Here is a 56945-nt window from a genome sequence, read left to right as displayed (position 1 = left end):
CCCATGTGGCAGACAAGCTGCTGCGGGATGGTCGGGTCCGGCTGAAGGACTGCAAGAGCGCCAAGGGCAAGACCTACAATGCCACCGTGCTGCTGTCCTGTGAAGCTGATGGCCGCAGCAAGTTTTCTCTGGAATTTGAAGGTGGGTGCTGATGGAGCAGATAAAAGAAGCAGTCTATCTTATCAACGATGAACGCTATCTGCACCTCCGGGAAAATGGTGCAGGGGTCGGCTTTGCCACCTATAACAAGGTAACTGGCGAGCCGCTGGAAAGCGGGCAGATTTCGGAAAAGAATCTGCCGCCAGATGGACGGAACGCCATCCCTGCCGCCCGGAACTGGTATCTGTTTGAACTTTCGGACGATGACCGTAAGGCCATCCAACAGGAAAGCGTAAAGATCCTCGAAAACATCCAGCAGGCGGGTATCGGCAGACGGCGCATCTGGGAGCCGGAAACGCTGCCGAAGGATATTCGCCTCATCAACAGCCACTATGATGACCTCTATCGCATTCCAGATGGCGGCGTGATTCAGGTGGATTACCCGGATGGGCGCAGTTTTACGGCACGGGTGGAACATCTGGATGATTATCACTTTGACATGGGCGGTCTGGGCAATGTGTTCCACATCTGCCAGTTTGCCGAGATCATGGAACGGAACCATGCCGACTTCTACCCAGAAATTCAGACACAAGACGAGCAGGCTGCATGGGAACTGGGCGGCAAAGGCTACCTTGTCATCCAGTCCTGTGAGGATGGATGGGACTACACCCTCTACCACAGCGATTATTCTGTGATGGACGGCGGGCAGCTAGGTGCCCCGGAACTGACCATTCAGGAAGCCCGTGAGCAGATTCTGGAAGCACACCACATGGAAAAGGGCCGGCGGCTACTGCAGGACTACGATGCAGTCATGGATAAAGTTGCGGAAGCCGAGGAACTGAGTGCAGACCATCGCCCTTCCACACTGGAAAAGCTGGCAGAACTGGCAAGTGATGCGTCTGCGCCAAAATCCTCTGCACGTTCTGCGCCAGAACTGTGAGGTGGACGATGCAGCAAAAATGGAACCAGAATTTTGACGGTGAACCCATGACGGACATCCCGCAGAAGTTTCTGAACGCAGGGTGCGATGTTTATATGGTGATGCAGCTGCGGCATGACAAAAAAATCTTCGATGAAAGATTTGCTTCTATGCGGGAGTTGAATCGTCGAGGCAAAACGCCAAACCCGGAGCATTACGAGGTCACCTACTATGCTGATCTGCCCGCCATGTGGCAGGATGTGCCGAACAACGAGGTTTTGGAAGAACTGTTTCAGATGTTCAACCTCTCCCGTCCGCAGGATTTTGAGGGACACAGCCTGTCCGTCAGCGATGTGATTGCACTTAAACGCAATGGCGAGGTGTCTGTGCATTATGTGGACAGCATCGGCTTCAAAGATTTACAGGGGTTTCTGGATAAAAAGCCGGAACGTGCTTCGGTTCTGATGAATCTCAGGGAAAAGTGCGATGCCCCGGAGTGCAATCCAACTGGATGCCGGAAAGCGAGGGATGGCCATGAACTTTGACCATGAAGAACTGATGCTGATGATGCTCTACAACACCGGCACCCGGCTGGGGCTTATCCACGAACTGCGGCTCATGCAGTGCTACCTGATGCCCGATGAGACTGCCCTGCGGGAGTTGTCAGAGGGTGTTATCGAAAAGTTGAAACTGCTGACCGATGCAGAGTTTGCCGAATTGGAATTTCCCCCGGACTGATTATTGCCGCCTACGGGCGGCGTACATAAAGTATTTTGTTCTTCCAAAAGATATGCTATAATCAAATTAGACAAAATTCCTCTCTTCAAACGATTTCTCCGCAATTTTCCTGTGGCTCTGCTCGTATCAAAAATAAGGGGCTGAATTTTAATTGTCAGAACGGAGGAACCATTATGGCAATCTTTGAAAAGACCATCCGAAACAAAAACTTTGACAAGCTGCTTCGGAAGCTGGAACAGGAGATCCCGGACAGCAGCTGGTCGGCCGATCTGGAAGCAGGCAGTGACTTCAAAGAAGGCGACGCCCGGTGCAGTGTCCGTGTGTTTGAGAGGTACAGCATGATAGGCGGCAACCGCCTGAGCCTGACGCTGACCCTGTTCCAGAATGGAGACAGTCCGATCCGCCTGTCTGCCATCACCGCAGGCGGCAGTCAGGCGGTGTTCTTCAAGGTGAACACCCTCGGAGAAGAATCCTTTCTGGACGATGTAAAAGACCTGCTGGAAGAGCTCTTGGAGGAATAAAATGTTTTACGCTGGATTTGATATGCTGTTCAGCATTCTGTTTCCCATCCTGTTCCTTGTGGTTTTGGGTATGATCCTATACACCATCATCGGAAATATCAGCACATGGAATAAAAACAACCATTCGCCGCGGCTGACTGTTCCGGCAATGGTTGTGGCAAAGCGAACGGAAGTTTCTCGCCACCATACAGACGATGCGATGGCGCATACGTTCACGACCTATTATGTGACCTTTCAGGTAGAGAGCGGCGACCGCATGGAGCTTACCGTAAGTGGTTCGGACTACGGAATGCTTGTGGAGGGCGACATTGGAAAGCTGAGTTTTCAGGGCACCCGCTATCTTGGGTTTGAGCGGAGCTAAGCGTTCTCCTACATTATATAGTATCGTATCACATTCACCCATTCTCCTTGGAATGCCTGATGCTGAAATTTTCAGCTTCGACAATGGCACGATTCATCCTTGTCAGTATGAAGATGCGGACAGCTACGTTATCACCAAAACATTTGTAAATAATCGGCAGCATTTTTTGAACCAGCTTCTGAACGAAGAAACGTAATGCCGGGAAAGGACATTCCATATGAGTGATTCTACGTTGAAAGAGCTTTGGCAGCAGGTCGCTGAAAAGAAAAGCTGCGAAGCAAAACAGAAAGAACTGACCGCCCAGAGAGATACGCTTGCTGACCGCCTGAAAAAGCTGGAAAAATCCAAGCTGGCAGAGCAGGCTGATGTGGACCGTCTGGAGGGACACAGCCTTGCCGCATTTTTCTATCAGGTCATCGGAAAAATGGATGAGAAGCTGGACAAGGAACGGAAGGAAGCCTATGCAGCCCGTGTCAAGTACGATGCGGCTCTCCATGATCTTTCTTCCGTTGATGCCGACTTGGAGCAGATTCAAAATAGACTGGCACGGCTGTCCGATTGCGAAAGGCAGTATCAAGCTGCTCTTTCCGAAAAAATCAAAAGCATCAAAGTCTCTGCCCACCCTGCCGCACAGCAGATTGCGGAAAGCGAAAGCCGCATTGCCGCACTGAAAGTCCAAAAGCGGGAGCTGCTGGAAGCAATCAACGCCGGAAAGACTGCCTTGCACACGGTCAATGAAGTTCTGGAAACCCTCGACAATGCCGAGGGCTGGAGTACATGGGACGTAATGGGCGGTGGTCTAGGGGTGGATCTCGCCAAGTATGCGGAACTGGACGATGCGCAGGAACAAATCGAACAGCTTCAAGTGGAACTGCGGCGGTTCAAAACTGAACTTTCTGATGTTGAGATCACCGCAGACCTTCAGGTTACGGTGGACAGCTTTTTGAAATTTGCGGATTTCTTCTTTGACGGCCTCTTTGCAGACTGGGCAGTTCTGGATCACATCAATCAGGCACAGAGCAGAGTGGAGAATACCAAAGGTCAAATCAAGCGAGTCCTCGCACTTCTGAAAAAGATGCGCGAAGATATTGACGTCCAAATCGCTGACGAAAAAGAGAAGCAGGAGCAGCTTGCAGTGGAAACTGAGCTGTAAGTTTGAAGAGTCCGCTTATGTGATATGACTCGATAAAACCGAATTTACAGGAGGTGTTTCGATGAAAACAAGAAGGTTTGCCTTATGTCTGGCAGCGGTTTTTCTGGTGGCGATTTATATCAATATTCAGAGAAGCCATACTTTCACCCTTTCAAACGATGAAAGCACTATAAAGACAGAACAAATACAGCCACTTTGGGGAACTGTAAAAGTAAGCGGCGATTGTGATACTGATGTGGTCTTTACCGATGTAGAGACTGGAGAAAAATACAGAATCGGATATATTACACAGGGCGTAACGGAAAGAATCAAACTCGAAAGAGGCAAATGGTATAAGGTGGCGGGCGGAGGCAACCTTACACTGAATCCGGTAAACATTCGAGTCGAATAAATGTAAGTTCCTTGCGGGCAGCTATGAAAGCTGAAGCTGAGAAGAGAGTTTTGAATATTCACATAGGAAGGAGTACAGTTCTATGAATTACGGATGGGCAACTGTTTTCACTTTAGCGGCATGGTTTGCAGGACTTGTGATTGATGCAAATGTGCGGGTCGGCGACCTCGGTTTACGAACAGTGCTTCCTGTCATCGTGATGGGGTGCTGCGTTATGAAGTACATAAAGGACAATAGCAAATAATCTTATCTCGATACACTTTCCAGCGGGCGACCACAAAACGGTTGCCCGCTCTTTTTATGCTCAAAAAACGAAGGGAGGAACGCTATGCCAAGCAAAACCGAAGAATATCTCGCCCTTGCCCAGCGCACGGCGAACGGCTTGACCCGGTACTGGGAAAGCTGGACGGACTACCTGACCACCGCATCTCGACTGTACAAGTACCCCTTTGCGGACCAGTTGATGATCTACGCCCAGCGCCCGGATGCCACCGCCTGCGCCGACTTTGACATCTGGAACAATCGAATGAACCGCTATGTGCGCCGTGGTGCCAAAGGCATCGCCCTGCTGGACGAATCCAGCGGATTCCCCCGGCTGCATTACGTCTTTGACGTAAGCGACACCGGGGTGCGCCGCAATTCCCGTGACCCGGAGGTGTGGCAGCTCGGCCCTGATTTGGTGCAGCCGGTTTCGGAGATGTTGAGCAAGACCTACGGCATCAGCGGAGAGCGTGTCAGCCAGCAGCTTGCGGATGTTGCCGGGAAACTGGTGGCAGATTACTGGGACAACAACGGTGGCGATATCCGTGCCATCGTTGACGGGTCGCTCTTGATGGATTATGATGAAGCCGGGGTGGAGATGCAATTCAAGTCCGCTGCCGCCATCAGCGTCACCTACACGCTGCTGGAACGCTGCGGCTTTGAGCCTGCCGGGTGGTTCGACAAGGACGATTTTCAGGCGATCTACAACTTCTCCACCCCGGATGCCGTCTTTGCCCTCGGCGCAGCCGTCAGCGACATGAGCCGGGAGGTGCTGCGGAACATCGAGCGCACCGTAAAAACAACCATTCGCCGCCGCAATGCAGAAAGGAGCCAATATGAATACGAACAGCAGGAACGTGACCTACTCGACCATCGGGGACTACCAGCTCCCGAACCTGATTCTGAACCAGCCCCGGAAGCCGCTGGGCAAGTACGGCAGGCTGCGCCGGACGTACCTGATGAACCATCGCCCGGTGCTGTACAACACGATGCTCCTGAACGGGAGCCTGTACCCGCACCTGATGGAGGTGGAGCAGACGGCAGAAAGCCGGATGCAGCAGACCATGGAGCAGTTGCTGAAACAGACCCCGGCCCCGGACAAGGAGCAGCATCAGATGGGGTGGGTGCAGCACATGAACAGTCTGAAAGCACAGGCCGAGGAACTGGTGCTGAACGAACTGATTTACAGTTAAGTTTCTTCGATGCCCACATTCCCACCGAAGCCAAACAAATTGAATCCATCGACCAAGCGGAGAGCGAAAAATCGCCCCCCGCTTTTGTTTTGTCGCAGGCAGAGATTGAAAATGCGCTGCGGAGAGGTTCCAATGTTGAAGGCAGCAAACTTCGGATATGGAAAATTTATCAGTTGCAGCCTGACCGAAAACTCCGGGCAAAAGCTCTTGCCAACGAATATGCACCGTATGGCCCCGGCGGTTCTTCACACACTTATCTGGACGGAAGCAGTGGTTGGCTTGACCATGACAGCAAGGGTCTGACGTTTGAGCATTATCCCGACCATCAGAAAGTGCTTCTCCGCTGGGATCGGGTCGAAAAATATATTGACCTGATGATTCAGTCTGACCGCTACCTGTCGGACAAAGAAAGAAGAGCCATCGACTTTCCCCTTGAACTGAACGCCGCCAGTGCAGCCGAATACACTGCATTAAAGGCGCAGCACCCGGATACGCTGGTTGGATTTGAAGCTGGCGGCAATTTTATGTTCTATGGAGAAGATGCTGCCAAGGTTGCAAAAGTTCTCAACAGTGCTTTGTTTACGAGAGAAACAGCACTGGGCGAAGTTCAGGTCACAGGCTTTCCACCTAGCTTATGGGCAAGAAAGTCAAAAGAATTGTGGTCTGCGGGCAATGATGTTTACCTTGCCGGATTGAACGAAGATGGGACTCATCACCAGACTAAACATCTGCACAAAGAGGACTATCTGCCCATCGGCTCCATCATCAATATGGATGGCCGGAAATTTCGGATTGACGGAGTGGATTTTGATAAGGGCAAGGTTTCCTTGCAGGATATGGCACTGGCCGACCTGCGGATGCCAATTTTTCGGGAAGAACCGCTATCTGTTGTCCGGGAATTGTACGAACAGCAGGACGAGGCCCTTGACGCTGCTCCCGAAAAGGCCGTTGATTATAAGGTCGGGGACGATGTTGTGGTAGACCTTCTCACACGAACCATCGAGGGCAAAATCGGCTATGTGGGCGAAACCGATGTGCGCATCGACACCAGTGCGCACGGGCAGTCGTGGGATAACGAAGTTATCAATAAACAACAATTTGAGGGCGGTCTGCGGCAGGTTGAGCCGGAACTATCGGATGAGGAACTGGACGCACTGCCCATCTCTACCGTGATGGACGGAAAGGTGCAGACCTTCCCGGATGCCGCTGCCTTGGACGAAGCCCTGAATGCTGTACCTGCCGGGAACTTCCACATCACGGATGATGATTTGGGTATCGGAGGTTCTAAGCAGAAGTACGCGCGGAACGTTGAAGCCATCCGCACCCTGTTCAAGCTGGAAGAGGAGCACCGGGGTACCACCGCCGAGGAGCAGCAGGTGCTTTCGCAGTATGTGGGCTGGGGCGGTCTGGCAGACGCTTTTGACCCCGGCAAAGATAATTGGGCAAAGGAATACGCCGAACTGAAAGGGCTGCTTTCCGAGGACGAGTATGCCGCCGCCCGTTCCAGCACTCTGAATGCTCACTACACCTCTCCGGTGGTAATTCGCTCTATTTATGATGCAGTCGAGAAAATGGGGTTTCAGTCTGGCAACATTCTGGAGCCGTCCATGGGTGTGGGCAACTTCTTCGGAATGTTGCCGGACACCATGGCAGACAGTCGTCTGTACGGCGTAGAACTGGACAGCATCACCGGGCGCATTGCGAAAAAGCTGTATCCGCAGGCAGACATTACGGTGGCGGGCTTTGAAAACACCGACCGCCGTGATTTCTACGATCTGGCGGTGGGCAATGTTCCCTTTGGTCAGTACAAGGTCAACGACAAGGCATACAACAAACTGGGATTCAGCATTCACAACTACTTTTTCGCCAAAGCCATCGACCAAGTGCGGCCGGGCGGCGTGGTGGCGTTCGTCACCAGCCGCTACACCATGGACAGCAAGGACAGCACTGCCCGCAAACACATGGCAGAGCGTGCCGATCTGCTGGGGGCGATCCGTCTGCCGAATAATGCGTTCCGTGCCAACGCTGGCACAGATGTTGTCAGTGATATTATCTTTTTGCAGAAGCGTAACCGCCCCATCGACCATGAGCCGGACTGGGTACAGCTTGGCAAGACTGAGGACGGCTTTGCCATCAACCAGTATTTCGCAGACCACCCGGAGATGGTTCTGGGGCAGCTCACCACCGAAAGCACCCAGTACGGACGAGAGGAATTGACCGTTGTGCCCATCGAGGGCGCAAACCTTGGCGACCAGCTTGCCGAGGCGGTACAGCATATTGAAGGGCAGTATACTGCCGCCGAGGTGGACGCTCCCGACATTGCCGAGGAAGAAGCCACCCGGCGCACCCTGCCTGCCGACCCGGAGGTGAAGAATTTCTCCTACACCGTGGTGGACGGCGAGGTTTTCTACCGGGAAAATTCCGTGATGACGCAGGTTGAACTGTCCGACACCGCCAAGGGGCGTGTCACCGGCATGGTGGAGCTGCGGCAGATCGTCAACGAGCTGATTCAGCAACAGTTGGAGGATTACCCCGATGCCGACATCAAGGCAGTGCAGGAGCGTTTGAACGCCGCCTACGATGCCTTTACCGCAAAGCACGGTCTGCTGAACGACCGCAAAAACGGGCGGCTGTTTGAGCAGGATTCCTCCTATTATCTGCTGTGTTCGCTGGAAAATCTGGACGAGCAAGGGCAGCTTAAATCCAAAGCGGCGATGTTCACCAAGCGCACCATCCGCCCGGAGCGTACCGTCACCAGTGTGGATACCCCCAGCGAAGCGCTGGCGGTGTCCATCGGGGAACATGGCAAAGTGGACCTGCCCTATATGGCGGAGCTGTTGGGCACGCCCGGTGACTATGGGCGCATTACCACCGAACTTTCCGGCGTGATCTTCAAAGACCCTGCCGCCGACCCCACCGACCTAGAAGCGGGCTGGCAGATGGCAGACGAATATCTGTCCGGCAATGTCCGGGCAAAGCTGCGGATGGCACAGTTTGCGGCAGAGACCAACCCGGAATTTGCCGTCAATGTGGAGGCACTGACCAAGGCGCAGCCCAGAGAACTGGAAGCCTCCGAAATTGATGTGCGCTTGGGTGCAACGTGGCTCGACCCGGATATTATCCAAAAGTTTATGACCGAGACCTTCCAGATCCCCTACTATCTGCGCCACGCGGTCAAGGTGAGATATTCTCCGTATACCGCCGAATGGCGTGTGGAGGGCAAAACGGCTACGGGGCGGGGCGACATTATCTCCTCCGAGACCTACGGCACATCCCGTGCCAACGCCTACAAGATTCTGGAGGAGACCCTGAACCTGAAGGATGTCCGCATCTACGACACCATTGAGGATGCCGAGGGCAAGCCCAAGCGTGTGCTGAACAAGCGGGAGACTATGCTGGCACAGCAGAAACAGCAGGTCATCAAGGACGCTTTTGCCAACTGGGTCTGGCAGGACCCCCAGCGGCGCATTGCGCTGGTGAAGCAGTACAACGAGCTGTTCAACTCTACCCGCCCCCGTGAGTATGACGGAAGCCACATTAAATTCGTGGGCATGAACCCGGAGATCACCCTCCGGGAGCACCAGCGCAACGCCATCGCTCATGTGCTTTATGGCGGTAATACGCTGCTTGCACACGAAGTTGGCGCGGGCAAAACCTACGAAATGGCGGCATCCGCTATGGAAGCAAAACGGCTGGGGCTGTGCCAGAAATCCTTGTTCGTAGTGCCCAACCATTTGACGGAGCAGTGGGCTTCGGAGTTCCTGAACCTCTACCCCAATGCCAAACTTTTGGTGGCACGGCGCAAGGACTTTGAGACCGCCAACCGCAAAAAATTCTGCGCCCGCATCGCCACCGGCGACTACGATGCTGTTATCATCGGGCATTCGCAGTTTGAGCGCATCCCGCTGTCTTTTGAGCGGCAGGAGCGCATTATTCAGGAGCAAATTTATGAAACGCTTGCCGCCATCAATGAGCTGAAAGTCCACGCAGGCGAGAATTTCTCCATCAAGCAGATGGAAAAGACCCGGAAAACGCTGGAAACCAAGCTGGAAAAACTGCGCTCCGATGAGCGAAAGGATGATGTAGTTACCTTCGAGCAGTTGGGCGTTGACCGCCTGTTTGTGGACGAGTCACATGCGTTCAAAAATTTGTTCCTCACGACAAAAATGCGTAATGTCGCAGGATTATCCACCAGCGAAGCCCAGAAATCCAGCGATATGTTCGGCAAGTGCCGCTATCTGGATGAGATCACCGGCGGGCGTGGCGTGGTATTTGCCACCGGCACCCCGGTGAGCAACTCCATGACAGAGCTGTACACGGTCATGCGCTACCTCCAGTACAGCACCCTGCAACAGAAAAAACTGACCCACTTTGACTGCTGGGCATCCACCTTTGGCGAGACCACCACTGCCATCGAACTTGCCCCCGAAGGTACTGGGTATCGGGCGAGGACGAGATTTGCCAAGTTCTTCAACCTCCCGGAACTGATGTCCATGTTCAAGGAGGTTGCGGATATTAAAACATCCGACCAGCTCCATCTGCCTGTGCCCGAAGCGAAGTTTGAAACCGTGGTGGCAAAGCCCTCGGAAATTCAGAAGGAAATGGTGCAGGAACTGAGCAAGCGTGCGGCAGAAATCCACTCCGGTGCAGTAGATGCCTCCGTGGACAATATGCTCTGCGTCACAAACGACGGCAGAAAGATCGGCTTGGATGTGCGCCTGATGAACCCCATGCTGCCGGACGACCCCAACAGCAAGCTGAACGTATGCGTTCAGAACGTGCTGAAAATCTGGAAAGATGGCAAAGACCAGAAGCTGACGCAGCTTTTGTTCTGCGACCTCTCGACCCCGAAAAACGATGGCAATTTCAACGTCTACGATGATATTCGCAAAAAGCTGGTTGCCGCTGGGGTTCCAGAAAACGAAATCGAGTTCATCCACAATGCCGACACCGAGGCGAAAAAGGCGGCATTGTTCTCCAAAGTGCGCTCCGGCGATGTGCGGATTCTACTCGGAAGTACGGCGAAAATGGGGGCAGGCACCAACGTCCAGTCCCGGCTTGTGGCAGTGCATCACTTGGATGTTGGTTGGAGGCCCAGCGACATGACCCAACGTAACGGGCGAATCATCCGACAGGGCAACATGAATAAGGAAGTCAAGGTATTCAATTACGTCACGGAAGGGACATTTGATGCCTATTTATGGCAGACCCTTGAGAATAAGCAGCGATTTATCTCGCAGATTATGACCAGCAAATCCCCGGTGCGCTCCTGCGAGGATGTAGACGAACAGGCACTTTCCTATGCGGAGATCAAGGCACTGTGCGCCGGAAATCCGCTCATCAAGGAAAAGATGGACTTGGACGTTCAGGTCGCCAAGCTGAAGGTGCTGAAAGCCGACCACCAGAGTCAGAAATTCCGCCTGCAAGACAAGCTACTGACCAAATTCCCGGCTGACATTCAGGAAACGAACGCCTATATTGCTGGGGTGAAAGCGGACGCACAGCTTGCTGCCACCCACCCGCAGGTGCAAGAGGGTTTCTGCAGCATGACCATCAAGGGCGTGACCTACGATGAGAAAAAGACCGCCGGTGAGCGTCTGGTGCTTGCCTGCTCCGAACTGCCCAACGCCGAAGAAAAAGTGATCGGCAGCTACCGGGGCTTTGAGTTGTCTCTGCGGTTCGATACCTTCCGCAGCGAATATCAGGCGATTCTGAAGGGTCAGCGGAGGTACCCGGTAGCACTGGGCACCGACCCGCTGGGCAACATTATCCGTCTGGATAATTCGCTGAACAACTTCCCGGAGCGCATCACCGCCGCAGAAAACGAACTGGACACCCTGCATCAGCAGCAGGCGGCGGCGCAGATTGAGGTGGAAAAGCCCTTCCCGCAGGAGGAAGAACTGACAGAAAAGTCCGCACGGCTTGCGGAACTGAACACCCAGTTGGATGTGGACGAAAAGAGCCACGACCCGGAACAGGATGAGGAAGAACAGGAGGACGCACCTCGCCGCCCCTCGGTGCTGGCGGCACTGGAAGAAAAATCCGATAAGCTGGAGCCTGTGAAGCCTTTCCGCAGTTATTACGACAAGGATGGTGATGCACGATGAAAGAAAAGCGGGATGAAACCATCATCCTGCGCTTAAGCAAAACAGAAAAGAACCGCATTTATGAGAAGATGTTGGGCATGGGCATCCGCAGTCTGAGTGCCTATATCCGAAAAATGGCTCTGGATGGCTACTGCTTGACCCTTGACCTGCCGCAACTGCGGCGGATGGCATATCTCTTGCAGATGTGCAGCAACAATCTGAACCAGTACGCCAAAGCCGCCAATGAAAATGGTCGGGTCTATGCCGCCGACATGGAGGACCTGCGGCAACGGCTGGATGAGCTGATTGAGATTGGCAAGCAAATTCTTTCCAAACTGGCAGAGCTATAAAAATTCCCGCAGTTGGAGGACTGCGGGTGTACATATAATGCTTGACATCCTTGCAACGTAGTAGTCGATACCTTTATAATAAGGGCGAACAGAAAGGAAGTGCTTGATATGATGTCTATGCTGAAGAAAATTGTTCTTTTCCCGATTTCTCTCTTTGTGGCCTTTCTAGCTCTGATGGCAAGGTGGCTGCTAACCCTGTCCAGCTATGTAGTTGCTCCGCTGATGCTCTACATCTTTGGTTGCGGCATCTACACTGCCTATCGCCAGACTTGGGATCAATTTCTTATCCTGCTGGTGGCCGAGTTCATCTGCTTCATCCTCTTTTTCGGTGCAACTGCCATCACCGAGGGCATCGGGCGGTTCAGTGAGTGGTTGGCCGAACTGTAAGGAGTATTTTCAACCTTTTGCCGCCTTCGGGCGGCTTTTTCTTTTATGGGGGTGATTTAGGATGGCCGCGACACGGCTGATCGCGCTGCACAAAAACAAAGGCAAGTCGGTTGCGGCCTGTCTGAAAAGCCGTACAGACTATGTACAGAATCCCGACAAGACTGAGCATGGCGAACTGATTAGCAGCTACGAATGCAGTCCTTTGACGGTGGATGAAGAATTTATGCTGTCCAAACGGCAGTATGAACTTGTCACTGGGCGCAGACAAAAAAGTGACGTGATTGCCTATCAGATCCGGCAGTCGTTCAAACCCGGCGAGATCACCGCCGAAGAAGCCAACAAGGTGGGCTACGAACTGGCAATGCGTTTCACCAAAGGCAAGTATGCGTTTATCGTTGCCACCCACACGGACCGGGAGCACATCCACAACCACATTATTTATAACTCCACTGCGCTGGACAGCACCCGGAAATTCCGGGATTTTTTATTGTCCGGGCTGGCCGTACAGCGGTTGAGCGATTTGATTTGTCTGGAACATCAGCTTTCCGTCATTGAGATAAAACCCTATCGGGAGCGGCAGAAGCGCACACTCTACCCGCCCAAAGAAAGCAATCGTGACTGTCTATGCGGCGTGATCGACAACATTCTGGCGAAAAAAACCAAAGACTACGAAGATTTTCTGCAAAAGCTGGAGCAGCAGGGTTATGAGGTCAAGCGTGGGAAATACACCTCCGTCAAAGGCGCACGGCAGAAGCGATTCATCCGGTTCCGCACTTTGGGCGCAGGATATAGTGAAGAAGAACTGAAAGCTGTTATCTCTGGGGAAACCGAACACCATCCCCGGCAGAAGCAGAAGCGCATCGTACCGGAACAAAAGTTTCAGATGCTGGTGGACATTCAGGCAAAGCTGGCCGAGGGAAAGAGCATGGGGTATGCTCGCTGGGCAAAGCGATATAATCTGAAAGAAATGTCCAAGACGCTGATTTTCTTACAGGAGCATAAAATCGGCAGCATTAAAGAAATGCAGGAACGTGTGGATGCAGCAACTGCTCGCTATCACGAGTTGGGCGATTCCATTAAAGCTGCAGAAGCGCGCATGGCCGAGATTGCCGTGCTGCGGACGCACATCGTCAATTACGCCCGGACACGTCCGGTTTATGATGCCTACCGCAAAGCCGGGTACAGTAAGAGATTTCTGGAAGCCCACCGGGAAGAAATCACGCTGCATAAGGCTGCAAAAGCTGCTTTTGATGAAGCTGGATTGAAAAAGCTGCCAAAGGCTAAGGACTTGAGCATCGAATACGCTGAACTTCTGAAAAAGAAGAAAGAAGCATACCCAGACTACCGCAAGGCACGAGATGAGATGCAGGAGTTGATGAAAGCTCAGAAAAATGTAGAGATGTTTTTTGCAGAGGAAAAAGACACAGCCAAAAAAGAGCCAACACGATAAAAGAAATCCGCCGAGGATTCTTCCCGTTTTTTCGGGAGGAGTCCTCGGCGGATTTTTTAGTTTATGTAGCCATAGTATAAGTGAGGCCGTTTAAGAGAATCTACTCTTTATAGATGAACTTCACTTAATACCCTATAATATTTATTAAATCCATGAAAAACAGCCACCATGATAAAGTTAGACCACTCATGCTAACAACAAGGATAATTTTACATTCTGATAATTTATTAACATCTGTAATATGTATCACATCGACTATTTTACATATTAAGATAGCACCCCAAATTATAGATGCCACCACACAAACAATTAAAAAAGTCATTTATAATGTACCTCCAATTTTTTGCTCCCAATAGGAGCTTTTGCTTAGTCAACGTAATTCGCCTTGTGTTTGTGACAGCTTTTTTGAAAAATTTTCTAGTTTTTTGTTGTATTTGTATACTTATACAAAAAAACTCCATGCTATTTGTGAATTCCAACAAATAACATGGAGTTTCATATTAAAATACGTTTTCAGCGATTTTCACGATCTCATCTCGTGAGATGTTTCCCATAATCGTATTTGAAACGCCTCCTTGCTCCCAGCTTAAAATATAAACAGTGTCTCCGTTTTCTCCTACGCTCGTTCCCAAAGTTGCGTCTGCATCTCCAACTTTTATATTCTCATAAGTTGTATGCTCATTGTCAAACGAGGACTGTTGCCCCGGCTGTATAATGGAGCAGCGAACAGTATATCCTTTACCGCTTTCTTTTGACGAGTAAACGTGCAAAAAGTTTTCTGCTCTTTCAAATTCCTGCTCACGATCTCGTTCAAATCCATCCGGCACATAATGGTCGCTATACCCATTCGGGAGCTGCTCCAACGGCTCGCCGTCCACCTGATATGTCAGCTGCATCTCAATCGGCAGGAATTTCTGAATCATCGTATAGACTGCCTTTCGGAAGTCCGCACTTACTGCAAGCGCGCCGAGAGTTAAAATTACCAGCGTCAGGGCCGCAACAAGCACTCGCTTCAGCACCGGGCGGCGTTTATGCAATGCCGCTTTCAGGCGAGCATCCCATCGGGACGTGTCCGGGTAGAGTTCTTTTAGCTGTGCCGGAGTTGGCAGCTCGTCCAGTTCTTTTTGTGCATCTGCACGGAGTGCCATCATCAACGCTGCATCAAAAGAAACTTCTGTCCGCTCACTCACGGCTGTTCAACTCCTTCCACAATAGTTTTCTTCCACGGAAAAGCCGCATCCGAGCCACTTCATCCGTCAGTCCAAGCGATTCGGCAATCTCCCTGTTGGTGTAGCCCATTGCCAAAAGGCGCAGCGGATCACGATACATCGGTTTCATCTGTCCGATCAGTTCTGTCAGGTATTGGATGTTATCGGTGCTGACTGCTGCATCATCCGGCACCGGGGCATCATCTGGTGCGTCCGGGACTTCTTCCAGCGGTTCTTCTCGCTGCTTGCGAAGCATATCGTATGCACGGCTTCTACTACAACTAACGAGATAAGCAGCGAGTTCGTGACAGTTTTCTCGATGAATTTTAGAAAAATTTTTGGCAACGTACAAAAACACCTCTTGCAGTACATCTTCTGCCAGATACGAATCGCCCATAATTTTGTAAGCGGTATGGTAGACCAGCCGTTTGTAGGTATTATATACATCTATAAATTGTTCTTCTTTGCTTTGATCGTCAAGAACAGCTAAGTACAGGGAAAGCAACACCATCACCTCCAACGGATTCGCATGGATTGGATGTAGTGTACCATGAACCAGCGGAAATGTCGAATGTTTTCCGTTCTGAACGAAGAACAGCCAGCATCATGACCTCACTTACCGTTGAGGCCGTTGCCGGCTGTTCGTTTGGCTTGAGATGTCTCCATCAAAATTGCAGAGCGCAACTGTCTTGAAACTCTACCATATACAAATAGAAGCGTTTTGAAAAAACGCGCAGCCTGCATCGGAACGGTGCAGAATGAAGGGGATTGGGCACAGCCCAACAAGCATTTTGCAACGCAAAAATGGCGTTTGTATATACGAACGCCCTGCTTGCCACAACAATGCGTCCTTTTTGTCCGCAGTTTGAAATTTTTAGATTGGAGAAAAACGCCATGCTAACCTTGGAATGGATCGGTAAAAATAAAGTCGTGAACCATCATCAGAAAGTTCCCTTCCGGGTGCTGGAGCGGCAATACAGTTTTGATGAGCAGGGGCAGCACACCGAGAACAACGACAGTGAGAACATGATCATCCACGGCGATAATCTTGAAGCACTGAAAGCCCTGTTGCCGCAGTATGAGGGCAAGGTGAAGTACATCTATATCGTTATCTTAACCCCCATTCTAATGAGTATCCTAAGTTCAGAGAATGCAGTAAGATTAAACTTTATAATTCATATTATGTTTCTTGCATTATTCGAGATGAGGAACTATAATGTACTCTGTGGAGGTGCGAAATGGACTATATGACATTGAAAGAGGCCGCCGAGAAGTGGGGCGTGACACCTCGTAGAGTAAATTACTATTGCACCGCCGACCGTATTCCCGGCGCTGTGAAAATGGCCGGTGTCTGGTTGGTACCAAAGGATGCAGACAAACCGATTGACGGAAGAACAAAGCAAGGGAAGGCACTAAAACATGAAACCATATAAAATACTGATTATTGAGGACGATCCTGTCATACAAGGTGAAATGGAAACCCTTTTGCGAGGCAATGGATATACTGCTGTTTCAGTAAAGGATTTTTCAAATGTCACCGACACTTTCAAAGCAGAAGAACCTCACCTCATATTACTGGATATTAAATTGCCCAATGAGAGCGGCTTTTCTATCTGCTCTAAAATCCGCAGCATTTCTAATGTTCCGATTATTTTTGTGACAAGCTGCAATACCGATATGGACGAGCTGAACAGCATCATGCTTGGCGGTGATGCCTTTATCACAAAACCATACAATACAGCAATTTTACTTGCCAAAATTGCCGCCCTCTTGCGGCGTGTGTACGCTTCTGAACAATCCGAGATATTGACATGGAATGATGCAACGCTACACCTGGAAAGCAGCATGATTGAATATAAAGGTCAGAAAGCAGAATTGACAAAAAACGAATTGAAAATTCTTTACTATCTCTTTAAGAGTGCCGGTAAAATTTGTTCCAGAAATGATATGGTGGATTTTCTTTGGGATAATCAACTCTACATTGATGACAATGCCCTCAGTGTCAATATCACTCGCATTCGGAATAAATTGGATTACATTGGCCTGCACGACTTCATTAAAACAAAACACAGGCAGGGATATACACTATGAGCGGCAAACAATATCTGAAAAATCAACTGCCCGTGCTCCTGCTGAACCTTTTGGGGGTATTGGCACTTGCACTATTTTTGATCGCCACCGGGACCTCCCGCCAAGCCATTTCCTTTATCGCTTTGGTCTGGATTGTGGTTGTAGTTTGCTATCTGACGGTCTCTTTTTTCATACAAAAAAGACATTGTGAAACGCTGTTGGTAATGGCCGAGCAGTTGGGGGAAAAATATCTGATGCCCGAAGTGATGGCCATGCCGGAAAGAGGCGATGAACAGGTCTTTTATCAGATTTTGAAAATGGCCGAAAAGTCTATGCTGGAAAAGATCGGCGAAATCCAGAGCGAACGGCAAGAATACAAGGAATATATAGAGCAATGGATCCATGAGGTCAAAACTCCGATTACCGCCATGAAGCTGATCTGTGAAAATAATCGTTCAGATTTTACCAGAGAGCTACTGGTAGAGGTTGAAAATATAAACCACTTTACAGAACAAGCCCTTTACTATGCCCGAAGTGAGCACACGGAAAAAGATTATACCGTCCGTGAGATACGGATTAGAGATGTGGTCCATGATGCAATCGCAGACAGTAAATACCTACTACGCAAAAACCATGTGACGGTTGAGGTGGAGGATGATGGAAAAATCGCCTATATGGATGATAAGTGGGTACGATTCATTCTGAATCAAATTATCAGCAATGCAGTAAAGTATCGGACGGAGCAACCATCGTTGCGCTTTTCTACGGCGCAGAAACATAATCAGGTGATTTTATCTGTAGAAGATAATGGAATTGGAATCCCACAGAGCGATTTGCCCCGCGTTTTCGAGAAGGGATTTACCGGACAGAATGGCCGAACCGTTCATAGTTCCACCGGGATTGGCCTGTACCTTTGTAAACGGCTCTGCGATAAACTGGGGATTGGATTGTCAGTCTGTTCCCAGGGCAACGGGACAAGCGTTTCTCTTATCTTCCCAATCAACGACTTTGTCGCTGGAGTGCAGGGCTGACACGCTCTGCACTTCTTTCATTTTTGTAAGAAGTGTGTAAGAAAACTTGATACAAACAACTCTGCGTATCCGCTACAATAGAGGCATGGATGATTCATGGAGGTAAGACAATGGAACCCATTTTAAAATTAGAACATATCCAGAAATACTATGGCAATGAGGGAAATATCACAAAAGCAATCCGAGATATTAGCTTTTCGGTAGAAGCTGGTGAGTTTCTGGGCATTATGGGCGCTTCCGGCTCTGGAAAGACGACTTTGCTCAACTGTATTTCCACGATTGACACCGTGAGCGCAGGACACATCTATTTGGGAGGAACGGATGTTACGGAGATAAAGCCCAAGGCCATTGCCCGGTTTCGCAGGGAGAATCTTGGCTTTGTGTTTCAAGACTTTAATCTGCTGGATACCCTGACGATTTCTGAAAATATTGCATTGGCTCTTTCCATCAATAAAACACCCGCCAGAGATGTGGAGCCGCGTATCCAAGACATTGCCCAAAAGCTCAATATCACGGATATTTTGAACAAGTATCCCTATCAGGTTTCCGGTGGCCAGAAGCAGCGTTGTGCGTGTGCCAGGGCAATTATCAACAATCCCAAACTGCTTTTGGCAGATGAACCAACCGGTGCGTTGGATAGTCATTCGGCGCAAATGCTTCTGTCTACGATCCAGAGCATCAACGAACAACTTAGTGCGACGATTCTTATGGTGACGCATGATGCCTTTACCGCCAGTTACGCCAGCAGAATTCTTTTTCTGCAAGACGGAGTCATTTTTACCGAACTGCGCAAAGGCAACGACAGCAGGAGTGCCTTCTTTGAGAAAATCCTCAATGTCCTTACCATGATTGGAGGAGGACAAAGTCATGTATGCTAAACTTGTTTTCCGCAATGCAAAGCGCTCCGTCAAAGACTATTTGATTTATATCGTGACCATGACGATTTGTGTCACCTTGTTTTATTCCTTTCTGTCTATTTCCAGCCGCTACTACCAACCCGATATTGGAAGCGAGTACAATTTCACAATCTTGAGTGATGGCATGAAGGCCGCGATCTGCGTCATTACTCTGTTCTTACTTTTCTTGATTCGTTTTGTCAATCACTATATGCTGCGGCGTAAACAAAAAGAGTTTGCGGTCCAGTCCATTATGGGAATGGAACAAAAGACCGTCGGCAGACTTTTCTTTGCAGAAACTTTTATGATGGGAATCCTCTCGATTGCCATTGGAATTTTTCTCGGTGTGTTCTGCTCCCAGTTTATCACGGCCATGCTGTTGACTACCTATGGAAAAAGCTATGAATTGTCGTGGACACTATTTCCGGATACAGTCTTGCTGACCATCGGCTTCTTTATTTTCAGCTTCTTAATTGTTGGGATATTCAATACCCGCACCATTCGGAAAACCAAAATCATTGATATGTTGGCAGCGGAGAAAGAAAATGATCCTGAGCTAAAAAAGAGCCGCTGGATTGCCGCTGTGGTTCTGCTGTTTGAAGGATTCACAGTGTGGATGCTTCTCACTGGCGTGCAAAAAATAGTATTCTACTATGATGGCCGTTTTGCTATCCCTGCCAAACTCATGTTCTGGGGAAACATTCTATTTCCGGCCATTACATTACTTTGGTCTGGATTCTGGCTGATTAGAAAGAGAAAAACCGGCGTTTCTACCCTGCTTCCGGGACTGCTGGTATGCACAGTTCTGAACACGGTTATGGCCGCCAGTGTGCCGGCTTTGACCAGTCGATACTATCTGGCTTTGGGGGCCGGGGCAATCAATCAATACTTGTTATTTCTCCTGATTGATCTTCTTTTCTTCATTTGTTGTATCATTTATCTTAGCAGCAGCTTTATTGTTGCATGGAAAGCAAAGGCCCCGGAACACAGGTACAAGGGCGAAAATCTGTTCTTTTTTGGGCAGATTACATCCAAACTGAATACTACCAGCAAGACTATGACGCTGATCTGTGTAACCTTAGTGCTTGCAATTTTTATGTTTATTGCAGCCCCCATTCTGGTGGGATGGGCTTCCGGCTATCTTGATATACGTTCTATGTACGATGTGCAGATTTCCTCTCGTTATAACGATGTATACGACGAAGAAAACCTGCCCGATGACAATTACGAACTTGTAACGGATTTTCTATCAGAACATGGGATTGAAACTGACTATGATTGCACCTTTTCTCTTTATCTGCCGAGCAAGGACGATTTTCATAACCGGATGAAATACGACTTTCCTGTTGTGGCAATTTCTTTAAGTGATTACAACACCATTCGCAAAATGCTGGGATATGAGCCGATCACTTTATCAGAGGACGAGTTCACAACACAGTGGCAATCTATTGCAACGAACGAAGAACGGGATAGCTTTTTGAAAGAGCATAGCAGCATTCTGACAGACGCAGGGGAACTTACACTTTCTGAACATTCTTTTTACGAGGAAGCAATAGGAGAAACGGCCTATAACTCTTATACGGATGTACTCTATGTATTTCCAGATAGTATCTGCGAAAACTTACTCTCGGTGATTCGGAACCGTTATATCATGACGACGGAAAGCATTTCCTATGAAAATGCCCGCACCTTAGAACAGGCTTTTTCAGCCGAGTATCCAGAAATAACCGATACCGACGTCAGTTATGCCATTCGCTTGAGTACCCTACAAGTCAATACCACAAAAGCAAGTAATTTTGTTTTACAGGCGTCTATGCTCTATGCAGCTGTTGTGCTGATGGTAATTTGTCTTACGGTGCTATCTTTGCAGCAACTTTTGGATGCAAGCCAATATAAATATCGCTTCTCGGTACTTCGCAAATTGGGTGTGGAGGATACTCACATAGGTAAACTGGTATTGAAACAATTAGGCATCTGGTTTGGACTGCCAATCGTTGTCGCCATCATCGTGTCCACAATGGTCATAATTTATTTTATTCAAACGATCTCCGCAGAAATCTCTGCCTATATTGGTTTCGGCGCATTGATGTCACAAATCGGTACGACGGTAAGCATTCTTGCTTTGCTATTGATTTGCTACTTCATCAGCACATGGTTATTGTTCAAGAAAAGTATTAAATAAGAAGTATCTGCCGAGCGACGGCAAAAGAAAAAAAGCCGTCGTATGGCGGAAAACAATATTCCCTACAAGGTGCGGGCGGCACTGCTTCTGGTGCCGCTGAATACACCAATGCCTACCGGAGCAGTGACTCAATCCTTGTGGTACATTGCAGTTCGTTCCGGGGACGTCCACCGGGTGCAGCACTATCTTCGCACAGAAAGGGATACCTAAGATGGAGCAGTTATCGGCACGTCTGCTGTTAACGGCTGGCATCCTGCTGCTGATCGCAGGGGGGATTTTCGCCATTCTCCAAGGATGGCTCTATACCGGCCTTCTCTGGGCGGGTGCGTTTGGATGCCTGATGGCAGCTCTGAACTTTCGGGATTCCAAAAACGATGGCGGCTAAAGCACACGGCATCGTAGTGCACGGTCAATGCGGAAATGCGAGCTACACCCGATTTTCCATATCGAGTGATATAGATTTGGCTTTGGGGGAGGATTGTCTATTGTATGCAAAAAATTGAAGTTGTTGTTCGCATCACGAAGGATCACTGCCCACCGCAAGAGCAGACGATTTTCGAGTGGATTGAAACGAACCGTGCTGCGCCAGACACTTTGAATTATCCCGGTTTGGAAATAAACTTGGAACACCGTCGTGTTTTCAAAAACGGACAGGAAGTGTACATGAGCCGTTACGAATATGGCGTTTTAAGTTTAATGGCACGGCATCCGGGGCAATTGTTTACAAAAGAGCAGATATTTGAAGCCGTGTGGCATCAGGATAGTGAAAGCTGCCTGACTGCTGTCACCAATACAATTGGACGCATCCGGCAAAAAATCGAGGATGATAGAGCTGTACCTGTCTATATTCGAACGATTTCCAACCTCGGCTACCAATTTATGCCGAACATTTCAGTGAAAAAAGATTCCTTATAACGATAAAAGCCATACTCAATGGGTAACTTAGACCTTGAGTATGGCTTTTATCGTTAGCTGGATAGATAAAAATTGACATCCTTGCAATCGGAAATAATCTTTTCTAAAATATAGAAAAAAGATTTTAGGAGGCGGTAAGATGCAATCTTTCGAAGATGTTCTGAGAGAGTTTGAAGATTTTTTGCAAACGGCATCCTATTTAGAGGTTCTCCCATGTCGATGGGGGTATGTACGGCTTTTTAATGAGGGTGCTCCTATCAACTTCTACGCAGTCTTATGCCGTACCCCACAAGAACTATATGATACGCTAGAAAATGATCTTGCCATTGAAAAAGAGGTTCAAAATCCACAACGAGACTGATTACGAGAAAATTATTGTGTAATTTGTTTGCTTTTCACGTGATTTTATTGAATGACCTGTTAGAATATTGCGTATTCAGACAAAAGAACGCCAGAGAGAAGCGTAACGTCCACTCTGGCAGCTTAGTTGTTTTTGTTCTGTTCTGAAAGTTCTGTCAAATGGATTGCGAGTGACCTTGTGGCATCCAACAGCGTTTTTTGCATTTCTGGCGGACAAGCAAAATAAATCGATTCTAACTCTCGACATTCGCGCTCTGCTTCTGATAAGTTCGGGTTGATAACCGAATCCAAGGAAAGTGGCAGAACATGGAGAATTGAACTTAAAATGTCAAAAGAAGGATTCTGTTTTCCATTTTCAATATTGGCGATATACTTCACCGAAACATTACTTTTCAGTGCCAGTTGCTCTTGTGTCATTTTCATCGCTTTTCGGACAGCCTTTATCTGCTTTCCTAAAGCAATCGCATCCGCATTCGGCATCATCATCACCTCAATAGTATTGTATCGTCCTTGCGGAAAGAACGGTATAACATCATCATTCCAGTGATTTTGTCCTATCATGCCGATTTTTACATTTCCCGGTCGAGTTATAAAAAAACGGTAACTCGTCCGGGCGATTCCTTGCGCCACAAGATCACAGTTACCGTCTATGGAGGGTACTGTGATTTTTTATTGGGGTAACGCATCAAAAAAAGCCTGTCTGCTGCCGTAGACCAGACCGCTCCGAAACAGGCACAATCGTTCCATTCTGCCACCCACAATCGTGCCGATATGCTGTACTGCGCCAGCTTCCCTCAATGGGAGGCTGGCGTTTTTGCGCTTTTGGAACAAATGTGCCGCAGTCCGCCGTTTCTCCCATAATACCGCAGCAAACTTTATATTTGGGAGGGAAAGTCATGCTCGATCATAAGAAGGAAGCAATTACAGAACTCTGGCAGTTTTGCCCCAAGTGCAATATAAAGCTCTATCGAATGACCGCCGACTGCACTGGATTCATCCACATAAAATGCTGGCGTTGCCGGGAAATGTTATGGCTCAACCTTTCCATTCGAGCCAAGTAAGCATTGGTTTCATAAGAATCGGGTGCAAAGCACTCTGAATATGGACTGTTCGCACCGAGCAACGGGCCGTCACCTCCGGGTGATGTATGAAACGTAGCACCAAATAGCCGGGCAGCAGCTTGACTGAAAGATCTTCAATCTTTCGGTCGGCTGTTGTCCGGCTATTTTTTATAGCTTCAGATGGCCTGCTCCCGAAAAGGAGCAGGTTTTATGTTTACCCTCTTTTCATGGCTGCCCCAGATGGCGAAATATCCGTAGTGTTTCCAAATTTTCGACATTTCACGTTTTATCGAAAATTTGGAGGTTACACATGGGCTTTAATTATGGTTTGGAAAAGAAGAACTTTGACCGTCAGTGGGCTATCATGCGCAAGCAGTATGAGGACGCTGGCATGAGCATTGAAGTGATTCAGGCAATGTATGAGTATGACTGGTCTGTTTTCAATGCTACGCGTTCTTACCAGAACCACACACAGGAAATCGCTGCCCCGTCCTTTGAGCAGGGCGAAGAAGCCTACTCGCCCCTTATGAACAAGTATCAGGAAGCCATTTCTATTACCGAACACTACCGTGAAACCAAGAGCCGCTTCACATGGATCGGCGAGATTGAGGACGAGCGGCTGCTGTCTGCGCTTGAAAATTTGTCGGATGCAGACCTCAATCTCGTCACCATGTACGCCTATGAGGGCTACACCGTCACTGAAATTTCTAAAGTTTTAGGCGTCGCGCAGCCTACTATTAGCATCAAAATCAAGCGAATTACTAAATTTTTGAAAAACTTCAATTTCAATGCTATGGATTGACCCTTCTCGATGCCTACCAAGTGAGAGGGCAATTCACCAGACGGCACAAGCCGCAGAGTGAAACGTCCGAACAGCCGTTCCTTGAAAACTGAATAGTTCCTTCATCTGGTACTCCGATAATGATACTTCCGTAATTCGCGGCCCGGTCACAAAGCAGACGGGGTGGCTGAAATGCCAATGAAGCGGTACAAGTCCGCTGCCAGATGTTTATGCCCCACTCGCAGGGAGCCGAGGGCGAATATGCGAGACCTTAACTTATTAAATCAGGCGTGGCCGAATGCTGTTTTCGGTCTTCGTCCACGTCTGTTCTTTTTACTTATTCCATATATCCACATTTTCGTCCTACATAGGAGGTTTTATGAACGAAAACGACCGTACCACCTTAGCGCAAGCGATCTACGAGGAAATGGAACTGACCCCGGAGATGATCCGGTCCATCCGCACGCTCTGCGGTGTCTGCCTTTGTAGTTTTGTAGAATCCAAGGCGTTCAAAATCGCCATTGTTCCCAGCGCAGACCGGAGCATGGACACTTGCACAGTCTGCCAGACCCGGCGCGGTCATGACTACGTTGTGATGAACCGTTGAACAAACACACCGCACACTGCCAAGGAGGTGCAGCGGGCGGTGTACATATTGCAAAAGGAGGGCAGCTATTGATTCAAAACTGGAAATTCCAACGTGGAGACATTTTCTTCACCCGTTTCGACAACGCCATCGGTTCAGAGCAAAGCGGGAATCGTCCGGCAGTCGTTCTCCAGAACGATGTGGGGAATTTTTACTCGCCCACGCTGATCGTGGCCACATTGACAAGCAAGGCTGCAAAAAAATATACCCAGCCGACCCACTGCCTGCTGGTGAACGATTTTCTATCCGTTCCGTCCATCGTTCAGGCAGAGCAGATTTTTACCGTTGACAAGAGCAGGGTTCTGAAATATCTCGGACACCTCACCCCGGAAGAAATGAGCCGGGTGGATGATGCTGTCCGTGCCAGCCTTGCCCTGAACCCGATGGGGAGCATTCAGCGGCTTCCACCCATCATCCGCTCTACGGCGGCTTACGCACCGCCTGAGGTGGTTGACGGCAAGCCGCCCATCTATCCTTACACGCCCATCAAATCGTCCTTTGAGGACGCCGGGAGCGTTGAGGACATGATGCTGTACACCGAACTGGAAGCTGCGGTACACGCAATGATCCAGCGGCTGGAATATAGCTTCACGTTCAACCCCAGCCTGCTCACCATCCCAAAGCGTAAGCAGCAGGTTGCTGAAATTCTGAAAGAAGCCGAAACGTACATCTGGAGGATCAAGGAAGAAATGAAATGTAGCACGGCAAGTGCAGAAAAGACGCACTTCCGATGAAATTCTGACATTCACAGGCATTCCTCCCATATACACAAGGGGCATCCGCAAACCGCAGATGCCCCTTGTTACATATCAAAGTGCAATATATAGTGTTCCTGTATTCATTCAGCACAACATATAGAGAAAAGAGGTATTCTATGCGCTCTCAGTTCACTTCGTATGAGCAGCTTCCCATCACCCTGACAGCCGACCACGTCGCTGCTGCGCTGGGCATCTCCCGCGCCAACGCTTACATCCTGCTCCGTTCGGACGGCTTTCCCACGCTCCACATCGGTAAGCGGATGGTCGTACCCAAAGACCGTTTTCTTCAGTGGATCACGGACAGCGTAAATGGCTGATCTGACATCCTTGATTCAAGAGGTTTCTTTTTCTATACTATTCCCGAAACGACTTGACATCAGGAAGGAGGCAATATGCCAAGCAAACGTTCACACGGCGAGGGTACGCTTCGCCACCGCAGCGATGGTCGCTGGGAATTACGTATGATGGACGGCTACCAGAAAGATGGTTCGCCGCGCTTCAAGACCTTCTATGGCAAGACCCAGAAGGAGGTCAAGCTCAAACTGAAAGAGTATCAAGATGCGCTTATCAGCGGTGTCCAGCTGGACACGATTCTGTACTTTGAGGATTGGGCTGATACATGGTTCGAGGGTCACAAGGATAATATCGCTCCCACGACACAGGAAAGCTACAAATACTGCCTGAAAATGCTCAAAGAGGGATTTTATCATCGCCCCCTGACCGTCATACGCCCCATCGACATTGAAAACTTCCTGAAAGGGATGCGGCGCGATGGCCGCTCGGATTCTTACATCAGCAAGGCACGAGGGATGCTCTACCAGATCTTTCAAAAGGCAGAAGCTAATGACCTTGTGCGCCGTAACCCGGTCCGGCTTGCTGAAAAGATGCGGGCATCCGGCACCGCAAAACGCAAGGAAGCCTTCACCACAGAGGAAGTTACCCACTTAATGAAGGTTCTCCCCGATGACCGCATGGGTTTGAGCATCCGGCTTTTGCTCGGCACTGGAATGAGAATGCAGGAACTTCTGGCTTTGGAGCCGCAGTTTATTGAAGAAGATGGCTCTGTCATTCACATCCGGCAGGCAGTAAAGGTCGTAAAAGGTACAGTCAGCATCGGCAGTCCGAAATCCAAAGACAGTATCCGGGATATTCCGGTGCCGCTGAATGTCCGCCCGTGCGCCATCAAGCTGCGGGACACCACCGACCAGTTCATCTGGGAAAGCCCCAAGACCGGCTTGCCCTGCAATCCCACCCATTTCCGGGATGTATTCCGCAAATCTCTGGAAGAAGCGGGCGATGTCCGCTTGCTCACGCCGCATAGCTGCCGCCACACCTATGTGTCGCAGATGCAGGCATTGGGTGTGGATATCCAGACCATCCAGAGCATCGTAGGCCACGCCGATACCGAGATGACTGAGCATTATCTCCATGTTCAGGAATCCATTCGGCAGAGTGCGATCCAGTTGTTCAGCGAGGCATTTTCGGCCTGAAAATTGGACGGAACGGCACTAATTAGACCAGATAAAATCTTTGGCATTGTGGTCAAAATTGTGGTCAAAACCAAATGAGGGCAGCCTATAAACAAAAAAATCCAACGATTTCTAACGTGAAATCGTTGGATTTATGGTCCGAGTGGCGAGAATCGAACTCACGGCCTCTTGAACCCCATTCAAGCGCGCTACCAAAACTGCGCTACACCCGGATATCGACCGCCGCTTCCCTACCGAAGCGTGGCGACAGGAGATATTATACGCGAATCACGGGTGTTTGTCAACAGTTTTTTGAAGATTTTTTAGATTTTTGTAAAATCCTCTGGAGTGCGTTCTTTCTTTTTTGATTTTTTTGCGGCAGGCGCGTTCTGTGCTGCCTCGGCCTCCTGCTGGCGCAGCAGCTTATCCTTTTCCAGCAGCGGCTTGAGATATTGGCCCGTGAAGCTGCCCTCTGCTTCGGCCACCTGCTCCGGGGTGCCCTCTGCGATGACCAGGCCGCCTGCGCTGCCGCCTTCGGGGCCGAGGTCGATGATGTGGTCTGCGCATTTGATGAGGTCGAGGTTGTGCTCGATGACGATGACGGTGTTGCCCGCATCCACCAGTTTCTGCAGCACCTCAATGAGGCGGTGGACATCGGCGATGTGCAGACCGGTGGTCGGCTCGTCGAGGATATACACCGTCTTGCCGGTGCCGCGGCGGGCCAGCTCATTGGCCAGCTTGACCCGCTGCGCCTCGCCGCCCGAAAGGGTGGTGGCGCTCTGCCCCAGGGTCACGTACCCCAGGCCCACGTCCAGCAGCGTCTGCAGCTTGCGGGCGATCTTGGGCTGGTTGGCAAAGAAGACCACTGCCTCCTCCACTGTCATGTTCAGCACGTCGGAGATGGTCTTTTCCTTGTACTTCACCTCCAGCGTTTCGCGGTTGTAGCGGGCGCCCTTGCACACCTCACAAGGAACGTAGACGTCCGGCAAAAAGTGCATCTCGATCTGCAGGATGCCGTTGCCCTCGCAGGCCTCGCAGCGGCCGCCCTTGACGTTGAAGCTGAACCGTCCGGGGCCGTAGCCGCGCATCTTGGCGTCCTGCGTCTCGGCGAAAACGGCGCGGATGTCGTTGAACACGCCGGTATAAGTGGCCGGGTTGGAGCGCGGGGTGCGGCCAATGGGCTGCTGGTCGATGCCGATGACCTTATCGACAAATTCCAGTCCCTCAACCCCATCGCACTTGCCTGCGCGGGCGCGGGCACCGTTCAGCTCGCTGGCCAGCGTCTTGTACAGGATCTCGTTGATGAGGCTCGACTTGCCCGAACCGGAAATGCCCGTGACACAGATGAACTCGCCCAGCGGGAAACGGACGTCGATGTTGCGCAGGTTGTTCTCGCGGGCCCCCTTCACGATCAGGCAGCTGCCATTCCCTGCGCGGCGGATCTCCGGCACCGGGATGCGCTTGCGGCCGGACAGATAGTCGCCGGTGATGCTTCGCTTGGCCTTGCAGATGTCCTTCACCGTGCCGGCTGCCACGATCTCGCCGCCGTGGACGCCAGCACCGGGGCCGACATCCACGATATAATCGGCGCTGCGCATGGTATCCTCGTCGTGTTCGACCACGATGACCGTATTGCCCAGGTCGCGCAGATTCTTCAGGGTCGCAATGAGCTTGTCGTTGTCGCGCTGGTGCAGGCCGATGCTGGGCTCGTCCAGAACATACAGCACACCGGACAGCGCACTGCCGATCTGGGTGGTCAGGCGGATGCGCTGGCTCTCGCCGCCGGACAGTGTGCCTGCCGAGCGGGCCAGCGTCAGGTAATCCAGACCCACACTCTGCAAAAATTGCAGGCGGTTCTTGATCTCCTTCATGATCTGCCCGCCGATCTGTTTCTGCTTTTCGGTCAGATTCGGCTCATTCTCCGCGATGAAGCGCAGTTCATCCCGGATGGACATCTCGCAGAATTCGCTGATGTTCTTGTCCCCGATGGTCACGGCCAGCACCACCGGCTTCAGGCGGCGGCCATGGCAGTCCGGGCACTCGACGCCGGACATGAAGCTGCCGATCTCTTCCTTCATCCACTCGCTGTTCGTCTCGCGGAAGCGGCGCTCCAGATTTTCGACGATGCCCTCAAAGGTGTTGTAGTAGACGCCGCTGCCGAACTCGTTGGTGCGGTGCATCTCGATCTTTTCGCCGTTGGTGCCGTACAAAAGGGCGTTGACGGCCTCCGTGCTCATCTCCTTGATGGGCGTATCCAGCGTGAAACCGTACTTTTTGCCCAGGCCAAGATAGTACATCTCGCTGACGGAGCCTTCGGCGTAATACCATCCGCTGGCCTTGATGGCTCCCTGCCGGATGGACAGGCTCCGGTTGGGCAGGATGCGCTCCTCATCCACCCGCATGAACGTGCCCAGGCCGGTACACTTTTCGCAGGCACCCAGCGGGTTGTTGAAGGAGAACAGCCGGGGCGACAGGTCGCTGATGGAGATGCCGTGTTCCGGGCAGGCAAAGTTCTGGCTGAAGGTCATGCACTCGCCGCCGATGACATCCACTTCCGCGATGCCGCCGGTCAGAGCCAGAGCCGTTTCCAGCGAGTCAGCCAGGCGGCCCCGGATGCCCTTGCGCATGGCGAGGCGGTCCACGACGATCTCCACCGTGTGCTTGATGTTCTTTTCCAGCGTGATCTCCTCGTCGAGGTCATAGAGATCCCCGTCGATGCGGACACGGGAGTAGCCGCCCCGGCGGGCTGCATCCAGCTCCTTCTGCTGGGTGCCCTTGCGCTGGCGGACGACCGGAGCCAGCACCTGAAACTTCGTGCCTTCGTCCAGTTTCAGGACAGCATCCACCATTTCATCCACAGTCTGCTGGCTGATGACCCGGCCGCAGACCGGGCAGTGAGGCACACCCACGCGGGCATATAAAAGGCGCAGATAATCGTAGATCTCGGTCACGGTGCCCACGGTGGAACGCGGGTTGTGGCTCGTGGTCTTCTGGTCGATGGAAATGGCCGGCGACAGGCCGGTGATCTCGTCCACATCGGGCTTGTCCATCCGGCCCAGGAACATCCGGGCGTAGCTGGACAGGCTCTCGACGTAGCGGCGCTGGCCGTCGGCATAAATGGTATCGAAGGCAAGGCTCGACTTGCCCGAACCGGACAAACCGGTCATGACGATGAGTTTTTCGCGCGGGAGGGTCAAATTGACATTTTTCAGGTTGTGCTCCCGTGCGCCTTTGATGACGATCTTATCGTTTGCCAAGGTACTTTCTCCCTCTTCTCTGTGTCTGTGCATGGTTCTGTTTGCGCTCGGTCTCGGCGGCCGAGTCCACGGTAGGGTTCTCACCCCGGCGCAGGCGGTCGATCTGGTCGCGCAGGAAAGCCGCGTGCTCAAATTCCAGCAGCTTGGCGGCTTCCTTCATCTCGCGGGTCAGCCGGTCGATGGCGGCTTCCCGCTCCAGCTTGCCCATCCGCCGGGTGTTCATCTTCGCGTTCTCGGCCTTGTCGCTGATCTCGATGGAATCCGGGATGGCTTTGACGATGGTCCGGGGCACGATGCCGTGGGCCTCGTTGTATGCCATCTGGATGGCGCGGCGGCGTTCGGTCTCGGTGATGGCGCGCTCCATGCTGTCCGTCACCTCATCCGCATACATGATGACCAGACCCTCCGCGTTGCGGGCGGCGCGGCCAATGGTCTGAATCAGGCTCGTCTCACTGCGGAGGAAGCCTTCCTTGTCGGCATCCAGGATGGCAACGAGGCTGACTTCCGGCAGGTCCAGACCCTCGCGCAGCAGGTTGATGCCCACCACCACATCAATGGAGCCGAGGCGGAGGTCCTTGATGATCTCCATCCGCTCGAAGGTGTCCACCTCGTGGTGCATATACTTGACCTTGACGCCCTGTTCGGTCAAAAAATCGGTCAGGTCTTCGGCCATTTTCTTGGTCAGGGTCGTGACGAGGACCCGTTCATTTTTCGCCGTGCGGGCGTTGATCTCGCCCAGCAGGTCGGTCACCTGGCCCTCGACCGGGCGCACCGAGATGAGCGGGTCCAGCAGGCCGGTGGGCCGGATGACCTGCTGCGCGATCTGTGTGCTGTTCTTCCGCTCATACTCGCCGGGCGTAGCCGACACGAACACGATCTGGTTCAGCTTCGACTCCACCTCTTCGAATTTGAGCGGGCGGTTGTCGAACGCCGAGGGCAGGCGGAAGCCATACTCCACCAGCGTTTTTTTGCGGGCAAAATCGCCGCCGTACATGGCGCGGACCTGGGGCAGGGTGACATGGCTCTCGTCCACGAAGAGCAGAAAATCCTCCGGGAAATAATCCAGCAGGGTGGTCGGCATACTGCCCGGCGCACGGCCCGACAGCACCGCCGAATAGTTCTCGATGCCCTTGCACATGCCGACCTCGGTCAACATCTCGATGTCGTAATTCGTCCGCTGCTGGATGCGCTGGGCCTCGATGAGCTTGCCCTCGGAAGTAAACTGTTTGACCTGCGCGTCGCACTCGGCGCGGATCTTTTCCAGTGCCTTCGCCTTTTTTTCAGCACTGACGATATAGTGGCTGGCCGGAAAGATGGCCACATGCTTGACCACATTCTGCTTGGCCCCGGTGACAGGGTTGAACTCAACGATGCGGTCGATCTCGTCCCCAAAAAACTCCACCCGGATGGCCAGATCGCTCATATAGGCCAGGTAGATGTCCACCGTGTCGCCGTGGACACGGAACTTGTTGCGGATAAAATTGATGTCGTTGCGCTCATATTGCAGGTCCACCAGCCGCTTGCACAGCACATCGCGCTCCATCTCCATGCCGGGGCGCAGGCTGATGACCATGCTGCGGTAGTCGATGGGGTCGCCCAGCGAGTAGATGCAGGACACCGACGCCACGATGATAACATCCCGCCGCTCCGACAGCGCCGCCGTGGCCGAGTGGCGCAGGCGGTCGATCTCATCGTTGATGGCGCTGTCCTTTTCAATATAGGTATCCGTGCTGGGGATATAGGCTTCGGGCTGGTAGTAATCGTAGTAGGACACGAAATACTCCACCGCATTGTCCGGGAAAAACGACCGGAACTCGGTGCAGAGCTGCGCCGCCAGCGTTTTATTGTGGGCCAGCACCAGCGTGGGGCGGTTGCACTGGGCGATCACGTTCGCCATGGTGAAGGTCTTGCCGCTGCCGGTCACACCCAGCAGGGTCTGGCAGCGGTCGCCGCGCTCCACACCCTCCACAAGCTGCTGGATGGCCTGCGGCTGGTCGCCCGTCGGGGCATAGTCCGAGACCAGATGGAAGGTTTCATCTGCCATGCCGCTCTCTCCTTTCGATTGTCATGGAACCACAAATAGTTGTGCTTTTTGTGTTCAGTATAGCACAACTATTTTATAAAGTAAACAAGAAGTTTTTTGGACAGAGCAGGACATCGGGCAGTCTCCCCGCAAGTGAGACGGGGATTCCATACCCCGCCCTATTGCCTGCGGCAACAGGGTCCCACCCGTCGGACACTTGCTTGGGAGACCGCCCGACATCCTGCCAGCTGACTCTGCCGCACGATGGGAGTTTTCCCGGCGGGTATCCGAGGTGGGGACCCGACGCGAAGCGTTGGGGAGGGCATGGAATGCCCTTTGACCCGCCGGGAAAAGCTCCCGGAGATGCGGCCTTTCCTGCATCTCAGTACGGCCTTAACATCTCCCCGGTCGCAAGGTCATAAAACGGCAGGCGGTTCTCCTCCCGCATGGAAAAATACTCCGTCTCGGTCAGGATGATGTGGTCCCGCAGAAGGACATGGACGAGCCCCAGCGCCCGGACGATGTTCTCGGTGGCCTGGATGTCCTCCCGCGAGGGCAGCGCCACGCCGTTTGGGTGGTTGTGGCACAGCACGACCCGGTCGGTGCCGCCCTTCAAGGCTGCCGCCACCACGTCTTTGATGGCAAGGCTCACCCGGTCGCTGGTGCCGTCCTTGAGCCAGAGCGTCGCCCGGACCCGGCTGCGGCTGTCCAGCGCCAGCAGAAGGGCGCGCTCCTGCGCGGCCCCGGCAAACAGGCCCATCAGGTGTTCCGCCAGCTGTTCCGTCGTCTTCAGGCAGCCGTTTCTGCCGGTGCGGCACTGGGTATAGTATCGGCAGACATCGGGCATCAGATGCAGCATCCGGGCCGTGGCCGGGCCAACGCCCTCCACCGTCATCAGGTCTTCCTCCGAGGCATCCAGCACCCCGGCAAAATCACCGAAGCGGTCGATGAGCTCGTGGGCCATCCGGTTCGTGTTCTTCCGCGCGTTGGTGATGTACAGCAGGCATTCCAGTGCCTCGTGCGGTTCCAGGCTGGCAAAGCCGTTCTCTGCCACCCGGCTGCGCATCCGTCTGCGGTGCCCGGTATGGATCTTTGAATCTTCCGCCATAAGTCGGCTCCTTTCGCGCGCTTTCTCCTCTTAATAGTACCCGATTTTCTGCAAAACACAAGGGCCCGGCCTAAATTTTCGCGTTGACTTCAGAAAACGAGTAGTTTATTATAAGGTTATCGCATCCATGCGCGGCCCATCCGCGCTTCAACATGAGGAACAGAACAAGAATGAAACAATACACTGCGACCGCCAACGACGACGGTGTGCGGCTCTCCCGCTTTGTACAGAGCGTGACCCGCGATCTTCCCACAAGTCTGCTGTACAAAAGCTTCCGCAACAAGCGCATCAAGGTCAACGGCAAAAAAGGCGCCCCCGAAGACCGCATCCAGGCCGGCGACCTCATCGAACTTTACATCAACGACGAGTTCTTCCCGCCGGAAGGGGCGAAGCCCGCACCGAAAGCCCCCAAAAAGCAGCCCAATCAGCCCAAGGTGACGATCATCTACGAGGACGAGAACATCGCCGTGCTCTACAAGCCCACCCACCTGCTCTGCCACAGCGACCGCACCGGCGACGCGAATCTGGTGGACGCCTTCACCCAGTACCTCGCGCAGAAGGGCGAGTACGACCCCCACGGCGAGAACCGCTTCAAGCCCGGCATCTGCAACCGGCTGGACCGCGGCACCGAGGGTCTGGTCATCGCGGCCAAGAGCTACGCCGCCCTGCGGGACATGAACGAGATCATCCGCACCGATCTGCTCAAAAAGGAATACTACACCATCACCGTGGGCATCCCCCAGAGCGGCCGCTTCACGGCCTGGTGGGAGCACGACGAGAAGAACAACAAGGTCAGCATCCACGCGCACCAGTCTCAGGATGAGCGCCGGAAGCAGATCATCACCGATGTGGACGTCCTGCGCACCGCCGGGCCGTTCGCGCTGTGCAGGATCGGCCTCATCACCGGGCGGACGCACCAGATCCGCGCCCACCTCGCCTACCTCGGCAAGCCGGTGCTGGGCGATATCAAATACGGCAACCGCAAGATGAACGAGCGCACCGGCACCAAGACCCAGGCCCTCTGCGCCGTCCGCGTTCGCTTCCTCGATATCCCGGAGGAGAACACCCTGCACTACCTCTCCGGCAAGGTCATCAAGCTGAAAGACCCGCAGATCTTGAAGCAGTTCGACGCGCTGGACCAGAGTAAAGAATAAAAGGAGACTCTCCATGGAAAACCTGAACGCCTATTTCAAAAGTGTCATCGACCAGGACACCGCATCAGTCGTCCTGTGTGACCTGAACCACACCATCGTCTACATGAACCCTGCCGCCGTCCGCAATTATGCCAAGCACGGCGGCGCGGCGCTCATCGGCCGCAGCCTGCTCCACTGCCACAATGCCAGCTCGAACAGCCGCATTCAGGAAGTCGTGGACTGGTTCGCGGCCAGCCCGGAGCACAACATCATCTACACCTATCACAACGAAAAGCAGAACAAAGACGTCTATATGGTCGCCCTGCGGGATGCCGACGGCACCCTCATCGGCTACTACGAAAAGCACGAGTTCCGCAGCCCGGAGACGATGGAGCGATACGCCTTTTAAGAGAAAGCGAGCATTGCCATGCAGAAGATCGACCGTTCCACCTGGCCCCGCGCGGAAAAGTTCGGCTTTTTCTCGGCGGTGTCCCAACCGTTTTACAGTGTCACTTTCCGGGTGGATGTGACGAACCTCCACGCCTACACCAAGCAGCGCGGGCTCTCGTTTTACTATGCGCTCGTGTATCTCGCAACGAACGCCGTCAATGCCGTGGAAAACTTCCGCTATACCATCCGGGATGGCGAAGTTTATCTGCTGGACGAGCGCATCCCCAGTTTTACCGACCTGAAACCCGGCAGCGAGGATTTTCACATCGTCACCCTGCCGCAGGAAGAAACGCTGGAGCAGTTCTGCGCCGCTGCCAAGGCCCGCAGCGAGGCACAGGCCCACTTCCTCGACCAGGACGACAAAGAGCTGGATGCCCTCATCTATTTTTCCTGCACCCCCTGGTTCGACCTCACAGCCCTGACCAACGAGCGCGATTTTGACCGCGACGACAACATCCCCCGCATCGCTTGGGGAAAGTACGTCCCGGACGGCGCAGGCCGCGAGACGCTGGGGATGTCGGTAGAGGTGAATCACCGCTTCCTCGACGGCATCCACCTCGGCAGATTCTACCAGACGCTTCAGGCGTCCATCGACGCGCTGGAGCCGTGAAAAAGGAGGCTGCGTATGTACCCCACCCGTGAAGAAGCCATTGCCCTGCTGGCGGAGGCCGAGCCGCACAACCCCGGTCCCTGGGGCGACCACAGCCGCACCGCCGCCCACTGCGCGGAGAAGATCGCCGCAGCCGTCGGGCTGGACCCGGACAAGGCGTTCGTGCTGGGCCTGCTGCACGACATTGGCCGCCGCTACGGCAAGCGTCACCTCGGCCATGTGTCGGACGGCTACACCTATATGATGGAGCTGGGCTATGACGAAGTGGCCCGCGTCTGCATGAGCCACTCGTTCAACGACCAATCCCTTGCCAGCTATGTCGGCCACAGGGACACCACACCCGAAGAAACGGCCCTTATTGAGCGGGAGCTCGCCACCATGGTCTACGACGACTACGACCGGCTCATTCAGCTCTGCGACTCGCTGGCGGGTGCGGCCGGCGTCGTGGATATCGAGGAGCGGATGGCTGATGTCAAGCGCCGCTACGGCGATTACCCCCAGAATAAATGGGACATGAACCTTGCCCTGAAAGCTCATTTTGAGCAGCTTGCCGGGCGCAGCATTTATGATGTTGTGGAAAAGGACAGCTACCGTCCTTCCACGTAAGACAAAAGCCACGCTTTCGCGTGGCTTTTGCTGTTTTTCTTATCGGTCCCACTTGTCGCAGAGGGCGTTGATCTGGTCGGCAAACCTGGCAAGGTCCTTGTTGGCCCCTCCCTCGTTGTGCTCGATGACCCGCAACAGGCGCTTGCCTGCGCTGACCAGGCGCTGGAAAACCGTGGCGGCGCGGCTGGCACCCTCACTGGGCCGACGCTCGACCCGCACTCTGGTGCCCTCCTGCACACAGACGGCCCCCTCAGCCCCGATAACCCACTGCGCCCCATTGTAGGGCGCACAGGCCGTGAAGCCTTCGTCGGTGAGGGTCTGGGCGAAGATGTTCTCCACCTCATCGTCGCCGTGGACGATGAAGACCCGCTTGGGCTTGGGCGAAAAGGCGTTGATCCACGCCAGCAGGCCGTTTTTGTCCGCGTGGCCGGACAGACCGGTCAGCTGGCAGATCTCCGCCCGCACCTCGATGGCCTCACCGAACAGTTTGACATCGGTAGCACCTTCAATGAGGGTGCGGCCCAGTGTGCCGACGGCCTGATAGCCCACGAAGAGGATGGTACACTCCGGCCGCCAAAGGTTGTGCTTGAGATGGTGGCGGATGCGGCCGGCCTCGCACATGCCGCTGGCCGAGAGGATGACCTTCGGCTCCCGGTCGGCGTTGATCATCCGGGATTCGTCGCTGGTCACGCTGACCCGCAGGCCGGGGCACTGGATGGGGTCGATGCCCTGGGCCAGCAGGGCGCGGGTCGCCTCGTCAAAACAGTCGGGGTCGGTATCCCTGAAGATGCGGGTCGCCTCGATGGCAAGCGGGCTGTCGATGTACACCGGGAAATTGCCGTGGCCCTTGACCAGACCTTTTTCCTTGATCTCCCGGATGAAATAGAGCAGCTCCTGCGTGCGGCCCACCGCGAAACTGGGGATGACCACATTGCCGCCCCGGTCAAAGGTGCGCTGCAATATTCTGGCCAGTTCGCCGATGTAATCCGGGCGGGGGCCGTGGAGCCGGTCGCCGTAGGTGGATTCCATCACCACATAGTCGGCATCGGTCAGATAGGTCGGGTCCTTGATGAGGGGCTGGTTCTGGTTGCCGATGTCGCCGGAGAAGACGAGCTTGGTGGTGGTGCCGTTCTCCGTCACCCAGATTGCAATGCTGGCCGACCCCAGCAGATGGCCCACATCCACGAACTCGATCACAAGGCCGGGGGCCAGTTCCAGTTTCGTGTTGTAATCCACGCCCCGGAACAGCTTGATGGCCGCTTCGGCATCCTGGACGGTATACATCGGCTCCACCGGCTCGGCACCGGAGCGCTTGCCCTTGCGGTTTTTCCACTCCGCCTCAAACTCCTGGATGTGGGCAGAGTCCCGCAGCATGATGCCGCACAGCTCCACGGTGGGGTTGGTGGCATAGATCCTGCCCCGGAACCCGTTGCGGGCCAGCAGCGGCAGCAGGCCGGTGTGGTCGATGTGGGCATGGGTCGCCAACACACCGTCGATCTCGCCGGGGGCCACGGGGATGGGCTGGTTTTCATAGGTATCCTTGCCCTGCTCCATGCCGCAGTCGATGAGATAGCGCTGCCCGGCGGCTTCCAGCAGGGTACAGCTGCCCGTCACCTCATGGTTCGCGCCCAAAAACGTCAGTTTCATCCAAAAGCACCTCCTGATCGATGCTCTCTGCCATTCGCACCGCGTCCGCAGCAAGCGAAGCGAGACCGAGAGGTTTTGCACTTTTATTATAACATATTTTCTTTTTCCAATGCGTCCAAATCGCGCCGGGAATATCAAGCAGAACGCCGAATTTTCGAAAAATTTTTTATACAATCTTGACAAACCACCCCCTGCTGATATAAACTTAATTCGTATGACGTAACTTCTACACAGAGATTCAAAATAGAGAGGTTGTATTTTATGGTTCGTAACGATTTGCGCAACGTCGCCATTATCGCTCACGTCGACCACGGCAAGACCACGCTGGTGGACGCCATGCTGCGTCAGAGCGGTGCTTTCCGCGACAATCAGGTCGTGGCCGAGCGCGTCATGGACAGCGGTGATATCGAGCGTGAGCGCGGCATCACCATCCTGGCCAAGAACTGCTCCTGCACCTACAAGGGTGTCAAGATCAACATCGTTGATACGCCGGGCCACGCCGACTTTGGCGGCGAGGTCGAGCGCGTTCTGAAGATGGTCAACGGTGTTCTGCTGCTGGTCGATGCAGCGGAAGGCTGCATGCCCCAGACCCGTTTCGTGCTGCAGAAGGCTCTGCAGCAGAACCTGAGCCTGGTGGTCGCCATCAACAAGATCGACCGCCCCGATGCCCGCATCAAGGAAGTCATCGACGAGGTCCTGTACCTGCTGATGGATCTGGGCGCTACCGATGAGCAGCTGGACTGCCCCATCCTGTTCTGCTGCGGCCGTCAGGGCACCGCAAGCCTGGACCCGGATGTGCCGGGCACCGACCTGATCCCCCTGTTCGACACCCTGCTGAGCACCATCCAGCCGCCGGAAGGCGACCCGGAGGCTCCGTTCCAGATGCTGGTCTCCTCGGTCGACTACAACGAGTTCGTGGGCCGCATCGGCATCGGCCGCATCCAGAACGGCGTTGCCCGCGTGGGCGAAGAGGTCCAGGTGTGCGACTGGCACAACCCCGACCTGAAGATGCGCGGCCGTCTGACCAAGCTGTACGACTTCCAGGCCAACGGCCGCCAGCCGTGCGACAACATCACCGCCGGTGATATCGTCGCCTTCTCCGGCCTGCCTGATGTCACCATCGGCAACACCCTGTGCTCTCCCTCTCAGGTCGAGCCGCTGCCCTTCGTGAAGATCAATGACCCCACCGTCGAGATGACCTTCTCCGTCAACGACAGCCCGCTGGCCGGCCGCGAGGGCAAGTTCGTCACCAGCCGCCAGATCCGTGACCGCCTGCAGAAGGAACTGCTGAAGGACGTCGCTCTGAAGGTGGAGGACTCCGCTACCACCGATTCCTTCCGCGTCATGGGCCGTGGTGAGATGCACCTGTCCATCCTGATCGAGACCATGCGCCGCGAAGGTTATGAGCTGCAGGTCTCTCCCCCGCACGTTCTGACCAAGATCATCGACGGCAAGACCTACGAGCCTATGGAGCATGTCGTCATCGATGTGCCCACCCAGTATCAGGGTGCTGTCATGACCGGTCTGGGCACCCGCAAGGCCGTCCTGCAGCAGATGGAGTCTCTGGGCACCGACCGTGTCCGTCTGGAGTTCCGGATGCCCAGCCGCGGCCTGTTCGGCTATCGCAACCAGTTCCTGACCGATACCCACGGCGAGGGCATCCTGAACCAGATCTTCGACGGTTACGACGTTTGGGCCGGCATGATCGCCAACCGCTCCACCGGCTCTCTGGTCAGCTTTGAGACCGGTGAGGCTGTCACCTACGGTCTGTTCAACGCACAGCAGCGCGGCACCCTTCTGGTCGGCGCTGGCGAGAAGGTCTACGAGGGTATGGTCATCGGCTACACTGCTTCCGGCGAGGACGTCGATGTTAACGTCTGCAAGACCAAGCATCTGACCAACACCCGTGCTTCCGGCTCCGATGACGCTCTGCGTCTGGTGCCCATCAGCAAGCTGAGCCTGGAGGGCTGCCTGGAGTTCCTGGCACCCGACGAGCTGCTGGAAGTCACCCCGGAGAACCTGCGCATCCGCAAGCAGATCCTGAACCACGACCAGCGCATGAAGGCCAAGAGCAAGCTGAAGTAAGCGCTCCCCTTTTTCGAAAACAGCTCAACGGCACCGCAAGCCCTACGGCCTGCGGTGCCGTTTTTTGTGTGTCAGTCTGAGCCGGTGCACTTGGACAGCTTCAGCAGTTCTTCCAGCGAACTTGCGTGGACCACGCCCTTTTTCTCCTGTTTTGGTTTGGCCGTTTCCCTCCTGACATCTTTTCTGGGGCGGTCGCCCTTCTTTTTCCTCTTTTCGTTCTTCATCGGGAGCATTCTGGGGGACTGCTGCGTTTTTTCTACCTTCTGAGGCTCTTGCTTTCAGGCACACTTCGGATACCCCCTGACCGGGTGATTCCTGCGGTACGCATCGTGCCGAACGATATACTCCAGATATTCCAGGATCGTTTTGGCTCGGTGCGCCTGGCTGTGGTACCCCGGCACAATAGTCGGGTGAAGCGGATCATCTTTGTTGTATGTATTTTTGTGATATAACCACAGCTTTCGGTCATTGCCATGGACCAGCAATTTCCAATTTCCGCAGCCCGATGCCACTTTGAGCTGGTCGTCTTCCAGTTCGCAGGTCAGACCATGCTTCGCGCAGTAGTCGAGGATTTTCTCCCGGTCATTTTCGAAACGCCTTCCAATTCCGGAGCACTGGTCGCACCGCCGGAGGCCCAATGCTCTTGCTTCTTCGGCGCTTTGGAGCGCCCGCCAAAGCTCCCGTTCTTCTTCCGTCTTCCGTCTCTGACAGCAGGGACAACCTCCCGCATGGAACCTTTTTTCAGGGTCGTCGATACGATAGTACCATTTGAGCAAAGGCGGCTTGGGCGGTTCAGGCTCCTCTCTTCCGGGGTATCTTCTCTGCAGCAATTCTTCCCGCGTATAGAGTTTATATCGTTCGCGCTTCTGACAGAGTTTGCAAACACGGCCTCCATCGCAGAAACGTCCCCAGTCTGCCAAGCGCAGAGAACGGCCCCTTACCGCCGGGCAGTCCGGAGCATGAAGAATGTTGGAGCTTCGTGTCTGAACCAGCGGCAGCCGTTTTTCTTCCGGGAGTTCACAGAGATGCCACGCAAGTACCTCAAACAATTGGCTGAGCGTTCTTGCCCGCTCCTTTGGTAGAAACATTCCACCGGGCTTTCCCGCAACATGCAGAAGTTCCATGCCATCCTGCAATGCGTCCGCCTGTGCTTCCGGAGCAATGGCATTCAAAATCGTTTGCACAAAGACGATTCTGGAAGCCGGAAGTTTCTTTCCAAAGCGCACCAGCGCATACAGCAGCATTTCAAGGGTCTCCTGATTCCACAGGACCAGAACGTCATACTGTGAAAATGTCCGCATAAAAACATCGACCGCATGGGCAAGCGTCCACCCCTGCCGGAGCGTCGTCAGATTGTTGTTCATCCGCCGCTTCGTCTGCTTTGTGATGTTCTCCGGATGCTCGACGCGTAGATACCTCCCGAATGTTTTGATGTCCGGTTCCCACGGCCAGCCCAGCTGACAGGAAAATCCATAGATCTCCCGCTCCATTTCTGGCCGCTTCGGAGTGTTCCACAGCAAGTCCACAAATAAATACCGCATCCATTCTCCCTCCTTTTCCTTTATTCTATACATTTTTTGTCCAACAAATCGGATTTTTAATATTTTGCAGTTCCATCACACGGCATAAAATGCTTGCCGCCTGGACACAGCCTATGTGTGATATGCACTTCAGCACTGTTGCAACGGCATCAAAAAGTTGAATCGTTTTATTTGCAAACCGGCTCCATTCTCTGTATAATAAAGAAAACTTCATCTCACTGCGGCGTTGTGCCGCGTGAAAGACGCAAACAGGGAGGTTTTGTTATGAACGACATCATTCAGGCCATGGAGACCCGCCGGAGCATCCGGCAGTTCAAGCCCGACATGCCCCGCAAGGAGGATCTTCAGCAGATCATCGAGGCCGGTCTTTACGCCGCCAACGGCAGAGGCCGACAGGGCGCGATCATTCTGGCCGTGACCAACAAAGAGCTGCGCGACAGGCTCTCCGCCCTGAACCGCGAGATCGGCGGCTTCCCGGAAGGCAAAGACCCCTTCTATGGTGCCCCGGCAGTCCTCATCGTACTGGCAGACAAGAGCTGCCCCACCGGCATCTACGACGGCAGCCTCGTCATGGGCAACCTGATGCTGGCCGCACACGCACTGGGTCTGGGCAGTATCTGGATTCACCGCGCCAAGGAGGAGTTCGAGCGCCCGGAGTACAAGCAGCTGCTCAAAGACCTCGGCGTCGAGGGCGAGTGGGAAGGCATCGGCCACTGCGTCGTCGGTACCATCGACGGCGAAGCCCCGCAGCCCGCACCCCGCCGGGACGGCCGGGTGTTCTGGGCCGAATAAGCAGGCGCAAAAAAGGAACGGCATACCAGACGGTGTGCCGTTCCTTTTTGTGCTTAATTTGCCGCGTAGGCGCTGCCCTGCGTCCAGGCATTGGCAGCCGAATACTTTGCGTGGTTGCGCAGATAGGTGACCCAGGCACCGTAGCCGTTGCCTGCCGAGAAATGGATGCCGTCCGGAGCGGCCAGCACCTCTTTCAGGTTGCCCTCGCCGTCGGCGAAGGTCTCCCACAGGTCGAGGTAAACGCAGCCCTTGTCCGCTGCCAGCAGGGCCAGCTGCTCATTGACCGAGCGGATGACGTCCGACGCAAGGCCGGGCTTTTCCGCCGCAGCGGCCGGGCGCACCGGCGGGATGGACTGGACGTAGATGACGCAGTCATTGCCCAGCGTCTGCCGCAGCAGGTCCAGCATCTGGCCGTAGTAGGCCAGGAAGCGGTCTGCCGCGCCCAGCGTGGTCAGGGTGTTGGTGCCCAGCAGAAGATAGAGCTTTTTCGGGTGGGCAGCGGCCAACACATCCAGCGCGACCTCCTCGCCGCGGGTGGAGCTCTTGACGGCGCTGCGGTTCACGATGGCGTCCGGGCCGACGCCGGTGTAGCCGCAGATGAGCGCACCGCCCAGGTTGATGTTGTAATCGGAAAAGCCCACCGTCAGGCTGTCACCGAGGAAGGCTGCATCCGCAAAATAGCTCAGGTCCACCTGCCCGCAGCTGGGCTGGCGGATGGTGCTGCTGTCGTGCGCCTTGACCGTGTAGCCGCCCGCCGTCTGCCGGGCCGGGCCGAAGTTTTCCAGCGTCACGGCCGCGGCACCAGGATCCGCCGTGCTGCCCGCACTGCCGGAGTCCGCTGCGGTCTCCCCGCTCTCCCCCGCTGTGCTGTCGGCCGCTGCGCCCTGCATGGGCAGCGGAGCCAGAATGTTCTCGGCCATGCCGCTGGAAGTCGCAGTCTGCGGCTGCTCGCTCTCCTTCGAACCGTTTTCCAGAATGGCCGTCACGGCCAGTGAGAGCAGCAGAATGGCTGCAATGACCCCTGCCAGCCGCAGCCCGGTCCCTGCACGGCTGCGCCTGGCGCGGCCATGCGCCGAATGATATTCGTGTGAAATTCCCATCGTCGTTCCCCTTGCCTTTTTTATATTTACGGGTAGTATCCCTCAAAAATTGCATCGCATTCCGGGATCGTACCGTTTTTTGTGCCATATGACCATTATTGTATCATAATTTTTTTGCCTGTGCAACCAATCAGGTCTTGCATACAACAGGCAAATGGTTTACAATAGAAGAGTAGCAGGAATTGTGCCGTTTTCATTGAAGTGCTTGCACATCCTGCATTCTTTTTGTACGACTTGCGGCGAATGGCTGCGCTTGTTCCGGGAGCAGTGCAGGGCACCCGAAACAGTTTCCGAACGCAGCCGTCCGTTTTGCGGGACGTAACAGTTTTTTGGATAAGAAGGAGGTTCTCATGGCGAAAAACGTCATCATTGGCCAGAGCGGCGGCCCCACAGCCGTCATCAATTCCAGTCTGGCAGGCGTCTACAAAGCCGCGATCAGTCTGGGAGCTGAGAAGGTCTACGGGATGCAGTACGGCATCGAAGGCCTGCTCAAGGAAGAGATGCTGGAGCTGAACGTTCTGCTGAACGACCGCATGAGCATCGAGCTGCTCAAGCGCACCCCGTCCAGCTATCTGGGCAGCTGCCGCTACAAGCTGCCTGACCCGGATGTGGACGCCACCCCGTTCGTCAAACTCTTCACCCTGTTTGACAAGTACGACATCTGTGCGCTGTTCTACATCGGCGGCAACGACTCGATGGACACCATCGCCAAGCTCAGCCGCTATGGCGCGCGGGTGAGCAGCCCGGTACGGTTCATCGGTGTGCCCAAGACCATCGACAACGACCTGTGCCTGACCGACCACACCCCCGGCTACGGCTCGGCAGCCAAGTACATTGCCACCATCCTGAAGGAAGTCATCCGGGACTCTTCCGTCTACAACATCCGCAGCGTGACCGTGGCCGAGATCATGGGCCGCCACGCGGGCTGGCTGGCCGGTGCGGCCTGCCTGGCCGGCGGTGATGACTGCGAAGGCCCGGACCTCATCCTGCTGCCGGAAGTCCCCTTTGATGCGGACCGCTTTCTGGCCAGGGTGGACGAGCTGCAAAAGAGCAAGCCCAATGTCATCATCGCAGCCAGCGAGGGCGTGAAGACCGCCGACGGCACCTATCTGTGCGATCTGGTCTCCACCGCCGGGCAGCTGGATGCCTTTGGCCACAAGGCCATTCTCAGCGGCACCAGCCGCTATCTGTCCGACCTCATCCACGACCGGCTGAACTGCAAGAGCCGCGCCATCGAGTTCTCGACTCTGCAGCGCTGCGCCAGCCATCTGGCCAGCCGCACCGATGTGAACGAGGCCTACGCCGTGGGCGGTGCGGCCGCTGCGGCTGCTTTTGCGGGCGAGACCGGCAAGATGATCTCGCTCAAGCGCATCTCCAACTACCCCTATCAGTGCATCACCGAGGCCGTGGATGTCCAGAAGGTGGCGAACCTTGAGAAGAAGGTCCCGCTGGATTGGATCACCCCGGACGGGATGCAGGTCATGGCGGCATTTGAAGAATATGCCCGCCCGCTGATCCTGGACGAGGTGACGCCTGTTTACGTCAACGGCACCCCGCGTCACATCCGCCTGTAAGTTCCCCCGCGCATCCCTCTTTCCCGCAGTCTGTTTTCGTGCTCCTGCACGATAATATAAAGCCGAAACAGAAGAAAAGGAGAAATCATCATGGGTAAAAATGCAATCGTTGGCCAGTCTGGCGGCCCCACCTCTGTCATCAATGCAAGTCTGGCAGGTGTTTTTGAGAGCTGCAAGAACCGCGGCGCACAGGTCGTTTACGGCATGTGCAACGGTGTCGCCGGTCTGCTGGAGGAAAACGTTGTAGACCTGTCTCAGTACCTGACCGACGACCTCGACATCGAGCTGCTCAAGCGCACGCCGTCCAGCTTCCTGGGCAGCTGCCGTTACAAGCTGCCCGACTGGCACGACGACGAGGCAGTCTACAAGAAGCTGTTTGCCATTCTGGAGAAGCTGGATATCGGCTACTTCTTCTACATTGGCGGCAACGACTCCATGGACACCATCGGCAAGCTGGCCGACTACGGCAACCGTGTGCAGAGTAGCATCCGCTTCATGGGTGTGCCCAAGACCATCGACAACGACCTGATGGTCACCGACCATACCCCCGGCTACGGCTCCGCTGCCAAGTACATCGGCGTCGTGATGAAGGAGATCATCCGCGATGCCACCGTCTACGGCACCAAGTACGTCACCGTTGTCGAGATCATGGGCCGCAACGCCGGCTGGCTGACCGCCGCCGCTGCCCTGGCCAAGAGCGATGACTGCGAGGGCGTAGACATGATCTGCCTGCCCGAAGTGCCCTTCCATGTGGACCACTTCGTGGAGAAGGTGCGTACCATGCAGGAGAAGAAGCCCAGCATCGTCATCGCTGTCTCCGAAGGCGTCAAGCTGGAGGATGGCCGCTATGTCTGCGAGCTGGCCGACGATGTGCATGCAGTCGATGCCTTCGGCCACAAGGCCCTGACCGGCACCGCACGCTATCTGGCAAATGTCGTGGCCCGGAATCTGGATACCAAGACCCGCAGCATCGAGCTTTCCACCCTGCAGCGCTGCGCCGGCCACCTGACCAGCCGCACCGACATCACCGAGGCCTATCAGGTCGGCGGTGCTGCCGCCAAGGCTGCCTTTGAGGGCGTCACCGGCCAGATGGTCGCTCTGAAGCGCATCTCCAACAACCCCTATCAGTGCACCACCGAGCTGCACCCCATCAGCGAGGTCGCAAACCTCGAAAAGAAGGTGCCGCTGAGCTGGATGAACGCCAACCACACCCAGATGACCGAGGAGTTCCTGGATTATGCCCGTCCCCTCATCCAGGCCGAGCTGACCCCGCTGTACATTGCCGGTCTGCCCCACCACATCTACCTGAAGAAGTGATTTCTCTTCTGTTTCCCGGCGCATAAGCAAGGCCCCGTGCGGACACATTGGTCTGCACGGGGCCTTTTTGTCTGTTCGTTTGCCGGGTCACACCGTGGTCTCGACGCGCGGCGCACCGCCCGCGATCTCCTCGGCGGTCAGGGGCCGGGCCGGGGCAGCGGGGGCGTTCAGGCGCTCTTTGGCAACGGCCAGCATCAGCTTGATGCGGTTTTCCTGATTGACCCTGGTGGCGCTGGGGTCGTAGTCGATGGGGGTGATGTTGGCAGTGGGATACAGCGCACGGATCTTGTTCACCATGCCCTTGCCCACAATGTGGTTGGGTAGGCAGCCGAACGGCTGGGCACAGACGATGTTGCCGTAGCCGCCCTGCACCAGCTCGATCATCTCGGCGGTCAGCAGCCAGCCCTCGCCCATCTTGGCGCCCAGCGAAATGATGCCGTGGGGCTTTTCCACCAGCTCCTTGAAGGGGCCGGGCGCATAGAACCCGGCATCGGCGGTCGCCTTGAGCATGGCGCGCTCGACGCTGTCCAGCCAGTTGAGCAGCTGGTCGGTGCCGACCTTAACGGCCAGTTTGCCGCCGTAGAGGACATGGTCCTCGCCCATGTTGAAGATGCAGTACTGCACAAAGCCCATCAGGCCGGGGAAGTTGACCTCGCAATCCTGGCTTTCCAGGAACTTTTGCAGGTCGTTGTTTCCCAGCGGGCTGTATTTGACGTAGATCTCACCGACGACGCCGACCTTGACCTTCGGCACACGGGTAACGGGGATGGTGGCAAACTCTTTTGCGATGAGCGGGAAGGTGTGCTTCATCTCTTTGGAGGTATAGCCCTTGCCCGCCAGCAGGACGCGGCCCAGCCGCTCGACCCAGAGGTCCACCATCCTGTCGGCGCTCCCCTTCACGTTCTCGTAGGGGGCCACCTGATTGCGCAGGGCGCAGAGCAGGTCGCCGTAGAAGATGCAGGCGATGGCCCGGCGCGCCAGCGGCAGGGTCATCTGGAAGCCGCTGTCCTTCTCCAGACCGGAGAAGTTCAGGCTGGCAACCGGGATCTGCGGGTAGCCCGCCTTGACCAGCGCCTTGCGGAGCAGGTGGATGTAATTGGACGCACGGCAGCCGCCGCCGGTCTGGGTGATGAGCAGGGCGGTGTGTTCCAGATCATACTTGCCGCTGTTCAGCGCATCCAGAAACTGGCCGATGACCAGCAGTGCCGGATAGCAGGTGTCGTTGTGGACGTATTTCAGACCCAGCTGAGCTACGGCGCTGCCGCAGTTGCCGAGGATCTCGCACTTGTAGCCATCGAACCGCAGCGCGTATTCCAGCAGCCGGAACTGCGTGATGGCCATATTGGGGATGAGGATGGTGTGGGTCTTCTTCATCTCCGGGGTGAATTTGGGATAGTTGTATTCCATAGGTTCCTCCTATGTATCATTGTAACGTTGCCTTAGGGAACTCGGCGCTGTCCTGTATCTATGCCGCGCCTGAGAGGTCAGGGTTTTATTTCCGGTCCTCGTCCCGCTCATCCAGCGCCGCGAACAGGCTGCGCAGGCGGATGTTCACCGCGCCCAGGTTGGTGATCTCGTCGATCTTCAGCTGGGTGTAGAGCTTGCCGCCCTCCTGCAGGATCTCGCGGGTCTCGTCGGTGGTGATGGCATCGACGCCGCAGCCGAAGGAGACGAGCTGCACCAGATCCATATCTTTCTGGGTGGTGCAGTACTTGGCCGCTGCATACAGGCGGCTGTGATAGGTCCACTGGTTCAGGACGCTGGTGGGGAACTTTTCCACCCGGTCCGAAATGCTGTCCTCGGTGACGACGGCAGCGCCGTGGCGGGTGATGAGGTGGTCGATGCCGTGATTGACCTCCGGGTCCACATGGTAGGGGCGGCCGGCCAGCACGATGATGCGCCTGCCCTGTCGGCGGGCCTCGTCGATGATCTCGCTGCCCTTGACCCGGATCTGGGCCATGTGGGCCTCGTGCTCGGCGTAGGCGGCGTCTGCTGCGGCCTGCACTTCCTTCTCAGAGATGCCACCGAAGTAGCGCGGGAGGACCTCTTTGGCCATCTTGCGGACGAAGTCCTTCGGGCGATGGATGCCCACGTAATCATAGATGAACTTCTTGCCTTCCAGCTCCGGGCAGTTGCCGGCCAGAACTTCCGGATAGTACGCGACCACCGGGCAGTTATAGTGGTTATCACCCAGCCCCTCGTCGAAGTTGTAGGTCAGGCAGGGGTAGAAGATGGCGTCCAGCTGCATCTGGCTCAGAGCCTTGATGTGGCCGTGGCTGAGTTTGGCCGGGAAGCAGGCCGTATCGCTGGGGATGGTGGCCTGACCAGCCAGATACAGCCCGCGGCTGGACACCGGGCTGGTGTGAACGGCAAAGCCGAGCCTGGTCCAGAAGGTGTGCCAGAACGGCAGCATCTCGTACATGTTCAGGCACAGCGGGATGCCGATGGAGCCGCGCTTGCCGGGCACCGGCTTGTAGCCTGCCAGAAGCTGCTGCTTGTAGGCATAGAGATTCAGGCTGTTGTCCTCGCTCTTGCCGGTCACGGGCTTATCGCAGCGGTTGCCGGAGATGAACTTGCGGCCATCGGCGAAGGTGTTCACGGTGAGCTGGCAGTGGTTGCCGCAGCCGCCGCACTTGACGCTGACGACCTTCTGGTCGAAGCTCTTCAGCTCCTCCAGCGTCATCACGGAGGAAGTCTCTCTGTGGTTCCTGGCGCTCTGGCGCAGGCCGAACAGCGCCGCACCGTAAGCGCCCATCAGGCCCGCGATGTCGGGGCGGATGACCTCGACGCCCATCTCCTTCTCGAAGGCGCGGAGCACGGCCTCGTTGTAGAAGGTACCGCCCTGCACGACGATCTTGCGGCCCAGCTCTTCGGGGCTGGACGCACGGATGACCTTGTACAGCGCATTCTTGACGACGCTGATGGACAGACCGGCCGAGATGTTCTGGATGGATGCGCCGTCCTTCTGGGCCTGCTTCACCGAGCTGTTCATGAAGACGGTGCAGCGGCTGCCCAGGTCCACCGGGCGGTCGGCAAACAGGCCCAGCGCGGCGAACTCCTTGACATCATAGCCCAGTGCCTGCGCGAAGGTCTGCAAAAAGCTGCCGCAGCCGGAGGAACAGGCTTCGTTCAGGAAGATGTTGCTGATGGCGCCATCCTCGATCTTGAAGCACTTCATATCCTGGCCGCCGATGTCGATGATGAAGTCCACATCGGGCATGAAGTATTTGGCAGCTGTAAAGTGCGCCACCGTCTCCACCAGACCGTAATCGCAGCGGAAGGCGTTCTTGACCAGCTCTTCGCCGTAGCCGGTGGTGGTCACGCTGGCCACATGCAGGCCGGGGTGTGCCTGATAGATCTTGATGAGCTGCTCTTTGATGAGGGGCAGCGGGTTGCCGAGGTTCGGCTGATAGTTAGTATACAGGATCTGGCTCTTTTCGTCCACGACCACCAGCTTGACGGTGGTGGAGCCGGAGTCGATGCCGATGTGCACGGGGCCGCACTGTGCGCTGAAGGGCACATGCGGCACACTGTGGGACATGTGGCGGGCATGGAAAGCCTCGTACTCCTCCTTGTTGGCGAAGAGCGGAGGTTCACTGGCGTAGGTCGCCGTAGCGGCGTACTCATCCAGCGCCCCGGCCACCTCGGAGAGGTTGAACTCTTTGTCTGCATAGAGCGCCGCACCCAGTGCCACATACAGCAGGCTGTTCTCCGGGCAGGTGCCGGTGACGCCCAGCGCCTCGTCGAAGCTCTTGCGCAGCACGGTGCTGAAGGTCAGCGGGCCGCCGAGGTAGAGGATGTTGCCCTGGATGGGGCGGCCCTGTGCCAGACCGGCAATGGTCTGGTTGACGACCGCCTTGTAGATGCTGGCGGCGATGTCCTCGGTGCGGGCACCCTGATTGATGAGGGGCTGCACATCGCTCTTGGCGAACACGCCGCAGCGGGAAGCGATGGTGTAGGTGCGCTCAGCCTTTTCGGCGGCTTTGTTCATCTCGTCAGCGCTCATCTTCAGCAGAGTGGCCATCTGGTCGATGAACGCACCGGTGCCGCCGGCGCAGCTGCCGTTCATGCGGACTTCGGTGCCGTTGGTCAGGAACAGGATCTTCGCGTCCTCACCGCCCAGCTCGATGACGCAGTCCGTTGCGGGAACGAACCGCTTGACCGCCACGCGGGTGGAGAACACCTCCTGCACGAAGGGCACACCGCAGCTGTCTGCCAGGCCCATGCCCGCCGAGCCGGAAATGCTCAGCAGCGCCTTCTGACCGTGCAGCTGCTCGGCGTCGATCCGGCGCAGCAGCTCCTGCGCCTTTTCCAGGATATGGCTGTAATGACGTTCATATGTCGAATATAAAATCGAATCGTGTTCATCCAGCACCACGCACTTGATGGTGGTACTGCCGATGTCAAGACCTACTCTCACGTTTTTCTTTCCTCCTGAAGGAACTTCCTGCCAGTTTTCGGGCAGGGGCCGCTCTGCCGTCCTCTGCCCGAAAAGTAGTTCGTTAGCGAATCATCTGCAGGACTCGCATACAGTTGTATTATACTCAAAACTGCGAAAACAATCAATTAGTGTTCCCTATTTTACACGCAAAAAATAGTATTTTCCGCTCATAAAGTTAAACATTTTGTTAATTTCACGGAACTTTCGGCCGTATTTTTCCATAAAACAGCTAAGATTCTTTACTGAGAGTGGATTTTGGCAGACAAAACGCGCTGCGCATCGGTGGGCAGTCCACCCCGCCCGATGCGCAGCGCGTTCATGATCACATTGCAAGATATTCTTCTACAGCCTTGTCCAGCAGCCGCCCCAGGACGGCTTTGGAATCTGCGGTCAATTCCCTGAGTGCCTGCGGGTGAGCAGATACAGCTCGCGGCGGAGCTGATGCTGCAGCGCGGTGGTGCTGTGCTCGTCCGGGTGGGACGGCTGCGAGCGGAACTCGACCGTCGTTTCGATGGGGAACGGCCGGGTGGGCAGCGGCAGTGTCAGCTCTGCCCGGACGCCCTGCGGTGTGCGGGGCAGCAGGGCAAGCGCCCAGCCCAGCTGGCGGCAATACCGGCGGCAGAGTAGCAGCCCCGCCTGCGCACCGCCCAGAAAGCGGCGGCGGTTTTCGAGCCAGCCCTCCCCTTCCGGCAGGCCGCAGCCATCGTCCTCGATGGTCAGGCGGATGTCCTGCCCGGTCTGCCGCAGACACACCTGGATGTTCCCGCCGGGTGCGGCGGCACGCAGGGCGTTCGAAAGCAGGTGGAAGCAGATCTGTTCGGCCATTTCCCGGTCGCCCCAGACAAGGCACTGCTCCAGCCCGCCGCAGTCTACGGTGAGCTTCGTGCTGCTCTGGGCGTCGATCTCGCCGCGCAGCCCTTCCAGCTGTGCCAGCAGGCGGCACAGGTCCACCGGTCGCTTCTGCACCGGTTCCTCCGGAGCCGAAAGCTCCATCAACTCCCGGAACGTCCGTTCCAGCCGGGCTGCTTCCTGCTCCATGTCCTCCAGCGCCTGAGCCGTTCGGGCATCCTGCAGCGGCTGTAAGTGCATCTGTAAATATTCCCGGTTCTGTTCCAGCAGGCGCAGTGAGTGCAGAAACGCTGTTTCCAACTGTTTTTGCGGAAATCCCGCTTCGTCCTGCCTGCACATATCCACCGTTCCTCCTTACCGCTGTTCCCGCACGATGATGCCGCGCCGCAGCACGGTCTGCTGCAGCGAGTAGACCAGCCTGCCGGTGGTGACTTTGAGCCCGGTCAGGCCGTTTTCCACCTTGAAGTGCTCCCATTCCACCGGGTGCCGTGTCTCCAGCCCTTCGACCAGACGGCGCAGGCCGCTGTCCACAGCGGCCACCGTGATGTGATATTGTTCCGCGACGCCCTGCAAGATTTCTTTGCGAAGCGCCAGTTTTCCATCGGCTGAACAGGCGATCTGTACCGCCAGCGTGAGGTATTCGCAATTGGTATCCGGCTGCGGGAGCTTCCACAGCTCGTACAGGTGGGTGCAGAACCGCTCGATCTGCATCGAGTTCCGGCCGGGGACGCCCAGCAGCCCCCGCAGAAGATCCCGCAGATGGTCGTGCCCGACGCCGTAAAAGCGGCTGCCCGGCTGCAGGTGGGCGGCGGTGATGTCGTCGGCCCAGCCGTCGCCCTGCAACAGGAGCGGCGGGTGGCTGGGCAGGCGGTTGAGCTTTTCGAGGAAGGTCAGGCTGTCCATATCCTCCAGCTGGCTGCTCAGCACCAGCACATCAAAACACCGCTCCTGCCGCAGCGCCTGCAGGACAGGCTCCCCGCTCTGGAAGCAGGTGCATCGGATGATGGTGCTCTGCTCTTCCAGATAAAACTTCCGGATGCGGAGTTCCCGGTCGTCGTAGCTCATCAGAGCGACGCGCAGGTTCTCCGCATCCCGCTCACCGGGCACCTGCGGCACCTCCGTTCTGCTCTGCTTCCAGCACCGGGAGCCAGTCTGCGATCACATCGCCCCAGATCTCCGGCTGCACGGCATTTTCACACAGATATTGCAGCAGCCGGTAGCCTGCCTCCGGATGCAGCGGAACAAACTCGCTGACCTGCTGTTCCCGCTCGCCCTTCCGGTCCAGCGTCAGGTGGCAGCCGCCTTCTGACGCATCCAGCGCGTAGACCAGCGTATACGCGGCCTGATAGCCCTTGATCGACGAGAACTGCCGGATCAGCGGGGTATACGTTCGTTCCATAAAAGACTCCTCCTTGCTGCTGTGGTTGCCATAATCTTCCGGTCTATGGCTTTTCATTCCTATTTTATAGAGCAGCACAGAGAGATGCAATCCCCTAAAAAGCGTCAAAATGTGTCGTTTTGGTGTTTGCTCTGCCCGGTTCACCTCGCGTTTTTTCGCCAGAGAAAAGCCGATGGAAACTGCTTTTCTTTGTCAAGAATACCACCTTTTCCGCCCAAAAGCAAGGGACCGTAATTTTCTCTTATCTTCCAGAACTTCCCCTGTCGGGAGCCGTCGGGATGCCACGATTTGTTCACATTTTTCTGATAAAATAAAGTGATATTTTTGTTCCGGCGGCTTTGGCACTCCCCTCAGCCGTGTTTGCAGAAAGGCAGAATCCATGCTTCAACTCAAAAAGATCCACAAGCAGTACAAGACCGGCGACCTGGTCCAGACAGCCCTTGACAAGGTCAGCCTGAACCTCCGCGACTGCGAGTTCGTCGCCATCCTTGGCCCCAGCGGCTCCGGCAAGACCACCCTGCTGAACATCATCGGCGGTCTGGACCGGTACGACAGCGGCGACCTCATCATCAACGGCATCTCCACCAAAAAGTACACCGACCGCGACTGGGACTCCTACCGCAACCACACCATCGGCTTCGTGTTCCAGAGCTACAACCTCATCCCCCACCAGACTGTGCTGGCCAACGTGGAGCTGGCACTGACCATCTCCGGTATATCGGGTGCCGAGCGCCGCCGCCGGGCCACCGAGGCGCTGCAGAAAGTGGGTCTGGGCAACCAGCTGCACAAGCACCCCACCGAGATGTCCGGCGGCCAGATGCAGCGGGTGGCCATCGCCCGCGCCCTTGTCAACAACCCGGACATCCTGCTGGCCGACGAGCCCACCGGCGCACTGGACAGCGAGACCAGCATCCAGGTCATGGAGCTGCTGAAGGAAGTGGCCAAAGACCGCCTCGTCGTCATGGTCACCCACAACCCGGAGCTGGCCCACCAGTACGCCACCCGCATCGTCCAGCTGAAGGACGGCGTCATCCGCTCCGACACCGACCCCTTCGAGCCGGACACCGCCCAGCTTGCCCCGCCGGTGCACAAGAGCATGGGCCGCTCGTCCATGTCTCCCCTCACCTCGCTGAGCCTGAGCTTCAACAATCTGCTGACCAAAAAGGCCCGCACCCTGCTCACGGCCTTTGCCGGTTCCATCGGCATCATCGGCATTGCGCTCATCATCTCCCTGTCGGCAGGCGTCAACCAGTATATCGACGATACCGAACGCTCCACCCTGTCCGAATATCCGCTGCAAATTCTCAGCAGCGGCATGGACCTGACCTCGATGCTCACCTCCGGCTCGCCGGCGTCCGCTTCCGGCACGACCGCCGAGGAAGGGATGGTCCCGGTGCGGCAGCTCATCACCCAGATGGTGGCAGGCATCACCTCCAACGACCTGAAGTCCCTCAAGACCTATCTCGAAAGCGACGACTGCACCATTGCCGAGGATGCCACCTCCATCGAGTATTCTTACAATGTACAGCCCCAGATCTACCGGGAAGACGCCGATGGCTCCATCCGTCAGGTGAACCCGGATTCCTCCCTCGCCAGCCTGGGCATCAGCTCCACAAGCTCCACCAACAGCATGATGTCCTCCATGATGAACACCAGCGTGTTCTATCAGCTGCCCGAAAGCGATGAACTCTACAACTCCCAGTACGAAGTCAAAGCGGGCCGCTGGCCGGAGAAGTACAACGAATGCGTTGCCGTGCTGGGTGCCGACGGCACCATCACCGACTATGCGCTGTATGCCCTCGGCCTGCGGGACAGCGCCGAGCTGGACAAGATGATCCAGCAGTTCGCCCAGAACCAGAACGTCGATGTCCCCACCGACTTCAAGACCTATCGGTACAGCGATTTCATCGGCATCCAGTTCAAACTGGTCAACGCGGCCGACCGCTATCTGCGCGACGACGACCACAATGCCTGGGTGGACAAGTCCGACGACAAGGACTTCATGAAGAGCCTTGTCGCATCCAGCGAGGCCCTGACCGTGGTGGGCGTCGTGCAGCCCAAAGAGGATGCCTCTGCTTCCATGCTGTCCTCCGGCATCGCCTATCCGGCCGCCCTCACCCAGCACGTCATCGCCGCCGCAGCCGATTCTCAGATGGTCCAAGACCAGCTGGCCTCCCCTGCCATCAATGTGATGAACGGCGAACCCTTCGGCACCGAAGACGCTTCCGCCTTTGATATGAGCAGCCTGTTCCGCATCGACACCGACATGCTCAAGAGCGCCTTCCAGTTCGACACCAGCAAGCTGAATTTCGACCTCAGCGGTGCATTCGATTTGGACAACGGTTCGGTCGATCTCGGCTCGCTGCTCGACCCCGACGATTTCCAGCTGGATCTGGATCTGACCGAAACGCCTGATCTTGACATGAGCACCCTGACCGACCTCTTTGCCAACATGGACCTTTCCGTCTCCGAAGACAAGATGCAGGAGCTGGCCCAGAAGGTTCTGGTCGGCTACAAGGACTATGTCATCGGGAACGGCATCCTGAACCTGAACAAGATCAGCTTCTCCCAGTACCTCAAGAGTGATGCTTTCAAGACCCTGATGAACGACGCCATGGGCGAACTGTTCGACCAGGACGCCCTGCAGGCCCAGTTCTCGGAGGCCATGCAGACGGCGATGTCCACCCTCATGGAAAGCTACTCGTCCCAGATCTCCGAGACGCTGCAAACCCAGCTGGGCAGCGCGATGCAGACGGCCATGACCAAGCTGATGACCCAGATGAGCCAGAACATCCAGGGTCAGATGCAGCAGAGCTTCTCCCAGCTGGGCAGCCAGATGGAGAGCGCGCTGAAGATCGACGCCACAGCCTTCCAGAAGGCCATCCAGTTCAACATGAGCGAGGACGACCTGACCGACCTGATGAAGTCGGCCATGCTCTCCTCCACCGCCACCTACGACAGCAACCTGCAGACGCTGGGCTATGCCGACCTCGACGCCCCCAGCCAGATCAAGATCTATCCGCAGGACTTTGACCACAAGGCGTCCGTCGTGGCCAAGCTCGACGCCTATAACGACAACATGCGGTCCCAGGGCGCGGACGACAAGGTCATCCAGTACACCGACGTCGTCGGCACCCTGATGACCTCCGTGACCGAGATCATCAACATGATCTCCAACATGCTGGTCGCCTTCGTCTCCATCTCGCTGGTGGTCTCGTCCATCATGATCGGCGTCATCACCTATATCAGCGTGCTTGAACGCCGCAAGGAGATCGGCATCCTGCGTGCCATCGGCGCGTCCAAGCGGAACATCTCCGAGGTGTTCAACGCCGAGACCTTCATCATCGGTCTGTGCTCCGGCGTGATGGGCGTCGTGCTGAGCGAGATCCTGCTCATCCCCGGCAACATGCTCATCCAGAAGATCTCCAACGGCACCAACGTGGTCGCCCGCCTGCCGCTGAACGCAGCCCTTGTGCTGATCGTTCTGGCCACCGTGCTGACCATCCTCGGCGGCTTCATCCCCGCCAAGGGCGCTTCCCGTTCCGACCCCGTCAAGGCCCTGCGGTCGGAATAAGTCGCTGAAAAAGAAAGACCCTCTCCGTCATTGCTTCGCAATGCCACCTCTCCCGATGGGCGAGGTCTTGTGCTGTATTTTACGGCACAAGAAAAGCTCCCCCTTTCGGGGGAGCTGGTGAACGAAGTGAGACTGAGAGGGTTTTCTATTTTA

General features: G+C 55.1%; 52 protein-coding genes, 1 tRNA gene and 1 pseudogene (1 of these 54 only partly in view). 36 read left to right on the top strand and 18 right to left on the bottom strand.

Going from position 1 to position 56945, the window contains the following annotated elements:
• Positions 1 to 151: 151 nt before the first annotated feature.
• The 8 genes from J3350_RS09700 to J3350_RS09665 all read left to right on the top strand — a co-directional run bounded on the left by J3350_RS09700 (position 152) and on the right by J3350_RS09665 (position 4426).
• Positions 152 to 1039, top strand: coding sequence for an LPD16 domain-containing protein (locus J3350_RS09700; RefSeq protein ID WP_207686470.1), 888 nt, complete (start codon positions 152 to 154; stop codon positions 1037 to 1039).
• A gap of 8 nt (positions 1040 to 1047) precedes the next feature.
• Positions 1048 to 1563 carry a YodL domain-containing protein gene (locus tag J3350_RS09695; RefSeq protein WP_207686469.1) on the top strand — a complete coding sequence of 172 codons (516 nt, stop codon included), beginning with the start codon at positions 1048 to 1050 and terminating at the stop codon, positions 1561 to 1563.
• Positions 1553 to 1756 (top strand): transposon-transfer assisting family protein, encoded by a 204-nt coding sequence (locus J3350_RS09690; protein ID WP_015537699.1) that lies wholly within the window; start codon positions 1553 to 1555, stop codon positions 1754 to 1756. The genes J3350_RS09695 and J3350_RS09690 overlap by 11 nt, the downstream gene beginning before the upstream one ends.
• 173 nt (positions 1757 to 1929) lie before the next feature.
• Positions 1930 to 2277: a DUF6054 family protein gene (locus tag J3350_RS09685; protein ID WP_207686468.1), complete on the top strand. Its 348-nt coding sequence runs from the start codon at positions 1930 to 1932 to the stop codon at positions 2275 to 2277.
• 1 nt (position 2278) lies between these two features.
• Positions 2279 to 2638: a DUF2500 domain-containing protein gene (locus tag J3350_RS09680; protein WP_207686467.1), complete on the top strand. Its 360-nt coding sequence runs from the start codon at positions 2279 to 2281 to the stop codon at positions 2636 to 2638.
• 217 nt (positions 2639 to 2855) lie between these two features.
• On the top strand, positions 2856 to 3791 hold the full coding sequence (locus J3350_RS09675) for a hypothetical protein (protein WP_207686466.1): 936 nt from the start codon (positions 2856 to 2858) through the stop codon (positions 3789 to 3791).
• 61 nt (positions 3792 to 3852) lie between these two features.
• Positions 3853 to 4182 carry a hypothetical protein gene (locus J3350_RS09670; protein WP_005943424.1) on the top strand — a complete coding sequence of 110 codons (330 nt, stop codon included), beginning with the start codon at positions 3853 to 3855 and terminating at the stop codon, positions 4180 to 4182.
• An 82-nt stretch (positions 4183 to 4264) separates the two neighbouring features.
• On the top strand, positions 4265 to 4426 hold the full coding sequence (locus J3350_RS09665) for a hypothetical protein (protein WP_197037328.1): 162 nt from the start codon (positions 4265 to 4267) through the stop codon (positions 4424 to 4426).
• Between the two features lie 60 nt (positions 4427 to 4486).
• Here J3350_RS09665 and J3350_RS14000 read toward each other — a convergent pair whose 3' ends face one another.
• Complete coding sequence (locus J3350_RS14000; protein ID WP_242700232.1) at positions 4487 to 5278, bottom strand: hypothetical protein; 792 nt, start codon at positions 5276 to 5278, stop codon at positions 4487 to 4489.
• 1 nt (position 5279) lies between these two features.
• Here J3350_RS14000 and J3350_RS13995 point away from each other — a divergent pair, with 1 nt between their 5' ends.
• The 5 genes from J3350_RS13995 (at position 5280) to J3350_RS09645 (ending at position 13909) form a co-directional block, all read left to right on the top strand.
• Positions 5280 to 5636, top strand: a complete 357-nt coding sequence (locus J3350_RS13995) for a TnpV protein (protein WP_242700231.1) — start codon at positions 5280 to 5282, stop codon at positions 5634 to 5636.
• Positions 5637 to 6010: 374 nt separating this feature from the next.
• Positions 6011 to 11743, top strand: coding sequence for an SNF2-related protein (locus J3350_RS09660; protein ID WP_242700239.1), 5733 nt, complete (start codon positions 6011 to 6013; stop codon positions 11741 to 11743).
• Positions 11740 to 12072 carry a plasmid mobilization relaxosome protein MobC gene (mobC, locus tag J3350_RS09655; protein WP_207686464.1) on the top strand — a complete coding sequence of 111 codons (333 nt, stop codon included), beginning with the start codon at positions 11740 to 11742 and terminating at the stop codon, positions 12070 to 12072. Before J3350_RS09660 ends, mobC begins: the two co-directional genes overlap by 4 nt.
• 108 nt (positions 12073 to 12180) lie before the next feature.
• Complete coding sequence (locus J3350_RS09650; protein WP_128117862.1) at positions 12181 to 12459, top strand: hypothetical protein; 279 nt, start codon at positions 12181 to 12183, stop codon at positions 12457 to 12459.
• Between the two features lie 61 nt (positions 12460 to 12520).
• A complete protein-coding gene (locus J3350_RS09645) occupies positions 12521 to 13909 on the top strand; it encodes a relaxase/mobilization nuclease domain-containing protein (RefSeq protein ID WP_207686463.1) in 1389 nt (462 codons plus the stop codon).
• Between the two features lie 500 nt (positions 13910 to 14409).
• Here J3350_RS09645 and J3350_RS09640 read toward each other — a convergent pair whose 3' ends face one another.
• Together J3350_RS09640 and J3350_RS09635 are read right to left on the bottom strand one after the other, a co-directional pair.
• Positions 14410 to 15099 (bottom strand): DUF4367 domain-containing protein, encoded by a 690-nt coding sequence (locus J3350_RS09640; protein WP_207686462.1) that lies wholly within the window; start codon positions 15097 to 15099, stop codon positions 14410 to 14412.
• Positions 15092 to 15628, bottom strand: a complete 537-nt coding sequence (locus J3350_RS09635) for an RNA polymerase sigma factor (RefSeq protein WP_207686461.1) — start codon at positions 15626 to 15628, stop codon at positions 15092 to 15094. Before J3350_RS09635 ends, J3350_RS09640 begins: the two co-directional genes overlap by 8 nt.
• Before the next feature lie 383 nt (positions 15629 to 16011).
• Between J3350_RS09635 and J3350_RS14170 the strand changes: the two are divergent.
• The 9 genes and pseudogenes from J3350_RS14170 to J3350_RS09590 form a co-directional block, all read left to right on the top strand.
• Positions 16012 to 16224 (top strand): annotated as a pseudogene (locus J3350_RS14170) (site-specific DNA-methyltransferase); the annotation flags it as partial.
• 131 nt (positions 16225 to 16355) lie between these two features.
• Positions 16356 to 16550, top strand: a complete 195-nt coding sequence (locus tag J3350_RS09625) for a helix-turn-helix domain-containing protein (protein ID WP_097783680.1) — start codon at positions 16356 to 16358, stop codon at positions 16548 to 16550.
• Positions 16537 to 17208 carry a response regulator transcription factor gene (locus tag J3350_RS09620; protein WP_207686460.1) on the top strand — a complete coding sequence of 224 codons (672 nt, stop codon included), beginning with the start codon at positions 16537 to 16539 and terminating at the stop codon, positions 17206 to 17208. The genes J3350_RS09625 and J3350_RS09620 overlap by 14 nt, the downstream gene beginning before the upstream one ends.
• Positions 17205 to 18218: a HAMP domain-containing sensor histidine kinase gene (locus tag J3350_RS09615; RefSeq protein WP_207686459.1), complete on the top strand. Its 1014-nt coding sequence runs from the start codon at positions 17205 to 17207 to the stop codon at positions 18216 to 18218. Before J3350_RS09620 ends, J3350_RS09615 begins: the two co-directional genes overlap by 4 nt.
• A gap of 110 nt (positions 18219 to 18328) precedes the next feature.
• Complete coding sequence (locus J3350_RS09610) at positions 18329 to 19096, top strand: ABC transporter ATP-binding protein (RefSeq protein ID WP_207686458.1); 768 nt, start codon at positions 18329 to 18331, stop codon at positions 19094 to 19096.
• The gene (locus J3350_RS09605; RefSeq protein WP_207686457.1) at positions 19086 to 21296 is read left to right on the top strand and encodes an ABC transporter permease; all 2211 of its coding nucleotides are present in this window, start codon (positions 19086 to 19088) and stop codon (positions 21294 to 21296) included. The genes J3350_RS09610 and J3350_RS09605 overlap by 11 nt, the downstream gene beginning before the upstream one ends.
• Before the next feature lie 211 nt (positions 21297 to 21507).
• Entirely contained in the window at positions 21508 to 21681 is a 174-nt protein-coding gene (locus J3350_RS09600) for a hypothetical protein (RefSeq protein WP_165852874.1), read from the top strand.
• Positions 21682 to 21785: 104 nt separating this feature from the next.
• The gene (locus J3350_RS09595; protein WP_015564163.1) at positions 21786 to 22211 is read left to right on the top strand and encodes a response regulator transcription factor; all 426 of its coding nucleotides are present in this window, start codon (positions 21786 to 21788) and stop codon (positions 22209 to 22211) included.
• 139 nt (positions 22212 to 22350) lie between these two features.
• Complete coding sequence (locus J3350_RS09590; RefSeq protein WP_015564162.1) at positions 22351 to 22572, top strand: hypothetical protein; 222 nt, start codon at positions 22351 to 22353, stop codon at positions 22570 to 22572.
• 122 nt (positions 22573 to 22694) lie between these two features.
• On the opposite strand, the gene J3350_RS09585 is transcribed toward J3350_RS09590, so the two are convergent.
• Positions 22695 to 23201 (bottom strand): helix-turn-helix domain-containing protein, encoded by a 507-nt coding sequence (locus tag J3350_RS09585; protein WP_370569308.1) that lies wholly within the window; start codon positions 23199 to 23201, stop codon positions 22695 to 22697.
• Between the two features lie 741 nt (positions 23202 to 23942).
• Here J3350_RS09585 and J3350_RS09580 point away from each other — a divergent pair.
• The 5 genes from J3350_RS09580 (at position 23943) to J3350_RS09560 (ending at position 27307) form a co-directional block, all read left to right on the top strand.
• Positions 23943 to 24434: a sigma factor-like helix-turn-helix DNA-binding protein gene (locus J3350_RS09580; RefSeq protein ID WP_097783768.1), complete on the top strand. Its 492-nt coding sequence runs from the start codon at positions 23943 to 23945 to the stop codon at positions 24432 to 24434.
• Positions 24435 to 24792: 358 nt separating this feature from the next.
• Positions 24793 to 25020, top strand: a complete 228-nt coding sequence (locus tag J3350_RS09575) for a hypothetical protein (RefSeq protein ID WP_207686456.1) — start codon at positions 24793 to 24795, stop codon at positions 25018 to 25020.
• A complete protein-coding gene (locus J3350_RS09570) occupies positions 25017 to 25793 on the top strand; it encodes a type II toxin-antitoxin system PemK/MazF family toxin (protein ID WP_242700229.1) in 777 nt (258 codons plus the stop codon). Before J3350_RS09575 ends, J3350_RS09570 begins: the two co-directional genes overlap by 4 nt.
• A gap of 140 nt (positions 25794 to 25933) precedes the next feature.
• Positions 25934 to 26134: a helix-turn-helix domain-containing protein gene (locus J3350_RS09565; protein ID WP_005927005.1), complete on the top strand. Its 201-nt coding sequence runs from the start codon at positions 25934 to 25936 to the stop codon at positions 26132 to 26134.
• Between the two features lie 75 nt (positions 26135 to 26209).
• The gene (locus J3350_RS09560) at positions 26210 to 27307 is read left to right on the top strand and encodes a site-specific integrase (RefSeq protein ID WP_242700228.1); all 1098 of its coding nucleotides are present in this window, start codon (positions 26210 to 26212) and stop codon (positions 27305 to 27307) included.
• A gap of 134 nt (positions 27308 to 27441) precedes the next feature.
• Here J3350_RS09560 and J3350_RS09555 read toward each other — a convergent pair.
• From J3350_RS09555 to J3350_RS09540, 4 genes are all read right to left on the bottom strand, one after another.
• Positions 27442 to 27519 (bottom strand) — tRNA-Pro (locus J3350_RS09555).
• Between the two features lie 90 nt (positions 27520 to 27609).
• Positions 27610 to 30543, bottom strand: a complete 2934-nt coding sequence (gene uvrA / locus J3350_RS09550) for an excinuclease ABC subunit UvrA (protein WP_242700227.1) — start codon at positions 30541 to 30543, stop codon at positions 27610 to 27612.
• Positions 30530 to 32587 (bottom strand): excinuclease ABC subunit UvrB, encoded by a 2058-nt coding sequence (uvrB, locus tag J3350_RS09545; RefSeq protein WP_118552535.1) that lies wholly within the window; start codon positions 32585 to 32587, stop codon positions 30530 to 30532. The genes uvrA and uvrB overlap by 14 nt, the downstream gene beginning before the upstream one ends.
• A gap of 361 nt (positions 32588 to 32948) precedes the next feature.
• Complete coding sequence (locus J3350_RS09540; RefSeq protein WP_207686455.1) at positions 32949 to 33674, bottom strand: RadC family protein; 726 nt, start codon at positions 33672 to 33674, stop codon at positions 32949 to 32951.
• Between the two features lie 170 nt (positions 33675 to 33844).
• On the opposite strand from J3350_RS09540, the gene J3350_RS09535 reads away from it, so the two are divergent.
• Genes J3350_RS09535 through J3350_RS09520 form a run of 4 tightly spaced genes read left to right on the top strand, consistent with a single transcriptional unit; the run spans position 33845 to position 36473 of the window.
• The gene (locus J3350_RS09535; RefSeq protein WP_207686454.1) at positions 33845 to 34828 is read left to right on the top strand and encodes an RluA family pseudouridine synthase; all 984 of its coding nucleotides are present in this window, start codon (positions 33845 to 33847) and stop codon (positions 34826 to 34828) included.
• A gap of 13 nt (positions 34829 to 34841) precedes the next feature.
• A complete protein-coding gene (locus J3350_RS09530; RefSeq protein ID WP_207686453.1) occupies positions 34842 to 35216 on the top strand; it encodes a PAS domain-containing protein in 375 nt (124 codons plus the stop codon).
• An 18-nt stretch (positions 35217 to 35234) separates the two neighbouring features.
• Complete coding sequence (locus J3350_RS09525) at positions 35235 to 35867, top strand: CatA-like O-acetyltransferase (protein WP_207686452.1); 633 nt, start codon at positions 35235 to 35237, stop codon at positions 35865 to 35867.
• A gap of 15 nt (positions 35868 to 35882) precedes the next feature.
• The gene (locus J3350_RS09520; protein ID WP_207686451.1) at positions 35883 to 36473 is read left to right on the top strand and encodes an HD domain-containing protein; all 591 of its coding nucleotides are present in this window, start codon (positions 35883 to 35885) and stop codon (positions 36471 to 36473) included.
• A gap of 39 nt (positions 36474 to 36512) precedes the next feature.
• Here J3350_RS09520 and J3350_RS09515 read toward each other — a convergent pair whose 3' ends face one another.
• Positions 36513 to 38120: an MBL fold metallo-hydrolase RNA specificity domain-containing protein gene (locus tag J3350_RS09515; RefSeq protein ID WP_118552538.1), complete on the bottom strand. Its 1608-nt coding sequence runs from the start codon at positions 38118 to 38120 to the stop codon at positions 36513 to 36515.
• Between the two features lie 261 nt (positions 38121 to 38381).
• On the opposite strand from J3350_RS09515, the gene typA reads away from it, so the two are divergent.
• The gene (gene typA / locus J3350_RS09510) at positions 38382 to 40205 is read left to right on the top strand and encodes a translational GTPase TypA (RefSeq protein WP_097793372.1); all 1824 of its coding nucleotides are present in this window, start codon (positions 38382 to 38384) and stop codon (positions 40203 to 40205) included.
• A gap of 71 nt (positions 40206 to 40276) precedes the next feature.
• Here the strand turns inward: typA and J3350_RS09505 are convergent, their stop codons facing one another.
• Together J3350_RS09505 and J3350_RS09500 are read right to left on the bottom strand one after the other, a co-directional pair.
• Positions 40277 to 40429: a hypothetical protein gene (locus tag J3350_RS09505; RefSeq protein ID WP_207686450.1), complete on the bottom strand. Its 153-nt coding sequence runs from the start codon at positions 40427 to 40429 to the stop codon at positions 40277 to 40279.
• Positions 40430 to 40483: 54 nt separating this feature from the next.
• A complete protein-coding gene (locus tag J3350_RS09500; protein ID WP_207686449.1) occupies positions 40484 to 41746 on the bottom strand; it encodes a hypothetical protein in 1263 nt (420 codons plus the stop codon).
• Between the two features lie 264 nt (positions 41747 to 42010).
• On the opposite strand from J3350_RS09500, the gene J3350_RS09495 reads away from it, so the two are divergent.
• On the top strand, positions 42011 to 42538 hold the full coding sequence (locus tag J3350_RS09495) for a nitroreductase (RefSeq protein ID WP_207686448.1): 528 nt from the start codon (positions 42011 to 42013) through the stop codon (positions 42536 to 42538).
• A gap of 53 nt (positions 42539 to 42591) precedes the next feature.
• On the opposite strand, the gene J3350_RS09490 is transcribed toward J3350_RS09495, so the two are convergent.
• The gene (locus J3350_RS09490) at positions 42592 to 43638 is read right to left on the bottom strand and encodes a GDSL-type esterase/lipase family protein (RefSeq protein ID WP_207686447.1); all 1047 of its coding nucleotides are present in this window, start codon (positions 43636 to 43638) and stop codon (positions 42592 to 42594) included.
• A 350-nt stretch (positions 43639 to 43988) separates the two neighbouring features.
• Here J3350_RS09490 and J3350_RS09485 point away from each other — a divergent pair, with 350 nt between their 5' ends.
• Together J3350_RS09485 and J3350_RS09480 are read left to right on the top strand one after the other, a co-directional pair.
• Positions 43989 to 45212, top strand: coding sequence for a 6-phosphofructokinase (locus J3350_RS09485; RefSeq protein ID WP_207686446.1), 1224 nt, complete (start codon positions 43989 to 43991; stop codon positions 45210 to 45212).
• Between the two features lie 90 nt (positions 45213 to 45302).
• Positions 45303 to 46529, top strand: a complete 1227-nt coding sequence (locus J3350_RS09480; protein ID WP_118552543.1) for a 6-phosphofructokinase — start codon at positions 45303 to 45305, stop codon at positions 46527 to 46529.
• A gap of 87 nt (positions 46530 to 46616) precedes the next feature.
• On the opposite strand, the gene J3350_RS09475 is transcribed toward J3350_RS09480, so the two are convergent.
• The 5 genes from J3350_RS09475 to J3350_RS09455 all read right to left on the bottom strand — a co-directional run bounded on the left by J3350_RS09475 (position 46617) and on the right by J3350_RS09455 (position 53218).
• Positions 46617 to 47936 carry a 2-hydroxyacyl-CoA dehydratase gene (locus J3350_RS09475; protein ID WP_207686445.1) on the bottom strand — a complete coding sequence of 440 codons (1320 nt, stop codon included), beginning with the start codon at positions 47934 to 47936 and terminating at the stop codon, positions 46617 to 46619.
• 85 nt (positions 47937 to 48021) lie between these two features.
• Entirely contained in the window at positions 48022 to 50949 is a 2928-nt protein-coding gene (locus J3350_RS09470; RefSeq protein ID WP_207686444.1) for an acyl-CoA dehydratase activase, read from the bottom strand.
• A gap of 411 nt (positions 50950 to 51360) precedes the next feature.
• A complete protein-coding gene (locus J3350_RS09465; RefSeq protein WP_207686443.1) occupies positions 51361 to 52158 on the bottom strand; it encodes a HAMP domain-containing sensor histidine kinase in 798 nt (265 codons plus the stop codon).
• A 15-nt stretch (positions 52159 to 52173) separates the two neighbouring features.
• A complete protein-coding gene (locus J3350_RS09460; RefSeq protein WP_207686442.1) occupies positions 52174 to 52926 on the bottom strand; it encodes a response regulator in 753 nt (250 codons plus the stop codon).
• A complete protein-coding gene (locus tag J3350_RS09455; protein ID WP_118552548.1) occupies positions 52916 to 53218 on the bottom strand; it encodes a hypothetical protein in 303 nt (100 codons plus the stop codon). Before J3350_RS09455 ends, J3350_RS09460 begins: the two co-directional genes overlap by 11 nt.
• Before the next feature lie 379 nt (positions 53219 to 53597).
• Here J3350_RS09455 and J3350_RS09450 point away from each other — a divergent pair, with 379 nt between their 5' ends.
• Positions 53598 to 56792, top strand: a complete 3195-nt coding sequence (locus tag J3350_RS09450) for an ABC transporter ATP-binding protein/permease (RefSeq protein ID WP_207686441.1) — start codon at positions 53598 to 53600, stop codon at positions 56790 to 56792.
• 150 nt (positions 56793 to 56942) lie between these two features.
• Here J3350_RS09450 and J3350_RS09445 read toward each other — a convergent pair whose 3' ends face one another.
• Positions 56943 to 56945, bottom strand: partial view of an HD domain-containing protein gene (locus J3350_RS09445; protein ID WP_207686440.1) — the 3' portion only. It continues 525 nt past the right edge of the window; the window shows 3 of its 528 coding nt (coding positions 526–528); its start codon lies beyond the right edge, outside the window; its stop codon occupies positions 56943 to 56945.

It is taken from the genome of Faecalibacterium sp. Marseille-Q3530, assembly GCF_017377625.1.
Classification (GTDB): domain Bacteria; phylum Bacillota; class Clostridia; order Oscillospirales; family Ruminococcaceae; genus Faecalibacterium; species Faecalibacterium prausnitzii_E.
Note: the sequence above shows the minus strand (reverse complement) of the source record. Positions and strands in the feature narration are given on the sequence as shown.

What these genes read in the sequence shown, in the direction of transcription:
- J3350_RS09675 (WP_207686466.1), top strand. Translation starts at nt 2,856, where the DNA reads ATGAGTGATTCTACGTTGAAAGAGCTTTGGCAGCAGGTCGCTGAAAAG.
- J3350_RS09475 (WP_207686445.1), bottom strand. Translation starts at nt 47,936, where the DNA reads ATGGAATACAACTATCCCAAATTCACCCCGGAGATGAAGAAGACCCAC.
- J3350_RS09465 (WP_207686443.1), bottom strand. Translation starts at nt 52,158, where the DNA reads ATGTGCAGGCAGGACGAAGCGGGATTTCCGCAAAAACAGTTGGAAACA.
- J3350_RS09700 (WP_207686470.1), top strand. Translation starts at nt 152, where the DNA reads ATGGAGCAGATAAAAGAAGCAGTCTATCTTATCAACGATGAACGCTAT.
- J3350_RS09605 (WP_207686457.1), top strand. Translation starts at nt 19,086, where the DNA reads ATGTATGCTAAACTTGTTTTCCGCAATGCAAAGCGCTCCGTCAAAGAC.
- uvrB (WP_118552535.1), bottom strand. Translation starts at nt 32,587, where the DNA reads ATGGCAGATGAAACCTTCCATCTGGTCTCGGACTATGCCCCGACGGGC.
- J3350_RS13995 (WP_242700231.1), top strand. Translation starts at nt 5,280, where the DNA reads ATGAATACGAACAGCAGGAACGTGACCTACTCGACCATCGGGGACTAC.
- J3350_RS09485 (WP_207686446.1), top strand. Translation starts at nt 43,989, where the DNA reads ATGGCGAAAAACGTCATCATTGGCCAGAGCGGCGGCCCCACAGCCGTC.
- J3350_RS09600 (WP_165852874.1), top strand. Translation starts at nt 21,508, where the DNA reads ATGGAGCAGTTATCGGCACGTCTGCTGTTAACGGCTGGCATCCTGCTG.
- J3350_RS09560 (WP_242700228.1), top strand. Translation starts at nt 26,210, where the DNA reads ATGCCAAGCAAACGTTCACACGGCGAGGGTACGCTTCGCCACCGCAGC.
- J3350_RS09595 (WP_015564163.1), top strand. Translation starts at nt 21,786, where the DNA reads ATGCAAAAAATTGAAGTTGTTGTTCGCATCACGAAGGATCACTGCCCA.
- J3350_RS09590 (WP_015564162.1), top strand. Translation starts at nt 22,351, where the DNA reads ATGCAATCTTTCGAAGATGTTCTGAGAGAGTTTGAAGATTTTTTGCAA.
- J3350_RS09620 (WP_207686460.1), top strand. Translation starts at nt 16,537, where the DNA reads ATGAAACCATATAAAATACTGATTATTGAGGACGATCCTGTCATACAA.
- J3350_RS09660 (WP_242700239.1), top strand. Translation starts at nt 6,011, where the DNA reads ATGATTCAGTCTGACCGCTACCTGTCGGACAAAGAAAGAAGAGCCATC.
- J3350_RS09695 (WP_207686469.1), top strand. Translation starts at nt 1,048, where the DNA reads ATGCAGCAAAAATGGAACCAGAATTTTGACGGTGAACCCATGACGGAC.
- J3350_RS09635 (WP_207686461.1), bottom strand. Translation starts at nt 15,628, where the DNA reads ATGGTGTTGCTTTCCCTGTACTTAGCTGTTCTTGACGATCAAAGCAAA.
- J3350_RS09680 (WP_207686467.1), top strand. Translation starts at nt 2,279, where the DNA reads ATGTTTTACGCTGGATTTGATATGCTGTTCAGCATTCTGTTTCCCATC.
- J3350_RS09625 (WP_097783680.1), top strand. Translation starts at nt 16,356, where the DNA reads ATGGACTATATGACATTGAAAGAGGCCGCCGAGAAGTGGGGCGTGACA.
- J3350_RS09650 (WP_128117862.1), top strand. Translation starts at nt 12,181, where the DNA reads ATGATGTCTATGCTGAAGAAAATTGTTCTTTTCCCGATTTCTCTCTTT.
- J3350_RS09565 (WP_005927005.1), top strand. Translation starts at nt 25,934, where the DNA reads ATGCGCTCTCAGTTCACTTCGTATGAGCAGCTTCCCATCACCCTGACA.
- J3350_RS09480 (WP_118552543.1), top strand. Translation starts at nt 45,303, where the DNA reads ATGGGTAAAAATGCAATCGTTGGCCAGTCTGGCGGCCCCACCTCTGTC.
- J3350_RS09525 (WP_207686452.1), top strand. Translation starts at nt 35,235, where the DNA reads ATGCAGAAGATCGACCGTTCCACCTGGCCCCGCGCGGAAAAGTTCGGC.
- J3350_RS09455 (WP_118552548.1), bottom strand. Translation starts at nt 53,218, where the DNA reads ATGGAACGAACGTATACCCCGCTGATCCGGCAGTTCTCGTCGATCAAG.
- J3350_RS09670 (WP_005943424.1), top strand. Translation starts at nt 3,853, where the DNA reads ATGAAAACAAGAAGGTTTGCCTTATGTCTGGCAGCGGTTTTTCTGGTG.
- J3350_RS09580 (WP_097783768.1), top strand. Translation starts at nt 23,943, where the DNA reads ATGGGCTTTAATTATGGTTTGGAAAAGAAGAACTTTGACCGTCAGTGG.
- J3350_RS09575 (WP_207686456.1), top strand. Translation starts at nt 24,793, where the DNA reads ATGAACGAAAACGACCGTACCACCTTAGCGCAAGCGATCTACGAGGAA.
- J3350_RS09530 (WP_207686453.1), top strand. Translation starts at nt 34,842, where the DNA reads ATGGAAAACCTGAACGCCTATTTCAAAAGTGTCATCGACCAGGACACC.
- mobC (WP_207686464.1), top strand. Translation starts at nt 11,740, where the DNA reads ATGAAAGAAAAGCGGGATGAAACCATCATCCTGCGCTTAAGCAAAACA.
- J3350_RS09615 (WP_207686459.1), top strand. Translation starts at nt 17,205, where the DNA reads ATGAGCGGCAAACAATATCTGAAAAATCAACTGCCCGTGCTCCTGCTG.
- J3350_RS09520 (WP_207686451.1), top strand. Translation starts at nt 35,883, where the DNA reads ATGTACCCCACCCGTGAAGAAGCCATTGCCCTGCTGGCGGAGGCCGAG.
- J3350_RS09515 (WP_118552538.1), bottom strand. Translation starts at nt 38,120, where the DNA reads ATGAAACTGACGTTTTTGGGCGCGAACCATGAGGTGACGGGCAGCTGT.
- J3350_RS09450 (WP_207686441.1), top strand. Translation starts at nt 53,598, where the DNA reads ATGCTTCAACTCAAAAAGATCCACAAGCAGTACAAGACCGGCGACCTG.
- J3350_RS09645 (WP_207686463.1), top strand. Translation starts at nt 12,521, where the DNA reads ATGGCCGCGACACGGCTGATCGCGCTGCACAAAAACAAAGGCAAGTCG.
- J3350_RS09685 (WP_207686468.1), top strand. Translation starts at nt 1,930, where the DNA reads ATGGCAATCTTTGAAAAGACCATCCGAAACAAAAACTTTGACAAGCTG.
- J3350_RS09505 (WP_207686450.1), bottom strand. Translation starts at nt 40,429, where the DNA reads ATGAAGAACGAAAAGAGGAAAAAGAAGGGCGACCGCCCCAGAAAAGAT.
- J3350_RS09610 (WP_207686458.1), top strand. Translation starts at nt 18,329, where the DNA reads ATGGAACCCATTTTAAAATTAGAACATATCCAGAAATACTATGGCAAT.
- J3350_RS09665 (WP_197037328.1), top strand. Translation starts at nt 4,265, where the DNA reads ATGAATTACGGATGGGCAACTGTTTTCACTTTAGCGGCATGGTTTGCA.
- J3350_RS09490 (WP_207686447.1), bottom strand. Translation starts at nt 43,638, where the DNA reads ATGGGAATTTCACACGAATATCATTCGGCGCATGGCCGCGCCAGGCGC.
- J3350_RS09540 (WP_207686455.1), bottom strand. Translation starts at nt 33,674, where the DNA reads ATGGCGGAAGATTCAAAGATCCATACCGGGCACCGCAGACGGATGCGC.
- J3350_RS09690 (WP_015537699.1), top strand. Translation starts at nt 1,553, where the DNA reads ATGAACTTTGACCATGAAGAACTGATGCTGATGATGCTCTACAACACC.
- typA (WP_097793372.1), top strand. Translation starts at nt 38,382, where the DNA reads ATGGTTCGTAACGATTTGCGCAACGTCGCCATTATCGCTCACGTCGAC.
- J3350_RS09535 (WP_207686454.1), top strand. Translation starts at nt 33,845, where the DNA reads ATGAAACAATACACTGCGACCGCCAACGACGACGGTGTGCGGCTCTCC.
- J3350_RS09500 (WP_207686449.1), bottom strand. Translation starts at nt 41,746, where the DNA reads ATGCGGTATTTATTTGTGGACTTGCTGTGGAACACTCCGAAGCGGCCA.
- J3350_RS09495 (WP_207686448.1), top strand. Translation starts at nt 42,011, where the DNA reads ATGAACGACATCATTCAGGCCATGGAGACCCGCCGGAGCATCCGGCAG.